The sequence below is a fragment of the Neorhizobium alkalisoli genome (genome assembly GCF_002968635.1).
In the GTDB taxonomy this organism is placed as follows: Bacteria; Pseudomonadota; Alphaproteobacteria; order Rhizobiales; family Rhizobiaceae; genus Neorhizobium; species Neorhizobium alkalisoli.
The window spans coordinates 791243-846369 of the sequence record NZ_PVBN01000001.1 but is presented as its reverse complement, the minus strand read 5'-3'; the positions used below and the strand labels follow the sequence as shown (position 1 = coordinate 846369).

Sequence of the window (55127 nt, the reverse complement as noted above, 5' to 3'; positions counted from 1 at the left end):
GATACTATACATCAAAAATGTGCATTCTTGCGCTGGCGAACCATACGAGCCATCTAGTCTCCAGGCAACAAACGCCACTCGCAAATGAAGGAGATCTTGAATGCGCGCCGTCGGCTTCAACGCACCCCAGCCCATTACCGCCGAAACCTCGCTGATCGACATCGAGCTGCCGATGCCGGAGGCGAAAGGCCGTGACCTTCTGGTCGAGATCAAGGCGGTTTCCGTCAATCCGGTCGATACCAAGGTCCGCAAATCGGCGGCGGTCGAAGCCGGGCAGCACCGGATTCTGGGCTACGACGCCGCAGGCATCGTCAAGACGGCCGGACCGGACGTGAAGCTCTTCAAGCCGGGCGACGAGGTTTATTACGCCGGCGCGATCAACCGGGCCGGCACGAATGCGGAATTCCATCTGGTCGACGAGCGGATCGTCGGCTTCAAGCCGAAGACGCTGAGCTTCGAGGAAGCCGCCGCGCTGCCGCTCACCGCGATTACCGCCTATGAGACGCTCTTTCATCGCATGAAGGTGCAGGACAAGGTGCCGGGCGCCTGGAATGCCGTGCTGGTCATCGGCGGCGCCGGTGGCGTCGGTTCGATCGCCATCCAGCTCCTGCGAGAGCTTTCCGACGTGACAGTGATCGGCACCGGCTCGCGACCGGAAACGCAGGCCTGGATCAAGGAACTCGGCGCCCACCACGTGCTCGACCATTCCAAGCCGCTGGCAAAACAGTTCGAGGAACTGGCGATCGGTTCGCCCGCCTTCGTCTTCTCGACCACCCATACGGACCAGCATATCAAGGACGTACTCGAGCTCGTCGCCCCGCAGGGCCGGTTCGCGCTGATCGACGATCCGAAGGAGGCCATGGACATCAGGCCCTTCAAGAGCAAGGCGCTCTCCATCCACTGGGAAATGATGTTCGCTCGGCCGGTCTGGCAGACGGCCGACATGATCGAGCAGCACAAGCTCCTCAATCACGTGGCGGAGCTGGTGGATGCCGGGAAGATCCGCACCACCCTTTCCGAGACGCTTGGCCCGATCAATGCCGCCAACCTGAAGAAGGCGCATGCGATGATCGAGAGCAACCGGACCAAGGGCAAGCTCGTGCTGTCAGGCTTCTAGAGCCTTTGTTCTGCGCATTTCCGGACTGAAAACCGTGTTACACTTTTCCTGGAAATGCTTTAACGACGAAAAGCCCGCCGTGGCTGAAACGGCGGGCTTTCTTTGTCAGGCCTGATCGTGGGTCAGGCCTGGATGACGACGACCTTCGCGCCGACCTTGACGCGCTCGTAGAGGTCGATGACATCGTGGTTCATCATGCGGATGCAGCCGCTCGACATGGCAAGGCCGATCGATTCCGGCTGGTTGGTGCCGTGGATGCGGAAATGGGTGTCGCTGCCGCCGCGATAGAGATACATGGCACGGGCGCCCAGCGGATTGTTCGGGCCGCCCGGCATGCCGCCGGCGAGCTTCCGATAGCGGGCCTCCCGGCGCTGCATGTTGGCCGTTGGCGTCCAGGTCGGCCATTCGGCCTTGCGGCCGACATAGGCACTGCCGGCTAGGGCAAGACCCGCCCGGCCGACGCCCACGCCATAACGGATCGCACGGCCATTGCCGAGAACATAATAGGCGCGGCGGGCCGGCGTATCGACCACGACCGTGCCTGCCGGATGCGCGCTCTCATAGGCGACTTCCTGACGACGCAATTCTGGCTTGATCTTCTCGGCCGGCACCGCCTTCAGCGGAAACTGCTCGTTCGGCAGCGCCGCATAGTTCGTGTACTGCGGAACCGTGGAGGCGCAGCCCGCAAGCATCAGCGGCAGACCGACCAGAAAACCGCGACGGGAGATCGACATGAATGTGTCCTTGGTGCGTCGAGAAGATGACGCAAACTTAAGGAGATTATGGTTAATGAAGTGATAAGCCGGCAGTGTGGACAGCGGTCACGAATGCGTCAGGACATATATCTGCAGGCCACGAAGATTGATGGCCGCATCATTTGATGCTAATTTTGATGCGCAGGAGATGGAGACATGAGAACGACCATAACTGTAGATGACGAATTGCTCGCGGATGCCAAAGAATTCAGTGGCATCAACGAGACATCCGCCGTGATCAAGAGAGCGCTTACCTTGCTTGTTCAGCACGAAGCAGCGCAACGCCTCATCTTGCTGGGTGGCAGCGAGCCGAATTTCAAAGCTGCTCCAAGATCAAGGCCCGACGATCTGTGATCTTGATTGATACGGTGATTTGGGCGGATCATCTCGGAAAGCCCGACCCTCGTTTAATCGAATTGCTCGATAAACATCAGGTTTACATGCACCCGCATATCATCGGGGAACTGGCGCTTGGAAACCTCCGCCAATACGATCTTGTGATCCGTTACCTGCAGCGTTTGCCGCAGCTTAAACTCGCCTTGGATAGCGAGGTATTGGCAATGATCAGCCAACATAAACTATCGGGCTGCGGCATCGGCTATTCCGATGCGCACCTTTTGGCATCTCTTTTGCTGACACCGGGGACCTTGCTATGGACGCGGGATAAGCGCTTCAACACCGTCGCCCATCGATTTGGACTTGGCTGGACGGCTGCTTAGCACCGATCCACGCATACTTGCCCTTCGTCAGGTATTTCGACCCCACCAGATCCACACCGGCCAATGTTATCACATATTCGGATAGACAGGCCCTTCGCCGCCCTGGGGCGGGACCCAGTTGATGTTCTGGTTGGGGTCCTTGATGTCGCAGGTCTTGCAGTGGACGCAGTTCTGGGCGTTGATGACGTAGACCCGTTCGCCGTCTTTCTCGACCCATTCGTAGACGCCTGCCGGACAGTAGCGGGTCGACGGACCGGCATAGACCTCGAGTTCGGAGCGCCTCTGCAGATCCATGTCCTTGACCTTCAGATGCACCGGCTGGTCTTCCTCATGGTTGGTGTTCGATAAAAACACCGAGGACAGCCGGTCGAAGGTGAGGACGCCGTCGGGCTTCGGATAGGCGATCGGCTTGTGCTTTGATGCGGGCTCCAGGCTTTCGGCATCCGTCTTGCCGTGCTTCAGGGTGCCGAACAGGGACAGGCCGAACAGCTGGTTGGTCCACATGTCGAGGCCGCCGAGCGCGACGCCGAGACCGGTGCCGAGCTTCGACCACAGCGGCTTGACGTTCCTGACCCGCTTCAGATCGGTGCCGATCGCGGTCGACCGCCATTCGGTCTCGATCTCGATCGGCTCGTCATTGGCCCGGCCGCTTAAAATCGCCGCGGCGATCTTGTCGGCCGCCAGCATGCCGGACAGCACCGCATTGTGGCTGCCCTTGATGCGCGGCACGTTGACGAGGCCGGCCGAACAGCCGATCAGCGCGCCGCCCGGGAAGGACAGTTTCGGCACCGACTGGTAGCCGCCTTCGGTGATCGCCCGGGCGCCATAGGAAAGACGCTTGCCGCCCTCGAAGGTGGTGCGGATCGCCGGATGCGTCTTGAAGCGCTGGAACTCCTCGAACGGATAGAGATAGGGGTTCTTGTAGTTCAGGTGCACCACGAAGCCGACGGCGACCAGATTGTCTTCGAGATGATAGAGGAACGAACCGCCGCCGGTCTTCATACCGAGCGGCCAGCCGAACGAATGCTGCACCAGGCCCGCTTTGTGGTGTTCCGGCTTGACCTGCCAGAGTTCTTTCAGGCCGATGCCGTATTTCTGCGGCTCGCGGCCGTCCTGCAGGCCGAATTTGGCGATCAGCTCTTTGGCGAGCGAACCGCGCACGCCCTCGCCGATCAGCACGTATTTGCCGGTGAGTTCCATGCCGCGGGTGAAGGCCGGGCCGGGCTCGCCGTTCTTCTCGACGCCCATGTCGCCGGTGGCCACCCCGATCACCGCACCTTGGTCGTTGTAGAGCACTTCGGTCGCGGCAAACCCCGGATAGATCTCGACGCCGAGGCTTTCCGCCTTTTCGGCGAGCCACCGACAGACGTTTCCGAGCGAGACGATATAGTTGCCATGGTTGTTCATCAAAGGCGGCATGGCGAAGTTCGGCAGGCGGACCGAACCGGCCGGGCCCAACAACAGGAACTGGTCGTCGGTAACAGGCGTCTTGAAGGGATGCCCTTCCTCCTGCCGCCATTCCGGCAGAAGCCTGTCGATGCCGACAGGATCCACCACCGCGCCCGAGAGGATATGCGCACCGACTTCCGAGCCTTTTTCCAGCACCACGACGGTCAGCTCCGGATCGACCTGCTTCAGCCGGATCGCCGCCGAAAGACCCGCCGGCCCGGCACCGACGATCACCACATCGAATTCCATCGATTCGCGTTCGGGAAGTTCCTGCTCGCTCATTTCCAACTCCGCTCGCCGGCCCCTCCCGGCTTCAATTCAGGCACCTGTCTTGACAAAAGCAACCCCGTTTGTCGAGGCGGGAAAGCGTCTTCAGCCTTGCCATTCGCGCAAACTGCGTTTCGCTTTACTCATATTACTTTTACGTGCACGTAAGATACCTCGACCAAAATGAAAATCAAGCTGCCTTCGTGCGCGGTTGCGGCCGGTTTCACCTTGAAAAGCGCGCAGAACAATTGCATGCCGCGCAGAGACCCAGAGACGGCAGCCTGAGATGACGAAAAACAGTTCGCATTCGACTACCTCTGCGACGGACCTGATTACCAGGCTTTCGGCGCTTCACCCGGATTTGGCCATTCTGGGACCGGACGACCTTGCGGGCCGCCATCCCGGCGAACACCCGGGCAATTTCGATGCAGGCGTCATGGCTCAGCCAGGGTCGGCGGAAGCCGCTGCCGCACTGGTTTCGTGGTGCGCGGCTCACGGTGTCGGGGTCGTGCCACAAGGCGGTCTCACCGGTCTGGTCGGCGGGAATGTCAGCCATGCAGGCGAAGTCATCCTGTCCTCGCAGCGGCTGAACCGCATCCTGTCCATCGAACCGGAAGAGATGACGGCAACCGTCGAGGCCGGCGTGACGCTTGAAGCCTTGCAGCAGGCGCTGAAGCCGCTGGGGCTCGCGACCGGAATTGATCTCGGTTCGCGCGGCTCGGCAACGATCGGGGGAATGATCTCCACCAATGCGGGCGGCATCCTCGCCTTCCGCAACGGCGTCATGCGGCACCAGATCCTCGGACTGGAGGCCGTGCTTCCATCGGGAGAACTCTTTTCGGACCTGACGCGAGTGGTGAAAGTCAGCGCAGGCCCCGATCTCAAGCACCTCTTTATCGGGGGAGAAGGTGCCTTTGGTTTCGTCACCCGGGCCGTGCTGAAGATCGAGCCGGAAAGGCCGCACCGGGCAACGGCGATGATCGGCGTGCCGGATGCGATGACCGCACTCAGGGTCGTCAGGCATTTCCGCGGCCTTCCTGCCGTGACGCTCGAGGCCGCCGAGATGATGTGGCCTCGTTATATCCGCGATCATGCGCGCCAGAAGAACGTCGAACTGGATTGGCTGGAGGAAACGGCATCCGCCCTGCTGATCGAGATTTCCGCCGAAGATATCGACACGGCGAAGCTGGCGATCGAGACCGGACTGGAAGCGCTTTGGGAGCCGCTCGGACTTCAGGGCGGAATTGTCGCGCAATCCCTCGCCCAGGCCACTCGCCTTTGGGATCTGAGGGAGGATTCAGGGTTCTACTATGCCGAAATTCCGGACGCCGCATCTTTCGACATTTCGGTGCCGCCGACGTTTCTGGATGACTATGTCGGCGGTCTGCAGGCCCGCCTCAGGAAAGTCGACCCGGCTTATGAAGCCTATGTCTACGGCCACATTGCCGACGGCAATCTGCATCTGACGCTGATCAAGCGCGGCCCGCTTGTCGGGACGGAACTGCGCCTGGTCGAGGAAGCCGTCTATACGGGCGTTGCAGATGCGGGCGGCAGCTTTTCGGCCGAACACGGGGTCGGGCTGGAGAAGAAGTTCGGCTATGAGCGTTTCATGTCGCGCGAGAAACAGGCGCTCGCCCGCACCCTCAAGCAGGCGCTCGATCCGAAGGGAATTTTCAACCGGGGCAAGGTGCCGTTCTGACCCGCATAGCAATCGGACGCTTCCCAACCGCGCCACGGCCACTATAACCAACTCCCAAAACCATCGCAGAGATATCGTCACAAGGAGGACATCATGGATCTCGGCATTTCGGGCAAACGCGCCCTCGTGCTCGCCTCGTCGCGCGGGCTCGGCCTCGGCATCGCCAAGGCACTCGCCGCCGAAGGTGCGAACGTGCTGCTGGTCGGCCGTTCCGGGGACCGACTCGCGGAAAACTGCAAGGCGATCAATGCCGAAGGCAAGGGAAAGGCCGACTGGGTCTGGGGTGATCTTTCGGACCTCAACTTCGTCGAGGCGATGACCGCAGCCGTGAAGGAAAAGCTCGGCGGCATCGACATCCTCGTCAACAATACCGGCGGCCCGACGCCCGGTACCTCAGAGGAAATGACGGCCGACAAGCTCGATACCTTCTTCCAGTCCATGGTGCTGCGGGTCATCACGCTCACCAATGGGCTCCTGCCGCAGATGAAGGAACAAGGCTGGGGGCGTATCCTGACGGTCGCCTCTTCGGGCGTCTTTGAACCGATCCCCAATCTGGCGCTGTCCAACACGTTGCGTGCGGCACTGGTCGGCTGGAACAAGACGCTCGCAGTAGAAGTCGCGGGCTACGGAATCACGGCCAACATGCTGCTTCCCGGTCGCATCCACACCGATCGCATCGACGAACTGGACGGCGCGAACGCCAAGCGGACCGGAAAATCGCTCGAGGAAATCCGCTCGGCTTCGGTCAAATCGATTCCCGCTGGCCGTCTCGGCAAGGTCGAGGAATTTGCGGCAGCCGGCGCGTTCCTCTGCTCGGCACCGGCAAGCTATGTCACGGGCACCATGCTTCGTGTCGACGGCGGCGCGTCCCGTTCGATCTGACGAGCAGCGACCAGCCGCTAAACATTGAATCGAATTGCGGTTCCGGTATTTCCGGGATCGCAATAGGACGGCGATAGGAATTGGGCAGGCCCCAACTCACAGGATCGCCGGCATGATCGAAAGCATTTCCGGGGCCACCGAAGCTCCCTCCCCGAGTAGTCCCGCAACGGCGGCGCGGACGCCGACCTCGACGGCTGCGGCGATCGCCCAGACGCTCGCGGTCGCGCAGGTGGAGACGGCGTTTCTCGGAACCCGGCAAGCGGCCACGCGGCATGCCTCGGAGACTGCGGCGCTTTCGAGCAAATCAACCCTGCTGCACGCACGCAGTCTGGAAGCGGTGGACGACGCGGTTGTCCGCAACCTCCTGGACAGCCTCTCGCCGGCGAGCCGCGTCATCGGCAGCTTCTTCCTGACCGATGGCGAAGACCCGGCGCCGAAATCGCTGATTGCCACCTATTACGAAGACGTCTGAGCCCACCTATCACGCAATCGCGTTTAGCCGGGGTGGCGGTCGACGCGTATAATCTCCGGACTAATACGGGAGATGTTCCAATGCGTGTCTTCAGGCTTGCTTTCTCGGCATTCGGTGTCCTGCTGATCGCCGTCGGCGCCTTATGGATTGGCCAAGGCACCGGCGCCTTTCCCTATCCCGCCACGAGCTTCATGATCAACCAGACGCCGTGGATCATCAACGGCCTGATTGCCGCCATCGGCGGGCTTGTCATCATTCTGGGCTCGCGCCGCATACTTCACTAAGGCGCAGCGCGATCTTTCAGATCCGCTCCATGCGCTTCAGGTCTTTGTTTTTACGCAAAGCAGCGGCACGCTCTTGCGCGACATGCATTAGTGGTCCAGGGGCAATTGCCGCAGCCTGAAGATGAACAAGATTAACTCCGGTTCATCTAACCCCTTCATTACTAACATTTAATCCGCTTTCACCGGTTCGTGAGCCGGGGGCGGGCAATCTGTCTTTTTTGCGCCGCAATATAGGCAGCTCGATGGGAACCGCATCATCGACAACCAGAGGCAAGCGGTGACCTCATGAAGAAGATCTGGATTTTTGCAGGCGTTCTTGTTGTTGCGGGGGCTTCGGCCTGGGAGTTCCGGGACCGGCTTCCCTTCCTTTCACCTCTCGTTCAAGAGGCTTCCGCCGATACGGGCAGCGGCCAACCGCAGAATCAGCAGCGCCGACGTAACGGCGGTCCTCCGCCAACGGTGAAGACGGTCGCGGCTGAACGTGCCGCTCTTCCGATGGACATAACGGCGGCGGGCTCGGCGGCCGCCGACGAAGACACCACGATCGCCGCGCAGGAAGCCGGCCTCGTCGTCAGCATCGCCGCGACGGACGGCGCATCCGTCAAGGCGGGAGATCTGATTGCCAAGCTGGACGAGCGCACGGCAAAAGCTGCGCTTGCCAAGGATCAGGCCCTGCTCGTCCGGGATCAGGCCACGCTTGCGCAGGCGCAAACCGCGCTTACCCGCGCCGATGACCTCGTGCAGCGCAATGCCGGTACCCAGCAAGCCGCCGACGAGGCTCGCGCAGCGCGCGATACCGCTGCCGCGACCGTCGATGCGGACAAGGCATCCATAACCGCCGATCAGGTGGCGGTGGAAAACACCGCGATCCGGGCACCCTTCGACGGCAGGCTCGGCGAGATCGCGGTGAGCAACGGCGCCTATGTCAGCGCCGGCACGGCGATCGTCACCATTGCCAAATACGACCCGATCTATGTGCAGTTCCATCTTCCGCAGGCCTATCTCGGCGAGCTGAAGCAGGATTTCGGGAGCGACGGGCTCAAGGTGGAAGCGGTGCCACAGAGCGGCGGCAAGCCGGTAAAAGGCGCACTCAGCTTCTTCGACAATACCGTCGACCCTGCCTCAGGCACGATCCTCGCCAAAGCGAGATTCGACAACCCCTCCGGAAGGCTCTGGCCGGGACAATCGCTGAACGTCACCGTGCATTTCGAGAGCGACGAAAAAGACATCGTCGTGCCGACAGTGGCGGTCAGCCCCGGCGCCGATACCCCCTTCGTCTATGCGGTCGGGGACGACCGTAAAGTGCACAGGACGCCGGTCAAGGTCCTGCGCTCGAACGGCTCCGACACGGCGATCGCCAGCGGTCTCGACGCGGGAATGCATGTCGTCGTCGAAGGCCAAGTGCAGCTCGTGGACGGCGCCACCGTGGCAGAAGAATTCGAGGGCGGAACGATCGACAAGGCCGCCGGCGCTGATCAGCAGATCCAATTGGGAGAGGCACAATGATCCCGCAATTCTGCATCCGCCGTCCCGTCGCCACGACGCTGCTCGCGATCGGCGCCGTGCTGGCGGGCCTTGCCGGTTATCAGCTGCTGCCGGTCGCCGCCCTGCCTCAAGTCGATTTTCCGACGATCAACGTTTCGGCCCAGCTCACCGGCGCCTCCCCCCAGACCATGGCGACTTCCGTCTCGACGCCGCTCATCAAGAAGTTCGAGACCATTCCGGGCATCAGCGAGATCAGTGCCACGAACTCGCTCGGCAACACGTCGATCGTGCTGCAATTCGACCTCAACCGGAATATCGATGCCGCGGCCGCCGACGTGCAGGCCGCCATATCGCAGTCGACACGGCAACTGCCGGACAACATGACCACGCCGCCAAGCTATCGGAAAACCAATCCTGCAGACGCGCCGGTGCTGCTGCTTGCCGTGCGGAGCGACAGCCTGCCGCCCAGCAAGGTCGACGAGATCGCCGAGGACGTGCTTTCCCCCGCGCTTTCGACATTGCCCGGGGTGGCGGAAGTTTCGATCTACGGCTCGAAGACCTATGCGGTACGCGTCGAACTGGATCCGGCCAAACTGCAGGCGCGCAATCTCGGTGTCGATACGGTCACCGATGCGATCGCCAACGCCAACAGCCAGGCGCCGGTCGGCTCATTGGAAAACGACAGCCAGCGGCTGACGATCAATGCCGATACGCAACGGACGAATGCCAGCCAGTTCCGCTCGCTGGTGGTCGCGAACCCCAATGGCGCACCGGTGCATCTCGGCGATGTCGCCGACGTTCAGGACAGCGTCGAAAACCTCGACGCGGGAAGCTGGTACGACGGAAACTCCGCCATCATCCTCGCCATCCAGCGCCAGCCGGACGCCAATACGGTCGACGTAGTGGACGCAGTGCGGGCCAAGCTACCGGCGCTTTCCTCGGAACTGCCGAAATCGGTCTCGATCAGCGTCATGAACGACGCTTCGACGGCAATCCGCGCCTCGATCGCCGACGTGCAGTTCTCGCTGATGCTGACGATCGCGCTGGTCGTGCTCGTCATCTACCTCTTCCTCGGCAGGCTGTCGGCCACGATCGTCCCGGCGCTCGCCGTGCCGTTGTCGCTGATCACCACCTTCGGCGCCATGTATGTGCTCGGTTACAGCATCGACAACATATCGCTGCTCGGGCTGACGCTCTCGGTCGGGCTGGTGGTGGACGATGCGATCGTCATGCTGGAAAACATCATGCGGCATATCGAGGACGGGATGCCGGTGATGCAGGCCGCCCTTCAGGGCGCCTCGGAGGTGAGCTACACGATCATCTCCATGTCGGTGTCGCTGATCGCGGTCTTCATCCCCATCCTGCTGATGGGCGGCGTCGTCGGCCGGCTGTTCAACGAATTCGGCATGGTGGTGGCACTTGCGATCGTCGCCTCGGCGGTGGTGTCGCTGACGGTGACGCCGATGCTGGGCTCTCGTCTTTCCGGCGGGGAGCATCATCCGGGCCTCGTTGCGCGGGTCTTCGACACCGGTTTCAGCCGCACGCTGAAGGGCTATGACCGGTCGGTCGGCTGGTGCCTGAGAAACCGCGGCATCATCATGCTCGTCTTCCTCGCCTCGGTCGGCGGCTCCGTCTATCTCTTCAGGACACTGCCGACCAGTTTCTTTCCCAGCGAGGATATCGGCAGCCTGAGCATCTCCACGCAGGCCCGCGAGGATATTTCCTATCCGGCGATGCGCGATCTGCAGGCTCAGGTGGCGGCTGCGGTCCAGAAAAATCCGGCCGTCGCCCATGTCACCTCGATCGTCGGCAGCAACGGCCGGAGCCCGCTCAACAAAGGCACGATCTTCGTGCAGCTGAAGGACAGCGATCAGCGACCGCCGCTTGAGCAGACACTCCGGGAACTGAGGCAGGGAACGGCAAAGATCGCCGGCATCAAGAGCTTCATCACACCGCAGCAGAGCCTGCGCTTTGGCGGCCGGCAGACCGCCAGCCAATATCAGCTCGTCGTGCAGGCGCTGAACGCCCCTCAAACCAACGAATGGGCCGACAAGATCCAGGCGGCGATGCGGGCCGATCGGGCACATTTCACCGACGTGACTTCGGACGCCCAGAACGACGCGATCGAAGCCAATATCAAGGTCGATACGGAAAAGGCGGCCGCCTTCGGCATTACCGACCAGCAGCTCCGGCAGACGCTGCAGATGGCGTTCGGCGGTTATACGGCAGCCGAGATCCAGTCGACCGGCGACAGCTACGACGTCATCACCGAATTCGACAATACCAGACAGTGGAACGACCAGATGCTACAGGACGTGCGCGTCCTGTCTTCCAACGGCTCGCTGGTGCCGCTGTCGAACTTCGCCCAGGTCGTACGGCAGACGGCGCCGGTGACGATCAACCAGACGGGTCAGCTCGTCTCGACCACGGTGTCGTTCAACCTGCCGGCCGGCGTTTCTCTGAGCGATGCGACGGCGGCGATCGACCACATCAAGACGCAGTTGCAGATGCCGAACGACGTGTTCACGACCTATGGCGGCACGGCACAGATCTTCCAGCAGAGCCAGGGCAATACGCCGCTTCTGATCCTCGCCGCGGTGCTGACCATCTACGTGGTGCTCGGCGTTCTCTATGAAAGCTTCATCCACCCACTGACGATCCTCTCCGGCCTTCCGGCGGCGGCTTTCGGGGCGCTCCTGGCGTTGAAGCTTTTCGGCTTCGATCTCTCGATCATCGCCCTGATCGGGCTGTTGATGCTGATCGGCATCGTCAAGAAGAATGCGATCATGATGATCGATGTGGCGGTAGAGACGATGCGTTCGAAGGGGGAAACGGCGAGTGAAGCGATCCATGAAGCCTGCGTTCGGCGCTTCCGGCCGATCATGATGACGACCTTCTGCGCGCTGCTGGGGGCGCTGCCGATTGCGCTCGGCACCGGTGCTTCCTCCGAACTGCGCCAGCCGCTCGGCATCGCGGTGGTCGGCGGCCTCATCGTTTCCCAGGCGCTGACGCTGTTCATCACACCCGTCATCTTCGTGGAGATGGACCGGTTCGGACGCTTCCTGGGAAGACTCTGGACGAGGAAGGACAAGGAGCGCCACGAGGCCAACGACGATGTGCCGACGGCGATTGCGGCGGAGTGATTCCTTTGGCCGCCACGATCAAGGACTCGGGGTAACCTTAACGAATAACCTGAACACCAGACTCCGTTTGCGTTAGACCCTTCAAATACGGTTTATAGAAAGCGCAATGCATTGCTAAAGTCAGCGCTCAGCGCTGCGGGCGGCCGGGTCAGGGGGTGACCCGGCCGTTTTCAGTCTCGGAGGAAAGCGGCGCGGGGAACGTTGGGCACAGAGCTCAAAACTTTTCAGCCAATTTCGGAAGATCTTCAATCAGCGAATCCCGCACCACAAAGCTGATCGGGGCGCCTTTGTATCGCTTGGTATCGACCAGCAGCCTTGCGAAGATGACGCGGCGCTCGTCCTTCACCGCCCAGCCGACGAACCAGCCGAGCGGGCGGTCGTAATCCACCTTTCCAGCCTTGTCGCGCAGCCAGCCGGAACCGGTCTTGCCCTGGATATCCCAGCCGTCACCCGCCTCGAAATGCGGAACGATGGCGAGCGTCATGTCGACGGCGTGTTCGGAGATCGGCAGGCCGCCATTGAGGAACCGACGCAGGAACTGCACCTGCTCATCCGGCGAGATTTTCAGCGACGACATCAGCCAGGATTCGGTCAGGCCATCGGTATTGCCAGGGCCGCCCGAGACATCGCGATTGCCGTAACCGAAGCGCTGGATGTAATCCGCAAACTTGCGCTTGCCGACCTTGCGGGCGATTTCCTGCGAATACCAGACAATCGATTCCTTTTCCCAGATCAGCGGATCGACATCCTTCTTGACCCGCTCCGGTCCGCCGAACTTCGCCTGATATTTCCAGCGGGGGTTTTGGGCGTCGGTAAGGATGCCCGCGTCATAGCCCATCATGGCCAAAGGCAGTTTGAAGGTTGATTGCGGATAAAAACCCTGGTCGCAAGCGCCCTGGCGATAGAGCGTCTCGCCGCTCTGCTCGTCGACTATGACGGTGCAGCGGATCGGTTCGGCGGCCCGAACAGAGACGCAGTCCAGAAAAGCCGCGGTAATTCCGAGAGAAAGTGCCAGGAGAAATGAATTTCTGAAAGCCATTATGGTGCTCCAAGTGGTTCGGCACGGCTTTTCTAGGCTGGCTTGCAAGCCCCAATCAAACGATGATAACTGCTGGCAGACATGAATTAAATTAGGCCATTGCCATGGTTCGACCCCATTTGCCGCTGAACGCGCTGCGGGCCTTCGAAGCCGCGGCGAGGCACCTTTCCTTTACCCGGGCGGCGATCGAACTGTGCGTGACGCAGGCAGCCGTCAGTCATCAAGTGAAGCTCCTGGAACTGCGGCTCGGCGTGACGCTCTTCCGCCGTCTGCCGCGCGGGCTGATGATCACCGAGGAAGGATTGGCGCTCCTGCCGGCGCTGCAGGATTCGTTCGACCGGATGGCCGCGATGCTGGAGCGCTTCGAAGACGGGCATGTGCGCGAGGTGCTGAAACTCGGCGCGGTCGGCACGCTCGCGGTCGGCTGGCTGCTGCCCCGGCTTTCCGATTTCCGGGAGAAGTACCCGTTCATCGATCTGAGGCTCTCAACCAACAACAACCGGGTCGACATCGCCGCGGAAGGACTCGACTACACGATCAAGTTCGGCAACGGTGCCTGGCACGATATCGAGGCGGAAGCGCTGTTCGAGGCGCCGCTTTCGGTCGTCTGCATTCCGCCGATCGCAAGGCAGCTCAAGGCCCCGGAAGACGTCGCCCACCAGCCGCTGCTGCGGTCCTACCGCGCCGATGAATGGCCGGGCTGGTTCGAGGCGGCGGGCGTCGCTCTCCCGCAGATCCGCGGCATGGTATTCGACAGTTCCGTGCTGATGGTCGAAGCGGCGATCCAGGGTGCCGGCGTGGCGCTCGCCCCGCCGCTGATGTTTTCCCGACAGCTCGCCGCGGGCATCATCGAACAGCCCTTCGACATCTACATATCCAAAGGCAGCTACTGGCTGACGCGGCTGAAATCCCGCTCGGTCACGCCGGCCATGGAAATGTTCCGCAACTGGCTTGCCGAACAGGCGGCGGAGACGCGCGGGCAGTTGGAAATCTAAGCTCCCCGGGGTTGCCATACCGCCCGCCTTGTGCGATCACGCGCCCTCTCAAATTTCCAGGGCGCGAGCAGCGCCCTTTTTGCGTTCGGAGCCGCATCGGCTTCGGTTCAATGATCTTCGATGGATAAAAGGAGCACGGCCATGGCACGGGCGCTCGGGCTTGATTTCGGCACGACGAATACGGTTCTGGCGCTTTCGGACGGCGGCAGCACCACGCATTCGATGCACTTCACCAGCAGCGCCGGCGAGAGCGATTCGATGCGGACCGCGCTTTCGTTCATGAAGGACCCGGTGATGGGCGCGCAGGCGCTGAAGGTCGAGGCCGGCCAGGCGGCGATCCGCCAGTTCATCGACAACCCCGGCGACTGCCGCTTCCTGCAGTCGATCAAGACCTTTGCGGCAAGCGCGCTCTTCCAGGGCACGCTGATCTTCGCGCGCCGGCATGTCTTCGAAGACCTGATGGAGATCTTCCTCAAGCGCCTCAAAGCCTATGCGGACGACAACTGGCCGTCGGACGTGTCTCGCGTCATCGCCGGCCGCCCGGTGCATTTTGCCGGCGCCAATCCGGACCCGAAGCTTGCGACGGAACGCTATAACGAGGCTTTGACGCGGCTGGGCTTTCCGGAAATCCACTACGTCTATGAGCCGGTGGCGGCGGCCTATTATTTCGCCCAGACGCTGAAAAGCGATGCCACAGTGCTGGTCGCCGACTTCGGCGGCGGCACCACCGACTATTCGCTGGTCCGTTTCGAGCGCAGAGCCGGCAAACTGACGGCAAAGCCGATCGGCCATTCCGGCGTCGGCATTGCCGGCGACCATTTCGACGCGAAGATGATCGACAATCTGGTAGCGCCCGAAATCGGCAAGGGCACGTTCTTCAAAAGCTTCGACAAGGTGCTGGAAGTGCCGGCGGGCTACTACGCCAACTTCTCGCGCTGGAATCAGCTGTCGATCTTCAAGACCACACGCGAATTCACCGATCTCAAATCGCTGGTGCGTTCGGCGCTCGACCCGGACAAGCTGGAGCTTTTCATCGAGCTGGTGGAGCATGACGAGGGTTACCCGCTCTACCAGGCGATATCGGCGACCAAGATGGCTTTGTCCGGCGCGGAAGAGGCGGAATTCAACTTCGCGCCCCTCGGCAAGGCCGGCCGCAAGCTGGTGAAGCGGGCCGATTTCGAGACGTGGATCGCCCACGACCTCGGCCGCATCGAGGGCGCGCTGGACGAGGTGCTGGAAAAGACGAATACGCCGCCCGCCGAAATCGACAAGGTGTTCCTGACCGGCGGCACCTCCTTCGTGCCGGCCGTGCGCGGCATCTTTACCCGGCGCTTCGACGCTTCCAAGATCGAAAGCGGCGGAGAGCTGCTCTCCATCGCCCATGGCCTGGCGCTGATCGGCGAGAGCGACAACGTCCAGCAATGGGCGGCGTGACTTCCCTCTGGGCTTGCGGTTCGCTAGTGTGAGACCGATGAACGCCGCCAAGGATCTCGATACGCCGGAGCTTCGTGCCCTTCTGCATTTCTATGCGGATTCGGGAGTCGAATGGCTTGTCGAGGACGGCCCGGTCGATCGGTTGGCGCAATTTGCGGCACAGAAGGCGGCCCAGGCCGAGGCAAAAATGCCGCCCACGGCGCGTCAGCAGCCGCCGGCGCAGGGCGAACCCGCCGCCCCGCCGCGAGCAGCGGAGGCTCCCGCGCGCGCCAAGGGCCGCACCGCTCCGACCGCGCGCCCAGCGGCGGCTACGGCCCCGCCCTCGGTCGCGGTGCCGGATGGCGAGGCGGTTGCGTCCGCCCGCTTTGCGGCGGAAAGCGCCCGGTCGCTGGCGGAACTCAAGACAGCGCTCGAAGCCTTCAACGGCTGCAACCTCAAGAACGGGGCGCGTTCCACCGTATTCGCGAGCGGCGATCCCACCTCCGGCATCATGGTGATCGGCCCGATGCCGAATGCCGACGACGACCGCGACGGCATTCCCTTTTCAGGGCGGCAGGGCCATCTCCTGGACAGGATGCTCGGCGCGATCGGGCTTTCGCGCCAGACGGTCATGCTCACCAATGTCATTCCCTGGCGGCCGCCCGGCAGCCGCATGCCTTCCGATGCCGAACTCGACATCTGCCGGCCCTTCCTCGAACGGCAGGTGGCGCTGGCCGAACCGAAACTGCTCCTGCTGCTCGGCAATTTCCCCGCCCGCTTTTTCTTCGGCGGAAATGGCACGATCCATTCGCTGCGCGGAGAATGGCGCGATATCTCGTTCAGCGGCAGCGATCTTCCGGCGATCGCGACGCTGCACCCGCAAGAGCTTCTGGCGGCACCCGCCAACAAGGCGCTCGCCTGGCAGGACCTGCTGACGTTCAAAATGCGGCTTCCCACCCACTGAATGCCCGCATTTCAGGCAAGCCTGCGTCGAATTGGCACAAAGTTACCAAATTATGAAAAGCGTCATGCATTTGGCGCATGGCAGCATGGCGTTTTGCTGCATTGCAGAATCAATGTTGCGGCGCAATATATGCACTGTGTCTTGGGAGGAATACTAGGTTTAAGGAACCAAGGCCATGACTACCCGCTTCCGTCCGATCCATTCGGGCTTCGAAACCCTTCGCATCGCCGGCCTGCCGCCGCGCTCGACGCAGGGCTATCATCATTTCGGCTCAGCCACCAACGAGCAGATCACGTCGCGCGCCATGGCGCGTCCGATGGGCGTCACCCGTCCTGCTGCCGTCTTCGCGGATTTCCGCGAGCGCTGATCGAACCGAGAAGGAAGCCGTCATGACAACCGCCCTCTTCCATCCGATCCGCACGCTCCGCGAGAACCTGTCTCAGATCGGCGCTGCCGTGAACGCTTCGCGCGAATACAGTCGCGCTGGCGCCATTCGTGCCTGCGCCGAGAAGGTCAATCCCGCCACGGCGGCAATTCCGCTCTGATCTGAACCTTCGTCAGGTACCGGCGCCCGGCGGTGACGCCTTGCGCGCCGCCTTCCGCTCGAGCCCCAGCTGGTGCTCGCGGTATATGATGAATATCCCCGCCGAGACCGTGATTGCCGTTCCGACGAGCATGCTGACGGTCGGCACGTCCCCGAACAGAACATAGGCGATGCCGATCCCGAGCAGGATCGAGGTATATTCGAACGGCGCGACGGTCGAGACGTCGGCGTTGCGGTAGCTTTCAGTCAACAGGAGCTGTCCGATGCCGCCGCAGAAGCCGGCTCCGACCAGAAAGAGCTTTTGCTCGACCGTCAGGGGCGCCCAGCCGAACGGCAGGCTGATCAGGGAAAAGACCGCGGCCGTCAGCGAGAAATAGAGGACGATGGTCGAGGTCTTCTCGGTACGGACGAGCTGACGCGTCTGAACCAGTGCGAAGCCTCCCAGCACTGCCGACAGAATCACGGCAGAGGCTCCGACCGCCTGCGCCGATCCCATGCCGCTCTCGTTGAACATGGTCAGTTTGGGCCAGGAAATGATCACCACCCCGACCATGCCGATCGCCACCGCCGTCCATCGGTAGATGCGCACCGTTTCCTTCAGGACGATGGCCGCAAAGACCACCGCCAGCAGCGGGGTCGAATAACCGAGCGCAATGGCGTCCGGCATCGGAAGGTGCACCAGGCCGTAAAACCCGCACGCCATGGAGAGGATGCCGAAGAAACCGCGCTTCAGATGGCCCGGAAGACTTTCGGTGTGGAAACCGCGCTGGAGCTCTCGCCGGTAGGCGAGATAGACCATGATCGGCACGAGTGCGAAAGCGGACCGATAGAAGGTGATCTGGCCGGCCGGAACACCTGCGCCCGCCGACTTGATGCAGGTCTGCATCATCACGAAAACGACGACGGAGGAAACTTTGAACATGATCCCCCGAAGGGGATTCAGGGCGTCGGCGGCCATCAAAAGAACTCTTGGAAGATTTTCGGCCGCGTCGATACGGAGCCTGGCGGGACGTTCGGAGATTCACTTTGTCGTCAAAGTAACTCAAAAGTGCGGCGCACGCGATCAAAACTGATGATAGGTCGATCAATATCCGTGACCGGATACCCAGTGCCGACGATATGCGGAAAACACATGAGGTATAATTTAGCGAAAATTTCAACAATCGTTTAGCATTGCGTGCAACTATGCCCGCGGCAATGGACATGCATCAGTTCAGGGGAGTGCCGAAAGGCTCCCGACGCCATATTGAAGAGCCGGTTCAGGAAGAAACATGCGAACAGATACGGGTCAGATCGTTCATCTGGCAGATTACCGCCCCACCGATTTCGTCCTGGAACGCGTCGATCTGACGTTCGAGCTCGATCCGACCAATACCAAGGTCGAGGCCAGGTTGATCTTCCACCGCCGCGAGGGCGTCGATCCTTCTGCTCCGCTGGTGCTCGATGGTGACGAACTCACGCTTTCCGGCCTCCTGTTCGACCAGAACGAGGTCCCGGCCAGCCAATACGACGTCACACCGGAAAGCCTGACCATCCGCGATCTGCCCGCGGAATCTCCCTTCGAGATCACCGTCACCACGTTCATCAACCCGGAAGCCAATACGCAGTTGATGGGTCTCTACCGCACCAACGGCATCTACTGCACCCAATGCGAGGCCGAAGGTTTCCGCCGGATCACCTATTTCCCCGACCGGCCGGATGTTCTCGCGCCGTACACGATCACCATCGTCGGCGACAAGACGGCCAACCCGGTCATGCTCTCGAACGGCAACTTCCTGGGCGGCGCCGGTTATGACGAAGGCCGCGCCTTTGCCGCCTGGTTCGATCCGCATCCGAAACCGAGCTATCTTTTTGCGCTCGTCGCCGGCGATCTGGGCGTGGTCGAAGACACGTTCGAAACGATGTCCGGCCGCGAGGTCACGCTGAAGATCTATGTGGAGCACGGCAAGGAGCCGCGCGCCGCCTATGCCATGGATGCGCTGAAGCGCTCGATGAAATGGGACGAGGAACGGTTCGGCCGCGAATACGATCTCGACATCTTCATGATCGTCGCCGTCTCGGACTTCAACATGGGGGCCATGGAAAACAAGGGCCTCAACGTCTTCAACGACAAATACGTGCTGGCCGATCCGGAAACCGCGACCGACCAGGACTACGCGAATATCGAGGCGATCATCGCCCACGAATATTTCCACAACTGGACCGGAAACCGCATCACCTGCCGCGACTGGTTCCAGCTCTGCCTCAAGGAAGGCCTGACGGTCTATCGCGACCACGAATTTTCGGCAGACCAGCGTTCGCGCCCGGTGAAGCGCATCGCCGAAGTGCGGCACCTGAAGTCGGAGCAGTTTCCGGAGGATGCCGGGCCGCTGGCCCATCCCGTCCGCCCGACGAAATACCGCGAGATCAACAATTTCTACACAACGACCGTGTACGAGAAGGGCTCGGAAGTCACCCGCATGATCGCCACGCTTCTCGGCAGGGCGGATTTCAAGGCGGGCATGGACCTCTATTTCGAGCGCCATGACGGACAGGCCGCGACGGTCGAGGACTTCGTCAAGTGCTTCGAGGATGCGAGCGGCCGCGACCTGACGCAGTTCTCGCTCTGGTACCATCAGGCAGGCACCCCGCTGGTGACCGCTTCCGGCGATTACGACCAGTCGAGCGGCACCTTCACCCTGTCTCTGGAGCAGATGATCCCGGCGACTCCCGGCCAGTCGGCCAAGGAGCCTATGCATATCCCGCTGTCCTTCGCGCTGATCCTCGACAACGGGTCTCTGGCGGCACCCTCCGCCGTCAAGGGCGGCGAAGTCACCGGCGACGTGCTGCACCTGACCGACCGCAGGCAGACCTTCATCTTCTCGGGTATCTCCTCGCGTCCGGTGCTTTCGCTCAACCGTTCCTTCTCCGCGCCGATCAACCTGCATTTCGATCAGGCATCTGCCGATCTCGCTCATATCGCCCGCCATGACACGGACCTCTTCGCCCGCTGGCAGGCGCTGACCGATCTTGCCATGCCGAACCTGATGAAGGCTGCACGCGACGCCCGCGACGGCAAGGAGATCAAATGCGATCCGGCCCTGATCTCGGCTCTTCTCGAGGCGGCGGCAGACGACAAACTCGAGCCGGCCTTCCGCGCCCAGGCGCTGACGCTTCCAAGCGAGTCCGACATCGCTCGCGAACTCGGCAGCAACAACGATCCGGATGCTATTCATGCCGGCCGCCATGCCGTCCTGAACGCGATCGCGAAGGCCGGAGAGAAAACCTTCCTGCGGCTTTTCGAAGAGATGGCTATCCCCGGACCCTACACACCGGATGCGGCGAGTGCCGGCAAACGGTCGCTGCGGAACAGCGCGCTTTCCTATCTCACCTATGCCGAAGGAACGCCTGCACGCGCAGCTGAGGCTTTCGGTTCGGCCGACAACATGACCGACCTTGCGCAGGCGCTGACCCTGCTTGCGCATCGCTTCCCGGATGCTACCGAAACGACGGCGGCGCTCGCAAGCTTCCTGACCCGCTTCGACGGCAATCCGCTCGTCATCGACAAGTGGTTTTCGATCCAGGCGACCATTCCCGGGGCCGGCGCGTTGACCCGTGTGAAGGGGCTGATGGAGAATTCGCGTTTCGTCGCGACCAATCCGAACCGCGTCCGCGCGCTGATCGGCACCTTCGCATTCTCCAACCCGACGGGCTTCAACCGTGCCGACGGAGAAGCCTATCGGTTCCTCGCCGAGCAGATCCTTTCGATCGACCCGAAGAACCCCCAGCTCGCCGCCCGTATCCTCACGTCGCTGCGCTCCTGGCGTTCGCTGGAGCCTGCTCGTGCCGATCATGCACGATTGGCACTCGGGACGATCGAGCGTGCTTCGACCCTGTCGACGGATGTTCGCGACATCGTGGAACGCATGCTCAAGGGTTGATGGATAGCGCCGCCACGGGCATCCCCGCGGCGGCCCCTCCCACGCCGGTGATGCATTGCTCGCAGACTCTTGCGAATCGCGTTGAAATCAAACTGTTAAAAAAATCTTATCAACCCTCTGGACACGAAGAATCACTAATGATTCATTAAGTCAGATTCGGGCGAGCGGCGCGTCGAATCACCACGAGGGACTACATGAGAACGATGGCGGACGTGCAGCGGGCAACCGCGGCCGAAGGACGGCTGCGTTTCAAATTTCCGAGCTTTTCGGGCTTGAAGCACGTCGTTCCAGACGAGGCGCGGCTTTCTGTTCAACCCATTTCGCGGCAGCTGCCGCGGGTGGAGCTGGTCTTGAAGCGTTCGATTCCCCTCCTCATCATCGCCTTCCTCACCGTCGTTGCGGCGTCTCGCATTCTGGGCATCATTGCCGAGCACGGGCGAATGGAAGATGCGGCGCAGCAATCGACCGCACTGATGGCTATAGCCGCGAAGGCGGCTTTGTCATCCGAGCCCTTCGAGTTTTCCGTTAGCAACCGCACGGTGGCGGAAACGCGCGTGACCGCCGTCCTGCCGCCGCCTCAGCTTCAGGCCGATGCCTTCATCCTTCTGGTCGACAATGCCGGATATATCTTTGGCGGATCCGGACAGGTGGCGGCCTATATCGGGCGGCGCCTCACATCCGTCCTGCCGGAAACCGCAGCCCTCCGTCGCCTCGGCGACGACGATGGGGTCATCGAGACCTATTTCGGCGCTATCCCCCACTATGCGGCGATCCAGCCGGTCGGCGGTGAAGGCGCCTTGATCGTGGCAGCCCATTCGCTTGAAAGCATCAACCGCTTCTGGCGCCACGAAGTCTCGCTCAACGTCACGCTCTTCACCGGCATTTCCGCGATCCTGCTCGTCATCCTCTACGCCTACTACATGCAGGTGAAGCGGGCGCGCGAGGCGGACGATACCTTCGTGGAATCCAACCTGCGCATCGAGACGGCATTGTCGCGCGGACGCTGCGGACTGTGGGACTTCGACGTCACCAACCGGCGCCTGTTCTGGTCGGGCTCGATGTACGAGATGCTGGGTCTGCCGCCTGCCGGCAACGTCATCTCCTTCGCCGACGCGGCGAGGATGATGCATCCGAGCGACGGCAATATCTACGCCCTGGCCCGTGCGATCAGCCGCAGCAACGCCAAGCAGGTGGATCAGGTATTCCGCATGCGCCATGCCGCCGGCCACTATGTCTGGATGCGTGCCCGCGCCCAGGTGGTGAAGACTGCCGCCGGTCGCACCCATGTCATCGGCATCGCCATGGACGTCACCGAGCAGCACCGCCTTGCCCAGCGCTATGCGGAAGCGGACCAGCGTCTGGCCGATGCGATCGAATGCACTTCGGAAGCCTTCGTGCTGTGGGACAAGAACGACCGGCTGGTGATGTGCAACACCCATTTCCAACAGGCTTACGGGCTGCCGGACAGCGTGTTGGTCCCCGGCACCGAACGCACCGCCGTCAACGCGGCGGCGGCGCGCCCTGTCATCGAGCGGCGCGTCGCCGATCCGGACGGCAGCGGTCTCTCCCGCACCACCGAGGTGCAGCTTGCCGACGAACGCTGGCTGCAGATCAACGAACGGCGCACCCGCGACGGCGGCCTTGTCTCTGTTGGCACCGATATTTCGCTGCTGAAACGCCACCAGGAGCGGCTGCGCGACAGTGAGCGCCGGCTGATGGCGACGATCGGCGATCTTTCCTCGTCGCAGAAGAAGCTGGAGCGCCAGAAGGCCGAACTTTCCACCGCCAATGCCAACTATCAGGCGGAAAAGGAACGCGCGGAGGCCGCCAACAAAGCGAAATCCGAGTTCCTGGCCAACATGTCGCACGAGCTGCGGACACCTTTGAATGCCATCCTCGGCTTCTCGGAAATCCTGATGAACGGTATGTTCGGCCCGCTCGGTTCGCCCAAATATCTGGAATATTCCAAGGACATTCACGACAGCGGCAAACATCTCCTGAACGTCATCAGCGACATCCTCGACATGTCGAAGATCGAGGCCGGCCACATGCGCATTCAGTGCGAGGCCGTGGACCTCAAGCCGCTCATCGAGGAAAGCCTGCGCCTGACATCGGTCGCGGCACAGGACAAAGCGATCACCATCCAGCGGCGCCTGTGCGACAACCTGAACATGGGTGGCGATCGCCGCGCGCTGAAACAGGTGATGCTGAACATCCTGTCCAATGCGGTGAAGTTCACCAATGAAGGCGGCAAGATCGAGTTGCGGGCGCGCAGGCTGGAGAAAGGCGTGTTGCTCACCATCGCCGACACCGGCATCGGCATACCGAAGGAATCGCTTAACAAGATCGGCCAGCCGTTCGAGCAGGTTCAGAGCCAGTACGCAAAGAGCAAGGGCGGTTCCGGCCTCGGCCTCGCAATCTCCCGCTCGCTGATCACGCTGCATGGCGGCACCATGCGGATCCGTTCCAGGGTCGGCGAAGGTACAGTCGTATCGCTGCACATTCCCGACCTGCAGTTTCCGGTGGTCATGAGACGGTCGGCCTGAGGCAGATCCTATAGCCCGAGCGGCCAGGTCGGTAGGATCAAGCCTGGCGCTTTCGCGTCTGCCCTACGGCAGGTCAAAGATCGCGAGTGATATCGGAATTGGTCAGCCAGCCCAGAACGGGTTCGTCGGATTTTCCGGCCTTGGTCACGAAGACATCCTCGCACCCCTTCACGGACAGCATCGCGGCGCGTGCATCGGCAAGTGTGGCATCTTCCTTGACGAAGACGAAGCGCTTGGCGATCTCGCCGATGGTCTGATCGCCCGCCTGATGGCTGAGCAATTCCGCGAGGGTTGCTGCAGACAGGTTGCCGGCAGGCGCCTGCCCCGCTTCCACCAATTTGGACCGGTCGGCGATGAACCGATTGAGGGTGCTTTCGTGGATCACGTATTTGATCGTGTCACGTGGCGTGAAGATCAGCACACGTGAATAACCTTCGCCGACGAGCGCTGTCAGATCGCCGATCGGGATCGCGTTTTCGTCCTCGCCCTCTTTCAGTTGGCGGGCCTTGATGGAGCCTCGAGGTTTCATTACCTGGCGCACCGGCGTCTCAGCCAGGCGTTGCTCCGGCGTCAATCTCTCGACGATCCGATTGACCGCTGCATTGGCTTCCTTGAAATTCTCCCGGGTAAAATAGAATGTCAGAATGGTCCCCACCCAGGTGCCGAAAAGCGGCGCAAGCACGTTGAAGACCTCTCGCCCAGGCCCGGTTTCCGAGCCAAACGACCAAGAGGCGGTCAGCAACAAACCGAAAAAGGATAATATAAAGACCAGCGCCGCGAGGTGATTCTTGAAGTTTCTTTCCCACCATCCTTCAGCGGCTGCGATTCCACCCTCACCTGCATTCCCCATCGCCCCCTCCACGGGATAACAACCATGGGGAGAATTAAACATATTTCTATAAAACTTAAAAGATATAACAATTTATGAGGGAATTATTATTTCTGTCCCACAACCACTTCGAATATCGCACGCACAGCTGTCGATAGTCGCTTGATCTCACCCTCGAGCGTCCTGATATCTGGACAGTCGCCGGCGCGGCAGATTCGCTCCACAAGGCCGGTCGGGGCATCGCTGGGATCAAAGGGGCCGTCGACACAAAGCCGGATGATCTGGGAGAGTTCCGTGAACAGCCTGAGGGTCTCCACACAGGCTTCAAGGCCGCCGGGTTTCATCAGCGTCTCGCCGGCCGCCTTCAAGGTCTCGCCGGTATCAAGGCCATAGGTATCGGTTGCGAGGCCTTTTGCCGGCGCGATCAGCCTGAGATATTGCGCGATGAATTCGATATCGATCAGCCCGCCGGGGATGAGCTTGAAATCCCAGATGTCACGCGGCGGCTTTTCCTTTTCGATGAGCGCGCGCATCTCTGCTACGTCCGCGGCAACCTTTGCGACATCCCGTTCCGCGGCCAGCACATCGCGGATAACCTGCCTCGCCTCGTCGACGAGACTGGCCTCGCCGCAGACGAGCCGTGCCCGCGTCAGCGCCATATGTTCCCAGGTCCAGGCCTCCTCTCGCTGATATTTGCCGAAGGCGTTGATGCGGGTGGCCACCGGTCCCTTGTTGCCGGAAGGCCTCAGCCGCAGGTCGACCTCGAATATCACGCCTTCAGACATGGGCGCGGACAGTGCGGCGATCAGGCGCTGGGTCAGGCGGGTGAAATAGCGGGTGGAATCGAGCGGCTTCGGGCCCTCGCTTTCCATCGCCTCGCTGTCGTAGTCGTAGAGCAGGATGAGGTCGACGTCGGATCCGGCCGTCAGCTCGAAGCTGCCGAGCTTGCCCATGCCCATGACGGCCACCCGGCCGCCCGGAAAGGTGCCGTGCGAGGCTTCGATCTCCTCCACCACCGCATTCAGAGCCGCTTCGATCAGGAGATCGGCGAGATGGGTAAAGCCGCGTGCCGCCTGGACGCCCGAAATCGCGCCGGTCAGGAGCCGGATGCCGATCAGAAAGCGCTGTTCGGCCGCAAAGATGCGCAGGCGATCGAGCCGCTCCTCGTAGTGCCGGGCACCGCTGATAAAGGTCGTCAATCGCTGGGAAAGATAGTGGCGCGTCGGCAATTCCGTCATCATGCCGGGGTCAAGCATGCCGTCGAAGACATGCGGCTTGGAGGCGATGATATCGGCAAGCCGTGGCGCCGACGACATGATCGTGACGATGAGCGCAAGCAGCGGCGGATTGTTGCCGATCAGCGAGAAGAGCTGGATGCCGGCCGGCAGCCCCTTCAGGAAATGGTCGAAGCGCAGCAGCGCTTCGTCTGCCCGCTTGCTTTCGCCAAAGGCCTTGAGCAGCGCCGGCATGAGTTCCGTCAGCCGTTCGCGCGCTTCGACCGATTGCGTCGCGCGATAGCGGCCATAGTGCCAGGTGCGGATGACGTGGGAAATGTCCGCCGGGCGCTCGAAGCCCAGCGCGGCAAGCGTCTCCAACGTGCCGGGATCGTCCCGCTGACCGGTGAAAACGAGGTTGCCGTCACCGCCGGAAAGCTTCGCCTCCTGTTCGAAAAGCCGCGCGTAACGCTTCTCGACTGTCCGCAGAACCTCTTCCAGCCTCGCCGAAAAACTCGCGGCATCGGCAAAACCCAGCATGAAGGCTATCCGCTTCAGCTCCGCATCCGTCCCGGGAAGATCATGGGTCTGCTCGTCGTGCACCATCTGGATGCGGTGCTCGACATCCCGCAGGAACCAGTAGCAGTCGGTCAGCTCATCCGCGATTTCCGGAGCAATCCACTTGGCATCGGCCAGTGCCTTGAGCGCCGCCTCGGTTTCCCGCGCGCGGAGCGGTGGCATCCGCCCGCCGGCGATCAATTGCTGGGTCTGGGCAAAGAATTCGATCTCGCGGATACCGCCCCGGCCGAGCTTAACGTCATGGCCTTTGACGGTGATCGCGCCGTGCCCCTTGTGGACGTGGATCTGCCGTTTGATCGAGTGAATGTCGGCAATTGCCGCGTAATCGAGATATTTGCGGAACACGAAAGGCGTCAGCAGCCGCATGAAGTTTTCGCCTGCGGCAAGGTCTCCGGCAATCGCCCGAGCCTTGATAAAGGCCGCCCGTTCCCAGTTCTGTCCCCTGCCCTCGTAGTAGATAAGGGCTGCGTCGAGAGAGACGGCAAGCGGCGTCGATCCGGGATCGGGACGCAGGCGCAGGTCGGTTCGAAACACATAACCATCTGCCGTCCGTTCCTGCAGGATACGGATCAGACGTCGCATCATCCGGCCGTAGGTTTCCGAAGCTTCGAGGGGGTCCGTAAGGATGCCCGCTTCCGGATCAAAAAAGACGACGATGTCGATATCGGAGGAATAGTTGAGCTCGCGGCCGCCGAGCTTGCCCATGCCAAGCACGATCAGACCGGAATCCTTGCTGGGATTTTCCGGGTCCAGAACCTTGAGCTTGCCGTTCTCATGACCGGCGAGCAACAAGTGGTCGATCGCGGCCGCCACACAGGCGTCGGCCATTGCACTCAGCCAGCGGGTCGTGTCGCCGGCGGAAAAGATGCGTGCGAGATCGGCAAGGGCGACCAAAAAGCTCAGGCCTTGCTTCGCGTCTCGCAGGGCGGTCATCACCTCGTTTTCGGCGGGCGTCTTGCCATCCCTGGGCCGCCAGGCATACCGCGCTGTCTCGACCAGCCGTTGCAATGCCGGCTCAAGCGGCTCGGTGACAGCCGTGACAAGAAACGATGGGGAAACGGCGGCCGTGTCGCGCAGATAGGGCGACAGCGTAAAAGCCGCGATGATGAACTCCTTTAGAGCGCTATCTGCCTTCAGCCATTCCGCAAGAACCGGCTCGGCCTTGCCGATGTCCTTCAGGCCGGTGGCGACCGATTTTGCTTCCGCCTGGTTCAGCGGTCGAATGACCTCCGCCTTGACCGAATCGAGCCGGTTCTGCTTTTCCGCCACGATACTCTCCTCGAATCTCGCCTTGCCGTTCCCAATTAGGGCTTCGGCGCGGGAAAGACCATGGTCGCGGTGAGGCCGGGCGCCTCCTTGTTGTTTTCGTCGGTCGCCGAAAGCTCGAGCGAGCCGCCATGCAGTTCCATCACCGCTTCGACCAGAGACAGGCCAAGACCAGTACCCGGCTTCGAGCGGCTTTCGTCGAGACGCACGAAGCGTTTCGTCACCTCCTGGCGCTTGTCTTGCGGAATGCCCGGTCCGTGGTCGCAGACGGAGAGGCGGAACGAACCATCTCTCCTCGAAAGCCTGACGCAGATTTTCTTATCGCCCCTGCTTTCGGCGGCATATTTGACTGCATTGTCGAGCAGGTTGAAGATCGCCTGGCCTATCAGTTCGCGGTTGCCCTGAACCACCAGGTCCGGCTGCAGTTCGGTCGTCAGCGAAAGCCCGGTTTCTTCCGCCACCGGCTCATAGAGTTCGGCGCTGTCGCCGGAAATCGCCGAAAGATCGACCTCCGACATCTCCGCGGCGATCGAACCCGCTTCGACCCTAGAAATCATCAGCAGCGCGTTGAATGTCCGGATGAGCTGGTCGGATTCGGCGATGATGCCTTCCAGAGCCGTCCGCCGTACATCGTCGCGTCCTTCCGCCAACGCATCTGCCGCCTTGTTGCGCAATCTGGTCAGAGGAGTCTTCAGGTCGTGGGCGATATTGTCCGAAACCTGGCGCAGTCCCTCGTTCAGCTTTTCGATGCGCCCGAGCATGGCATTCAGTGAATCCGACAGGCGGTCGAACTCGTCGCCGGACTTGCCGACGGGCAACCGCTGTGAAAGGTCGCCGGCCATGATCTTCTGGCTTGCCGCCGACATCCGGTCGATGCGTTTCAGCGCATTGCGGCCGATGCCGAACCAGATGACCAGCGCGCCGATCCCCATGATGGTCAGAGCCACCATCAAGGCCCGTCGCACGATGCCGCGGAACCGGCCGGGGTCACCGAGGTCGCGCCCAACCATTACTCTCAGGCCGTTGTCGAGACGCAGGACGTTGCCGACCGCCATATGCCGCCCTGGCCGACTCACTTCCGCATAGGGTTCGTAGCTGAAGGGAATTACGGTCCAGCCCTGCTCCTCGAGGACGCCCGGCTGCACGGAGGCGACATTGCCGGCCAGCATCTCGCCGTTCGGGCCCGCGATGACGTAAAGATTGGCGCCGGGCTGGCGGGTACGGCGCTCGATCAGGCGCAAAAGAAGGCTGATGCCGCCGCGTTCATAGGTGCGCTGGACGTCCTGCACTTCCTCCTGCAGTGTCTGGCGCGTCTGCTGCGCCAGCAGGCGCTCGGACATCGCCGTCACGTAAAAGACAAGAAAGGCGGCACACAGTGCGAAGAGCAGGATATAGAGCGCAGACAGCCGCACGGCCGTCGAGCGGAACATCAGACGGGCGCGAGCGAACAAAAGAAGCTACCCCTCGTCCTTGATCATGTAGCCGGCGCCGCGGATGGTCTTCAGAAGCGGCTTGTCGAAATCCTTTTCGATCTTCGATCGCAGCCGAGAGACATGCACGTCGATCACATTCGTTTGCGGATCGAAGTGATAGTCCCAGACGTTTTCGAGCAGCATGGTACGCGTCACCACCTGGCCGGCATTCTTCATCAAATATTCGAGGAGGCGGAATTCACGCGGCTGCAGCAGGATTTCCTTGCCCGCCCGTCTTACTTCGTGGGACAGCCGGTCGAGTTCGAGGTCGCCGACGCGGTAGACCATGTCCTGTTCCGGCGTCCCCTTGCGACGGCCGAGCACTTCGACCCGGGCGAGCAGCTCGGAGAAGGCGTAGGGCTTCGGCAGGTAATCATCGCCGCCGGCGCGGAGACCGGTCACGCGATCGTCCACCTGACCCAGCGCTGAGAGAATCAGCACCGGGGTATTGATGCCGCGCTTGCGGAGTTCGCTGATCACCGACAGCCCGTCCCGGCGCGGCAGCATCCGGTCGATGACCATCACGTCGTAGGAGTTTTCGGTGCCCATGAAGAGGCCGCTTTCGCCATCGCTGGCGTGATCGACCACGATCCCGGCTTCGCGAAAAGCCTTGGTCATGTATGCGGCTGCCTCAAGATCGTCTTCGATCACCAGAATCTTCATGTGCGGCACAATAGCGTCCACGTCCGTTTTTGCACCATGGGATTCGGCACCTTCGCCGGAATAACGATTGCCCGTTTCCATCTCTGATCCCTTTTAACGGAAAGGGCGCCGGCCGTTGCCGGCGGCGCCCCTTGCTTAGGTACGGCGAACTGATCAGCCTTCGTTGATTGGCAGGGCGACGAAGCGGCTGTTGCCGCCGGATTCGACCTGGAACAGCGCGCGGGTACGACCGTCCTTGCGGGCCTGCTCGATCACCTTGCCGATATCGGCTGCGTTTTCGACCTTGCGGTTGTTGACCGATACGATCTTCTCACCGGTCTTGAGGCCGCGGGCTGCAGCTTCCGAGTCCGGATCGACATCGGTCACGGAGAGGCCGGAGCCATCTTCGGCGGGAGCGACGGTGATGCCGAGGTCGGCCAGCGCCTTATCGCTGGACGGCGCCGGGGCGTCCGGCTCCTTCGGTGTTGCGGCAGCAGCTTCGTCGCTCTGGAGGTTGCCGAGGGTGACCGGAAGGGTCTGCTTCTTGCCGTCACGCCACAGGTCGACATCGACCTTGGAATTCGGACCGAAAGCGGCGACGCGCTTGGCGAGGTCGCGGGCATCCTTGATCGGCTGGCCGTTCACGGCGGTGATGACGTCACCTTCCTTGATGCCGGCCTTCTGGCCAGGCGAACCTTCCTGCGGAGCAACGACGAGCGCACCCGAGGCTTCCTTGAGGCCGAGGGAATCGGCGATGTCCTGGTTGACCGGCTGGATCTGCACGCCGAGCCAGCCGCGCTCCACCTTGCCGTCCTTGATCAGGTCGTTGACCACTTCCTTGGCAACCGAGGCCGGGATGGCGAAGGCGATGCCGACGTTGCCGCCCGACGGCGAGAAGATCGCGGTATTGATGCCGACGACTTCTCCGGAGAGGTTGAAGGTCGGGCCGCCGGAATTGCCGCGGTTCACGGCCGCATCGACCTGGATGTAATCGTCATAGGGGCCGGAGCCGATATCGCGGCCGCGAGCCGAAACGATGCCGGAGGTCACGGTGCCGCCGAGGCCGAACGGATTACCGACGGCAACGACCCAGTCCCCCACGCGGACCTTCGAATCATCGGCGAAGCTGACATAGGTGAACTTGCGGCTCGAAGCATCGACCTTCAGCACGGCGAGATCGGTGCGGCTGTCCTTGCCGACGAGCTTGGCTTCCAGCTCGGTACCGTCGTTCATCACGACAGTGTAGGCGGAGCCGTCGGAAACGACGTGGTTGTTGGTCACCAGATAGCCGTCTTCGGAGATAAAGAAGCCGGATCCCTGTGCGGTCGGACGCAGGCGGTGCGGGCGATTGTCACCGCGGTCGCGCTCACGCGGACCGCCGCGCTCGGCGCGATCCTGGTTGCGGTCACCGGGGCCGCCCGGCATCTGACCGCCGAATTCGCGGAAAAAGCGCTTCAGCGGATGATCGTCCGGAAGCTGATCGAAACCAGGTCCGCCGAAATTGAAGCTGAAGTTGCTGTCGTCGCTGGATGCGACCTTGGCATCGGACTGGACACGGACGGAAACGACGGCGGGGGAAACGGCCGAAACGACGTCGGCGAAGCTCGGAGCCTGAGGGGCGGTAACGGTCACCGGAGCAGCATAGGATTGGATGATCTGAGCCGGGATGCCGCTCGCAAGCATGACCGCCGCAAGACCTGCAACCGTCGTGGTCTGCAGGACGGTCTTCAAAGAGGGACGTTCAATATTGCGCATCTGTTGCTACCTTCTTCTCATCAGTCATGTTGTTGGCCGGAGGTCCGGCGTGCGGTGGATGACGAGAGATATAGGCGCCTGGAAGTTAACTGCACGTGGCGGGGGAATGAAATATTGGTAATGTTCGGCTGACGGGTCGCGCTATTTCTTGAGAAGCTCTTCGATGCGAGCCTGTTCTTCCGGCGTCAGCGCCGCCACCGTCCGCTGGTTCGGGCGCGTGCGCACGAAAACAAAGATCGCAATGGCGCCGACAACCAGCAGCAGGATGGGTGCTGCCCAGAGAACCACCGTCTTTGCGCTCAATCGCGGCTTCAAAAGCACGAATTCGCCATACCGGGAAACCACGTAGTCGATCACCTGGCTGTCGCTGTCGCCGTTTGCCAGCCGCTCGCGCACCAGCACGCGCAGGTCGCGCGCCAGCTCCGCGCTGGAATCGTCGATCGACTGGTTCTGGCAGACCATGCAACGCAGCTGCCCCGAAAGGTTTCTCGCCCGCTGCTCGAGCGCCGGATCGGAGAGAACTTCATCCGGGTTTACCGCAAGAGCGGGCAACACGCTGAGAACCAGAAAGAGCGCAATCAGCAGCCTGCGCATCACTCCGCCGCCTCCAGCGTCGCCTTCACCGGCTTGGCCTTGCGGCTCGGCGCGCCAACCCGCAGGCGCCGGTCGGAGAGCGATACGAAGCCTCCCGCCATCATGATCAGCGCGCCGCCCCAGATGCAGAGGATGAACGGCTTCCACCAGATGCGCACGACGATGCCGCCGCCTTCCATCGGATCACCGAGAGAAACATAAAGCTGGCTCAGGCCGAAGGTGAGGATGCCCGCTTCCGTTGTCGGCATCCGCCGGGCGGTATAAAGCCGCTTCGACGACCAGACGTCGGCGATCGCCACGCCGCCGCGGCTGACGGTGAAGTGCCCGCGTTCTTCCGTGAAATTCGGCCCGACTGCCTCACGCATGCCGTCGAACGTCAGCGAATAGCCGCCCGCATCGACCGTGGCGCGCGGCTTCATCTCGACCACCGTCTCCGTACCGAACAGGGTGGCGGAGAATATGCCGAGCACCGTCACGCCGAGGCCGAAATGGGCGATCGCCGTCCCGAATACCGATCGCGGCAGGCCCGCCAGCCGGCGAAACCCGACTGCAAGACCGACCTTGGAAAAATTGCCGCGGTACCAGAGGTCGGCGATGGCGCCGAACATGCCCCAGAATCCGAGCGCAAGGCCGAAGATCGCCATCACCGGTCCGCCGTTCTGGACGTAGTAGAAAGCAAGACCCGCCAGGAGCGCGAGTGCTGCGAAAAGGTAAAGCCGCTGCAGGGCGCCCAGCAGATCGCCGCGTTTCCAGGCGAGCAACGGCCCGAAGGGTACCGCGATCAGAAGCGGCAGCATCAACAGGCCGAAGGTCATGTTGAAGAAAGGCGCGCCGACGGAAATCTTTTCGCCGGTCAAGGTTTCGAGGATCAGCGGATAGAGCGTCCCGATCAGAACCGTTGCGGTCGCGACCGTCAGGATCAGGTTGTTCAGAACCAGCGCTCCCTCGCGCGAGATCGGCGCGAAAAGCCCGCCCGCCTTCAGCATCGGCGCCCGCCAGGCGAAGAGAATGAAGGCCCCGCCGATGAAGATCGCGAGGATGCAGAGGATGAAGATGCCGCGCGTCGGATCTGTCGCGAACGCATGCACCGAGGTCAACACGCCGGAGCGGACCAGGAAGGTGCCGAGCATCGACAGCGAGAAGGTCATGATCGCGAGCAGCACGGTCCAGATCTTCAGGGCTTCGCGCTTTTCCATCACCAGCGCGGAATGGAGAAGCGCGGTGCCTGCGAGCCAGGGCATGAAGGAGGCGTTTTCGACCGGATCCCAGAACCACCAGCCGCCCCAGCCGAGTTCGTAGTAGGCCCAATAGGAACCCATGGCGATGCCGGCGGTGAGGAAGGTCCAGGCCCCGAGCGTCCAGGGCCGCACCCAGCGCGCCCAGGCGGCATCGATACGCCCTTCGATCAGGGCGGCGACGGCAAAGGAGAAACAGACGGAGAAGCCGACATAACCGAGGTAAAGCAGCGGCGGATGAACCGCGAGCCCGAAATCCTGCAGCACCGGATTGAGATCCTGTCCCTCTGCCGGCGCCGGATCGAGCCGGAGGAAGGGGTTGGAGGTAAGCAGGATGAAGAGCAGGAATGCGACGGTAATCCAGGCCTGCACGGCCAGCACGTTCGCCTTCAGGCTATCCGGCAGGTTCCGGCCGAAGACTGCGACAAGAGCGCTGAAGAAGACCAGGATCAGCAGCCACAACATCATGGAGCCTTCGTGATTGCCCCAGACGCCGGAATATTTGTAGATCAGCGGCATCAGCGAATGGGAATTTTCCCAGACGTTCCTGACGGAGAAATCCGAGACGGCATAGGCCCAGGTCAGGGCACCGAAGGAAAAGGCGACGAGCAAAAAGATCGTCAGCGTGCCGGTCGTCGCCAGCGCCATCATCGCCATGTCGCCACGCCGCGCGCCGATCACCGGCAGGATCGAGAGGATCAGCGCGGTGGCAAGCGCCAGAACCAATGCGTAGTGACCGATTTCGACGATCATTGGCTCGCAGCCCCCTTGCCCTCGTTCCAAACTCCATCCGCCTTCAGACGGTCGGCAACCTCTTTCGGCATGTAGTTTTCGTCGTGCTTGGCGAGCACGCTGTCGGCGACGAAATTACGGGTCGCCGCATCGAATGTCCCTTCGGTCACAACGCCCTGCCCCTCGCGGAAGAGGTCGGGCAGAATTCCGGTATAGCTAACCGGCACGTTACCGGTGCCGTCGGTGACGGTGAAGCTTACAGTAGAACCCTGGCCGCGCTTTACGGATCCTTCCGCCACCAGACCGCCCAACCTGATCCGCGTGCCGGGCTTGACCTCCGTCTTTGCCAAGTCGGCCGGCATGAAGAAATAGGCGACCGACTGGCTGAAGGCGAACATGACGAGCAGCACGGCGACGATGATGAAGCTCATCCCGCCCGCGATCACTGCCAGCCGTTTCTGTTTGCGCGTCATTGCGTCACTCCCTTGGGCGCCGATCCTTCGACGGCAAGCCCCATCTCGTTTGCCAGCGCCACCAGTTCGCCCGACGACGGGAATTGCTTGAGCCCGCTCTTCAGGGCTTCCTCGGCCTTTTCCTTTTCGCCCAGCACCGAATAGGAGCGTACCAGCCTCACCCATCCTTCGAGATTGTTCGGATCCTCTTTCAGGCGGGCGGCAAGGCTGTCGACCATGCCGCGGATCATCGCCTGCCGGTCACCCGGCGCCATCGTTTCGGCTGCCGCCATGTCTTCCTGCGTCGGGTTGCCGAGCGCCGGCGCCCCGCCGCCGGTTGCTTCCGGGCTTGGCGCGGCAGTGCCGCCGTTCTTTGCGATGTGCTGATTGACGAGCTGCATCCACGGCGCTTCGGCGGGAGACTCCTTGGCGATCGCCTCGAAGACCGCCCGTGCCTCGGCCGCGCGGCCGGCCTGTTCGAAACCGAGCCCGACATAAAACCGGGAGCGCGGATTTCTGGGGTCGAGCTTCACCGCATCCTCGAAGACGGAACGCGCATCCTCGGTCACGATACCGTCATTGGCGGCAACAAGCGTTTCGCCAAGGCCCGCCAACCGCTCCGGGCTGGCGCCGAGGAGACGGATTGCGTTGCGATAGGCCATTTCCGCGTCGCCAAGCCGCATCGTGCGGAAATAGATCGGCGCAAGCAGATCCCAGCCGGCACCGTCGTTCGGGTTCTGCGCCAGGTGCCGCTCCGCCTTGGCGACCAGCAGGGCGATATTGTTTCCCGGATTGGCAAGCCGCGCTTCGAGAGGCTGGTCCGGCAGACCCGGATTGCCCAGGGCCAAGTAAAGACAGAGCCCGACAATCGGGGGAACAACCGTCACGATAGCGGTGACCAGCGTATAGGACCTCTGCTTCGGCGCGTCAGAACCGTCCGAGCCGTCCTGGCCCGCTGCCGCAAGCAGCCGGCGCCCAATCTCGGCGCGGGCATATTCGGCCTGCTGCGCATCGATCAGCCCCTGGGCGCGATCGCGCTCCAGTTCCTTGAGCTGGTCGCGATAGACTTCGACCTCACCGGCGTGATTGACAGGTGCCGCCGTGCCTCGGCGGGCGAAGGGCATGATCAGCACGGCTGCGACCGCCGCTGTCAGAAGCGCTAGGATGATCCACAAGAACATAATGGCCCATTACTGCAACCACGGGCGCATTCCAACTGCGGAGCCGGTGTTGACGCAAATTTGAGGCGTTTCGCCGCAAGTTATAACGCCGATATGGCACCGGAAGTCGCCCGCGGCCATGACATAAGTCAAAGATGGCGATCAGGTCAGCGGCGTCCAGGTTCCGTCCGAGTTGCGGCAGGCCGCACCTCGTGCCGTCGTCTCGCGCCCGCCGACTGTCAGCGTATGGCGATATTGCCGGCAATTCTGCCTTCCCACCTGATAGGGGGCATTGGCGATCACCTGGCCGCTTGCATCGTCGCCCTTCCAGGGAATCGTCTGCCCCCCTGCAGCAGCTTCAAGCGCGCGATATTCCGCCTCCAGGGCGCGGGAGCGGTCGCTTGAGGAAAGATTGGCGCCGGCGCGGCCGACGATCCCGCCCTGCAACGCCGAGATATAGGAAACCGAGGCGGAAGGACGCGGCGATAGAAGCCCGCGTGCCTCTCCCTTGTCGGCGCCGGACGACGTAGTGCAGCCGGCCAGCAGGCCGGTCACGACAGCCAGGATCAGGATGTTTCGGAGGCCTTGGGATCGCATCGTTCAGAACCGGCTTTTAGGTCATCGTCATTAAGGAATCGATCCGGGAGTGCTCCCGTCCCGGCATGGCATCATTATGGCATTGCTGGGAAAACTCGCAGATCCGACGATCGTTCAATTCCCCCATTTTAGCAGAGGAGATAGTCACGTCCCCCTCCATGAAGATATAGCAGGCGATCTATCCGTCCATATTGCGGCGCACTGATTGCCCGGATGTTGCGCATCCGTCACACTCGCGACCCTCATCAAGGGTCATTGTCTTTTTAGCCCGCGTCCTTTGTCACGCCTGGCAGAAGCAGCTGGGCTCTGAGGCCGCCACGCGGGCCTCGCGTCAACTCGAATCGTCCCTGATATTCGCCGGCGATCTCCTGCACGATGGAAAGGCCAAGCCCGGCTCCCGGCTTGCTTTCGTCGAGCCGTCTGCCGCGCTTTACGGCTTCGCGGATCTGCTCGGGTTCGAGCCCCGGTCCATCATCCTCGACGGCCATTTCCAGCCAATAGCGTCGCGGTACCTCCGCTTCCTTGCCCGGCGGAGCGGCAGCGGTCGTCGCGGTGATCCAGACGCCCGCCTTGCAGAAACGCGCTGCGTTTTCGAGCAGGTTGCCGATCGTCTCCTCGACATCCTGCTGCTCCATCGCAAGCGCCATGCCGGGGGGGGAGACGGACAGGTGGAATTCTTTTTCCGGATTCAACCGGCGCATCACCCGCACCAGCCGCTCCAGCACCGGCTCGACATCCGCACGGGCAAGCAGCGATTCACGCTGCGCAGCGATGCGCGCCCGGTTCAGATAGGACTGTACCTGCGCCTGCATCGCCTCGGCCTGTGAACGAACCAGGTCCGACTGCACCTTCTCGAGCATCCGGGATTCATTCAGCAGGACGGCGATCGGCGTCTTCAGCGAGTGCGCGAGATTGCCCACCTGCATGCGCGCCCGCTCGACAATGCGGCGATTGCTTTCGATCAGCGCGTTGATTTCGTTGGCGAGCGGCATGACCTCGCGCGGAAATTCGCCATCCAGCCGCTCCGCCTCCCCTCGCCGCACCTTTTCGAGCGCGCGGCGCGCACCGACCAGCGGCTGGAGCCCGTAGAGAATGGCAAGGCCGTTGACCACAAGGCTTCCGACACCGAAGACGGCAAGCGCGATATAGAGGCTGCGGGAAAAGGCGCGGATATCGTCTTCCACCACGCCGAGATTGCCTGCCACCCGGAAGCGGGCGGCGCGGCCTTCGCCGTCGAGCACCACCTCGGTCTCGGAGACCAGCACATGGTTTCCGAAAGCATCGGTTGCCGGATAGAAGCGCTCGTAACGATTGTTGAACGGTACCGCCAGGATCGAAGGCACGCTGATGTTGGAGGTGCCCAGAGACGAGGAGGACAGAGGTCTCGCGGCAAAGGTGCCGAGCGGTTCGATGATCCAGTACCAGCCCGTCTCCGGCTGCGAGAAGCGCAGGTCGCCGAGTTGCGGGCTGCCGGAAAGCTGGTTGTCGTCGCCGATCGTGATCGAATTGATGACGTTATAGAGTTGCGCCCTCAGAAGGTCCGTGAAGGCGCGCTCCGCCGATTGGCGATAGAGCTGCGAGATGACGATCGAGATGACCACCAGCGCCAGAGCCGACCACAGGGTCGCCAGCAGCAGCACGCGTGCTGTCAGCGATCTCGGGCCGGTAGGAAGGATCCTAATGCGCATCTGTCGGCGCTTGCATCCTGTAGCCGAGGCCCCGGACCGTTTCGATGAGATCGACGCCGAGCTTTTTGCGAAGCCGGCCCACGAAAACTTCGATGGTATTTGAATCGCGGTCGAAATCCTGGTCATACATGTGTTCCACAAGCTCGGTGCGGGAAACGACCTGGCCCATATGGTGCATCAGGTAGGAGAGCAGCCGGAATTCGTGTGACGTCAATTTCAGCGCCACCCCATCGACGCTCGCCTTTGAAGCCTTGGTATCGAGCCTGACCGGGCCACAGACGATTTCGGAAGAGGAATGCCCGGCCGCACGCCGGATCAAGGCCCTCACGCGCGCCAGCACTTCCTCCGTATGGAAGGGCTTTGCAACATAGTCGTCGGCGCCGGCGTCGATACCCGCCACCTTGTCGCTCCATCGGTCGCGGGCGGTCAGCATCAGCACCGGCATGCCCTTGCCTTCGGCTCGCCATTTCTCGACGACGGTGATCCCGTCCATGACGGGCAATCCGATATCCAGGATCACCGCGTCGTAGGGTTCGGTTTCACCCAGGTAATGGCCTTCTTCGCCATCGAAAGCCTGATCGACGACATAACCGGCCTCCTTCAATGCGTCGGACAGCTGCCGGTTGAGATTAACGTCGTCTTCGACCACCAGAATGCGCATGCACCGCCCCTCGAATAATGTGCCGGCAGATATAGCAGAGAATAAGCCTGCCGGATCTGCCTTACATCGGAACCCTTACCGTCACCTTGCGCGGCCTTTCGCTGCCGTTGCCCTGGACGAGCACGGTCACGATACAGGTCTGGCCGTCCGAAGAGGGCTGGGCGGAGAGAAGCTGGCCGCCGGTTTCCCGCACAACGCGGGATGCAGCCGATCCGCAATCGCTCGCAACGAGCAGAAGATAATCACGCGCAGCGGCTTTTTCCGGCTGAAGACCGGAAAAACCGGCGATGCCGGCGGCCAGTATTGCGATGATCGGCAGTCGCGCCATGATTACAGTTTCCACTCACAGACAAACAGGATTCATGTCCAAAGCATGTGATGAATTATGTAGCCAAAGGCTGCTGAATGGCAAATGAATGGTCCGTAATGCTAGCCTTCAGGCGGCTATTTTCCCCTGATTCCGGCTGCAGCCGTGAGCCGCCCATAGATTGCAAGAAGCCCGCCGGCTGCACCCGCCAGCGTCACGGCAATATCCGCAAGATCGGCCTGCATATCCGCACCGAGCTCGATCCCCTTGATCTGCAGAAGTGATGAACTCACGGCGATCAGCGCACCCCAGACCGTCTTCGACTCATACCAGGCCTTCATCTGATCCATATTCTCGTCTCCTTTCTCGATCTAAAAAGTAATCGTGATGTCCGCTGGAATACCGAGCGGTACCGCCCGGCCCATCTGCCGGATGCGCACGTCAAGGCTCGCCCGGGGCGCGCCAAAATCGGCGACCTCGTCCGCAACCGCATAGATGAAAACCGGCCCCGTCACCTCCACCGTTCGTCTGACGGCCGTTCCGTCCAGAATCTCGACGCGATAACGTCAGTCATGACCCAAACCTCCATCGAACTTCCGAAGTGTCTCGTTGCAGGGCAGGTATCGCCCTGCCCCGCGGATGTCTCGATCAACGGACTCGTCTCTAAGGTCAACAAAGCCCATCAATGCCTGATGGTATGCTCATGGAAGGAATCAGGTGATCCGGATCGTGCCTATTTTGTACCGCACGCCTTCGTCAGCCGTGATGACGACAGCGCTGTTGCCCAGGATTGTCTGGTAGTTCTGATCCTGAGAATTTGGATCGAATACCCCTATGAAATGATTGCTGTGATACTCATTCATCGCGCCACCGCCGGCCAGGCTGACCATGCGGCGCCCGTTCACCTCGAATTGCGGATTAGCCAAGGTATTCGACACGCAGTAGCAGAGACCATTCGCCTGCAGGCCGGTATAACCGAACAGAACCCATTTCTGCGTGGGAACGTGATATCGGATGGTCTGCGCCATGCGCCCGTTCCGGTCAGACGTGGTGTAGGAATTCCAGCCCGTCGCCTTGAAGAAGAGTTTCGGCTGCTGAGGCGCAAGGTTTCCCTGGTAGTATTGGTGGTTGACCGTCTCCCACTGGTTCGAGGTGTTATAGAATTGCCAGCCGACCGAAGCGTCGAGATTCGACGTACGGATCATTGCAAAGCCGCTGTCGAGCAGCGTGGTATTGCCTGGCAGGTTGCGAACCTCAATGAAGGCGTAATAGTAATTGCCTTCCTTCACGATGTTCGAAGGATGCATGAACCCATAGGCCGTGTCGATCGACTGATTGGACCACGGCTCCGGGATCAAGACGCAGCGAACATTATGGTGATTTTGGCCGTAATCCCCGGGCTGTGGAATTGTCCAGGCCTGGCCATCATTGGTCGAACGCACATAGCCGATTGCGTTGACCCAGCGTGTATTGAACCCATGGGCGTGTGAATTGAAGCCCGCGACCCCGCCGATCGTCGCAGAAGACTGATAGAATTCGTGATGCGTCAGACCAACTACCAGGGAGCCGCGGGCGAAGGGGGACATGATCCAGTGACGGTTGGCATAGTGCCCTTCATAGGTGTCTCGGGGGGAATTCCAGTGAACGCCTGCATTCCAATTGGTCCAAGTCGACCCGTTATGCCAGTCATAGACAACATTATAACGGTACCCTTCGGAATGAGCGGTGATGAACGTCGGTGTCCCGTTTGCATCGCGCCACGGATGCAGGGGACCATCCACCCACAAGCCATAAGGCGTGCTTCCGCCAACATAGCCGTGCCATTGATTCGTACTGAAATCCATGCATGTCGTATTCCCAGATGTCGTAACTATACTGGTGACCATTGATTTCTCCTTTCATTACATGCTGAAGTGCTTGGCTCCGTCCATTTCAGGAGCCAGTTGTTTAATTGCCGGCGATATCGGTGAACTGCAGACAGGATGGTAAAACGGGACTCGTTTGGCCGCTCTCGCCTTTCCCATCGGATCGACGGCGGGCTCGCCGCTGGTCGACAGGCCTATGGCGTTTCCGGACAAAGCTGTTCCGGACACGCCTAAATCCTTGCTTCAAGGTATTTGAAAAAGGGCGTCCACTATTCCTGGCCGCGCCCTGCCGCTATTCGGCCCGAGGCAGTACGCAAAAAATTACTGCTTGCCGCAAATTGTTTTACCAGCGCGCAAATGCCTCAGCGTCTTGCGTAGACCTCAAAGACCGCGCCTGCCGCGTGCGACGCTGCGCGCCAGCATGGCCGATATCTGCCCTTCGCTTTTCCGGAAGCTCGCCGCATCGGTCGCCGTCACGTTGAAGACGATCTGGGGCATCGCGCCTCCTCCTGCCGCCGCCACGCCCAATGCGCCGTCCGGTCCCCGCTTCAGGGGCAGGATCGCTTCCGCACCCGCTTCACCCATCAGGCCCATATTGCCGCCCATCGGGAAGAAGCTCGGGCTGCGCACAACACCGCCGTCGGCAAACGGCGTCACTGAGCCCATCAACCCGCCCACGGCTTTTCCGATCATGTTCTCCAGCGGCTTCAGTCCGGCGGCGAGCGTGATATCGGCAAGCCGGTTGCCCAGTCCGCGCAGCACATCCTCGAGCCCCTTGCCGCCGGCGGTCGCGGATCGAAGCGCACCGGCGAGCGCGGAACCGAACCGCTGCGACCGGCTTTCCAGATCGGCCATCACACCGGCCAAGGCCTCCGCTTCGGAAAGCGTGGCGGAAAAATTTATCTCATCGTCTTCCATCAGTAGCCCCATCATCGGGAAACGCCGTCATCAGCGCCTTCAGCCCTGCTCGCTCCATCGACGCATCCGACGGTTTCAACCCGCCGGCGACAGCGAAAAACTCCCTTGGCGTCAACGCCCAGAAATCCTTCGGCGGAAGCCGCAGCAGGCAAAGGCCGGCATGCATCACCGCATCCCAGGGAAACGGCGTGCCCGCAGCGCCTTTGCCTGCTGCGGCCATCAAGGGTTTTCGGCGGGTTCGGGCTCCGCTCCCCCGAAGGTTGCCGTCAGCAGGTCGCCCACGATCCGTGCGTAGCCGGCAACGCCGTGGTCCACGCTCATCGCGGCCACCTCGTCGTCCGAAAACAGGTTGCCGCCGCCGCGAAGGCCGGCGCCGATCAGCCGGATCATGTCGGCGGCTTTCATCCGGCCGGAGGAAAACCGTTCCGCCAGTCCGTTGAGATCGCCCGCCGCAAACGCGGTTTCGAGTTCGGCGAGCGCTCCGAGCGTCAGGCAGAGGATACGGCGCTCCCCGTCGATGACGGCCTCCACCTCGCCGCGTCGGCGGTTTGCCCTTGCGCCACCCATCAGAGCGCCTCGAAGGTCAGCGCACCGGCAGATTCCAGTGCCAGCTCGAACCGGATCTCGCCGTTGTATTCGCCGGAATATTCAAGTGCCGTCACCTGGAAGGGCCCGGCGACGATCCCGAAAGCCGGAATCAGTATCTGCCAGGCAAGAATGCTTCCGGCGAAAAAGGCGCCGCGCACCAGCCCGTCGCTCGCCTGATCCTTGAATATGCCAGCGCCCGTCAGCGATGCACGCTGCACGCCGGCACCGCCGAGAAGCTCGCGCCAGCGTCCGGCACTTTCCGCATCGGTGATATCGACCGCCTCCGCATTGAAGGCCAGCCGTTTCGAACGCAATCCCGCGACCGTGACAAACGTGCCGCCGCTGTCCATCTTGAGCAACAGATCCTTGCCCTTCTGCGCCACCATATCTCATTCCTTCCGTTGGGTTCTCGGCAGGCGCCTCTTCCCTCTGCCGTCGTCGATTTGTCACTTCCGCCCGGGCCGCGAAGCTGCTACCCGAAGGGTACCTTCCACATTTCGGTCTCCAGTCCGGCCATCATGAAATTCCCCGTCTCTCCCCGTTCGGCGCAGACCATCGCCGTCTTGGCCGTGACGCAGCTCACCGGCTGGGGCACAACGTTCGAGGTGCTCGGGGTCATGGGCCGCGTCGTCGCGCCGGATCTCGGCCTTGCCAACGAAGTCATCTTCGCGGGCCTCACCATCATGATGGTCGTCAGCGCTCTGGCCGGCCCGGCAACCGGTCGGCTTCTCGCCCGGCATGGCGCGGCAAAGGTTCTGGCAGCGGGCGCCGCCACTTTCGCGCTGGGGCTTGCCCTGCTTTCGGTGGCACATGGCCTGCTCATCTATCTTGCCGCCTGGGTGATCATCGGCATCGGCGGCGCACTCGGCCTTTCAGCGCCCGCCTATACCGCGGTCGTCGAGCGCGAAGGGCAGGACGCCAAGCGCGTCATCGCCATCCTGATGCTCTTCACGGGCCTGTCGATCACCATCTTCTGGCCGCTCTTGAGCGTCCTCAACGATCTCGTCGGCTGGCGTCTCACCTTCGCCGTCTGCGCCGCGCTGCAGCTCTTCGTCTGCGTCCCGCTCTATCTCTTTGCGCTGCCACGGCCGATCGAGACAAAGGCGGCCTCGGACACCGGCCATATTCCTCCGGTCGCGTTGACCGCCTCAGAACGCAACACGGCTTTCCTGCTGGTGGCGGCAGCCACCACGATCAGTTCCTTCGTTACCTTCGGCCTTTCGCCTTCGCTGCTCGAACTCCTGCGACAGTCCGGCGCCAGCCCGGAATTCGCCCTGCAGCTTGCCGCCGCGCGCGGCGTCACCGGCATCTCGGCCCGTTTCGTGGACATGCTGCTCGGCCGGCGCGGCAATCCGCTCATCACCGCGGCTGCCGGCGCCGGCCTGATGGTGGCGAGCTTCACGCTTCTCGTCGCGGCTGCGGGCTCCACGTCGATGCTCGTTGCATTCATCCTGCTTTACGGCTTCGGATCGGGCGTCCTTGCGGTGGCGCGTGCGCTTCTGCCTCTCGCGCTTTTCTCGCCGAGCGAATACGGCCTGCAGGCGGCGCGCCTGTCGCTGCCGCAGAACCTTGCCAATGCTGTCGCACCGGTCATCTTCACCGCCATCCTCGACCGCCTCGGCGCCGACATCCTGCTTGTCCTTTGCGCGCTCCTCGCGTCTCTCTCGCTGGTCATCGTCTTGCGGCTGATGGCGCTGGTGCGACGGGCGAACCGGCGGACATCCTAGACCTGTTCCGTCACCGCTCGGAACCGCAGTTCCGCCAGCTGGAATCTCGTCTTCGGCTCACGCCTCGTTCTGGTCCGCAGATGAAGGAGGCTCACCAGAGCCGCGCCATCCAGGCTCAGGGCCGTGTCATGCAGCAGGCCATGGACGAGGCCTGCAATTTGCTGCGCCTCTCGCCTGCCTTCCCCCTCGGACCAGATTTCGATCGTGAGGAAATGCTCCTCGCCCGCTTCGCTGGATGTGGAATAATCCCGCGTCTCCATCTCGCCAAAGACGATGCAGGGCAGTTCCGGCCTCGCCAGCAGCCGGTCGCGGATGCCATCGGCTCCGACGAGCGCGCTCAGCGCCGCATCCGATCCCAGACGTCTATGGATCGCTCTCAAAAGCGCGCTGGCAGCCGTCATTGCGCTTCCTCCTCGCATTGGCAGACGAGATAGCGCCGCGTCTCGTCGGGATCGCGCACCAGCTTCACCAGAAAGACGCGACCACCCTTCCGGAACCTCTGACCCGCCATGACGCCTTCCCGAAATCGCACCCAGATCCGGTGGCTGATCGTACCGATCTCGGCGGCGGTTTCTTCCGCCACCCGGAAAGATATGGGCTCGATCCTCGCCCAGAGCGAAGCCGTCACTTCCCAGGTCAGGGTCGCGCCGCCCTGCCCGTCCGGCATCGCCTGCGGCACCTCGAGGTCGAGCCTTGCCGTCATCTGGCCGGGGTCGAAAAAGACGACCATCAGAGCCTCCGCATGCGAAATGGCGTGATCAGCCGCTCGTAGCCGTCCGGAATGCCCGCCGGCTGCTGGTCCGGCGAGACCACGCCGCGAAAGGCGAACATGTGGCCCACATGGAGGGACATAGCCCGCTTCAGCGTATCGGGCACATCGGTACCCGCCTCACCGTAGCCGGCCGAAAAATCGATCTCGATGCCGTTGACCGCCCGCCCCGGCTGCGGTGGTTTTCTCACCCACAGACGTGCGGGACGGCCTTCGCCATCGAGCAGATGATCTTGAAGCGATACTTGAACGGCGGCGCCTTCCGCGCCGTAAACCACAATGGATTGAATCGCTTGCACCGGGGACTTCGCAATTCTGACGATCCCCTCCAATGGCCATCGATCGAGATAGAGCCGCCATGCCTGGATGATCAGGCAAAGGCCGGTCTCGCGCTCCAGGTGTTCGCGGGCGGTGCGGATCAACGAGGCAAGCAGCGCGTCCTCGTCGCTCCCGTCGAGACGCAGATGCGCCTTCACCTCGGCAAGCGTCAGCGGCTCCGCGTCAGGCGGAGTGATCAGGGCATAGGTCATGGGGCCTCGGTGCGTGGTGGTTACTTGGTGGTAAGTTGTGAGGAATGTGGAGACGCAAAAAGGCGGCCACCGGCCGCCTCTTACCCACCCGTCACGGCTCCTCGCGTCGCGGCCGCCTATGCCGCCGCAAACTTCACGAGCTTGATCGCCTCGAAATTCTGTACCCCGCCGCCGACCCGTTTCGTGGTGTAGAAAAGCACATAGGGTTTGGCGCTATAGGGGTCGCGCAGGATTCGCACGCCCGCCCGGTCGACGACCAGGTAGCCGGAGCGGAAATCGCCGAAAGCAACGGAGAACGAATCCGCGGCCACGTTCGGCATTTCCTCGGCCTCCGCAATCGGAAAACCCATCAGCGAAGCCGGCTGGCCGGCGCTTGCCGGCGGACGCCAGAGATAGTTGCCGTCCGCGTCCTTGAATTTGCGGATATCGCCTTGAGTCTTGCGGTTCAGCATGAAGGTGCCGTTCTGGCGATGCCCGGCCTTCAGCGCATAGATCAGCTCGATCAGCGTGTCGGAGGGGCCTGTCGCTTTCCAGTTGCCCGCCGTTCCCGTCGCGACATAGCCGATATTGCCCCAGGTCCAGGCGCTATCGGCGACGGTGGTATAGGAAAGAAACCCCTTCGGCTTGTTTACCCCATCGCCACGGATGAAGGCGTCTCCCTCCTGTTCGGCAAAGACGATGTCCACCTCGCCGGCGATCCAGGCCTCGATATCGACCGCTGCATCGTCGAGCAGCGCCTGCGTCGCCGCCGGCATGGCATAGAGTTCCATAGTCGGGAAGGAGAGTTCGGCGAGCTGCGGCGTATTGGTCTGCGGTCGTGCCGCCGTCTCCGCCACCCAGCCGGTGGAAAGGCCGGCCGTTGCAAAGGGTTTCTTCAACACGGCCGCCGAGACGGTGCGCACCGTGGAAAGTGCGCGCATCGGCGAAACGACGGAAATCCTTCGGCCGATTTCCGTGTCTGTCTCCGGCGGCACCAGATAACCGCCGTCGGCACCGGTTCCGCCGGAAAACGCCTTCGCCTCCAGCTCACGCAGCCCCGCTTCCTCGCCGCGACGGACATAGGCATCGAAGGCCGCCTTGTGCTCCACCGCTTCGGCAGAAAGTTCGCCGCCCCAGCGAGAAGCAAAGCCGGAGCCGGAACCAAGCTGCGGCCTTGCCTTCTTCAGCACCAGCTGGTCGAGCACCTTCTTCTGATCGTCCATGGCGCGGTTGATGCGGTCCATCTTGTCGCGCGTCACCACGTCGGCCGTCAGCTTCTGCTCGATCTCGCCGAGACGCCGGTCGTTCACGTCCTTGAAGGCTTCGAACGCCTCCATGAACTCGTCGAAGGCGGCCGTCACCGTTTCCGGCACCGCCTTCACCTCGGGCGCAATGCTTGTCTGTTCCGTCATATCGTTTTTCCCTTGAAGTTTGACTGCATCATCATCTTCGCCGCCCGCCGCATCTGGCGGACGAGCTCGGTCTCCCGGTCCCGGAAGAACCGCGCATGCTTGACGTTGGAAACCCGTGCCGAAGGCAGCATCGGAAAGGTCACCACGGAGATTTCCCAGAGGTCGGCTTCCAGGATGCGCCGCACCCCGGTCTTGGAGTCGGTGCGCGCCTTGACGGTGCGAAAACCGATCGAAAGCCCGTCGAGCGCGCCGGACTTCATCAATGCCAGCACCTCGCGGGCCCGGCCGACGCCGGGCGACAGGACGCCTTCGACATAGAGCCCGCGGGCATCCTCGCGAATCGTCTTCCAGGCGCCGATCGGCTCGTTCGGATCGTGCTGATAGAGCATCCGCACACCCTTCGAGCCGCGTTCCACGAGCGAATTCATGAAGGCGCCGCGTTCGATCCTGTCCTTGCCCAGATCGACCTCGCCGAAGACGCTGGCATAACCGGAGAAGCTTCCGTCGCCGGCGACGCCGGCAAGTTCCAGATTGGCAAATTTGCGCGCATTCGGGCGCGGCCCGCGGTAAGCGTGCATTGGCATTCTCCTGAATTGAATGATGTGCCCCGCCCGATCCACCGTCTGCCCGAAGGGGCCGGATTGAGTGAGAGCCTGAGGCGGGTTATCCTTGGGCCGACCGATATTCGTCGGAGGATGGCATGCAGACGTTGCTTCTGATCACCCTCGGCTTGCTGCTCGGGTCCGCCCTGATTGCCGGCGCTGTTCGGCTAGCCCTTCGTCCGCCCGGGTTCTGGCGAAAGCCGCTGATGGCGGATCCGCTCGACCGGCCGGACCTGTCGGATGGAGCCATAGTCTATGCAAGTCCAGGCGATTGCGGCGGCAGCGACGGTCAGTGCTGAGACGGGTCACCCCGCTTCCCATATCTCTCCGCCACCCGGGCCAGTACGCCCAGTACCCACCAGGCGCAAAGGCTTGCCGCGGCCGAGCCGGCCAGCATGATTTCGGGGCCTGACAGTTCCCCACCGATTCCCAGCCTTGTGGTCAACCAGAGGCCCATCGGACTGCCGAAGATCAACCCGAAACTCACTCCGGTCAGAAACCGGCTCGCGGCCTCGCGGCGGGTCTTCGGCAGCAGGTAGATCAGTGAGATGCCGGCCCCCGCCGTGGCACCCAGGACCTTGGCGATGCCGACGCCGGGATCGCTTCCGAGGTCAGTCATTTTTAATCTTTCTGTTTTAGGATGAACACATAAGAGCCACCAGGGCTCGATCGGCCGCAATCGGCTCTCTCGGCCTCCCTTCGGGGTGGCCGTTTCTATTTTCATGAATCACCAGAATCGCTTGGCACCGTCAGCTCGAAAGTTGAGTCCGCGACCTCACAGATTGAGTGAGGTTCTCCCGGAATCCTCCAACCAGAAATCACTGGCTTTTGAACAGAACTCGGCTGGCTAGTTGTTGTAGACGTCTTCGTCTTCGTCGTGCCGGTCGTCCTGCCGGCCATGTTTGATAATCAGGATCAGAATCCCATCCGAGTCGGCTTCGTATTCGATGACATAGGGAGCGACGACCAATATCCGGACACCGTTGGAAGCCGGCTTGACCTTGCCCATTTCGGGACGCCGCGCCAGCAACGATTGAGCATTCCTTAGTTTCCTGCTCAGCTCACGCGCCGCTGGCGCGCTGAATTTGGAAAGATAAATGCGCTCCTGCCGGATGTAATCCGCGGCCATGATGGAGACGCGAACCTTTTTCATGCGGCATCATTCCGGGATTTCTCATCATCTGCATTCAGCGCATCAAGCTCGTCGAGCAAGTCATCCATATCCATGACCTTGCCGTCGCGCACCTCCTGGCGAGCTGCGGCGATTTCAAGAAGCTCGCTTCCTTCTGACGTCAGATAATATTTCAGCGCCCGGACGATCACCCAACTGCGGCTTCTATCCGCCGTTTCGGCGATCTTCTCTATGTCCTGCAGGATATCGAGTGGAAGACGCAGAGTAATCGGATCGGAAAGAACGGGCTTAGCCATAGGAGCCTCCGGTTTGTAATACGGCGTATTACAAACTACACCGTATCCTTCGCGATTAATACCCCACCGCCTCGCGCTTCTCCTCGTCGGTCAGGAACGCCGCCGCCCCTACCCTCGCCCAGAGTGCCTCGCGTTCGGCCGAAAGCCCGGCGATCCTGTCGAGGTCCGGCTCCAGCCGAAGCGGCTCGCCATAGGCGTCGGAAAGCCAGGCTGAGAAACTTGCGGCGGTACGGGCGATCATCGGCAGGACGGTCAGCCGGTAGAAGGCGCGGTTCGCCTCCTGATAATTGGCATAGGTATTGTCGCCGGGAATGCCGATCAGCATCGGCGGCACACCGAGTGCAAGCGCGATATCGCGTGCAGCGCCATTCTTCGCCTCGATGAAATCCATGTCCTTCGGCGATAGCCCCATGGACTTCCAGTCGAGCCCGCCTTCGAGCAGCAGCGGGCGCCCGGCATTGACGGCACCCGCATAACCCGCCTCCAGTTCCTCCTTCAGCCGCTCGTACTGGTCGGCGGAAAGGTTGCCGCCATCCTTCGGCTGATAAACCAGGGCGCCGGAGGGCCTTGCGGAATTGTCGAGCAGCGCCTTGTTCCAGTTCGCCGCCGCATTGTGCAGGTCGAGTGCGGCGCCAGCCGCCCCGAGCGGCGAAAAACCGCAGTGATCGTCGAGCGGATGGAACAGTTTCAGATGCAGCAGCGCCAGGCTCCTGTCATCGGCCGCCTCCGCCGGCAGCCGCCGCGTCACGCCGCCGGCCCTGTATTCGTAACCGGCAACCCAGCCGTCGCGGCCCTCCAGCACGCTCACCCGGTCGGGGCGCAGCAGATGCAGTTCCCTCGGCTCACCGCTGATGACAAGCGGCTCCACATAGGCATTGCCGGAAAGAAGCAGATGCCCGTAGAGCGTCTCGAAGAAATCCGGCCCGCTCTGCCGCCCATTCGGCCGGGCGAGCACTCCGAGCGCCGCATGGTCCGGCACCTCGCTCGTCCCCTCATAGGCAAGCCACGGCACGGCGGCGGCCGCTTCGGCAATCATCCGCATCGCCCGGTAGGCGACGGGGTTCTTCATGAACCCGGTGCGGGAAAGCGCCGCGTAGGAACGGCCGGACCAGTGTGCCGCCCCCTCGCCGGAGACGATCGCGAAACTCGAGGCAAGCCCCGAGACCGGCCCTGATGCGGCTTTGGTCTCGGGCTTCGGATCTGAAGCTTTCGGCCGGCCGAACCACGTGAACCAGCCCCGGCCTGCGGAAGATGAGGTTGCGCTTCTCGAGTGGACTTCCCGTGGACTTGCCATTGCGTCTTTCCCTGACATGGAAACAATTTTTGCGTGTAGCGACACCGGCAGGTTGACCCATCCTCATGGGCTCCTATATCCCGCTGCCTGGACGGATCGGATTGAAGAGGCGGATGTGCAGCACAGGACGCTCAGACTGCCATGCCGGCAAAACCCTTTGATTTTGGGAACCGCGCTTGCCTTCCTTGCCGCGATGCCGGCCTCGGCCCCCGCCGGACAATCCGCCTGGAGCTTGAGCTTCGGCGATGCCGGCAGCGCTGATCTGCTCAGGGAAATCACTGCGAAGGCTTCGATCGACACGTCCTCGGCAGAACCTTTATCCGTCGAGGGTCCCGACGGTCCGATGCCCGAAATCGCCAGCCAGCAGATCCCTATGGCCGCCGGCTCCCCGGACGCCATTCCGGCGTTGAAACGCGCCTGCACCGATCTCGGCCTGGAACCCCCGCAGGCCGACCAGCTCGCGGTCGAACCCGACACGATCTGCACCGGCATGTGGCGGAAAACCCGGGTTTCGGTGAACGCCTCCTTCCAGTGCAGCGGCTCCTGCTCGCTCTTTTTAGAAACCAGTGCTTTCGATTTTTAACGGAGATTCGCATGAGCTCGCGTGAAGACATCGTTCCGAGGCCGCCCCGTAATTTTCGACGCCTCAGCTATACGCGCCGTTGCGGCTGGGTCGATTGGGGTCATGCTTCTCCGCGCGGCGCGCTGCAGCTCAAGGGGCAGATCGATCAGGAAAAATCAGGCTTCCACCTGCTGGACCGGCTGAGCGTGACGTTGGAAGGCGCTCCCGCCTATATCGTCAGCTACGGTCAGTCCATGGGCGGCATGGGGATGAGAGTGTCCGCCGAGGCCCATTGGATCGTCCGGAAAGGTCTTTCCCCGGCACAGCGGGAAAGCGCCGCGCTCGGCATCTTCATGGCGGCCTCTCATCGGTTCGAAGGCCTGCAGGCGAGCCTTCCCTATTCGATGTTCACCAATTCCGGCTACAGCGCGGAAGATCTCCTCTCCAATCTGATCGGTTTCTACAGTGCGTTCCGGTCGATCCCCATCGAGCGGATGCGTCTTGTCTGCGGCGAAACCAGCGTGGCCGAAAGCCTGCGCATCTGGGACGAACATCTTCCAAACGGCATCGGCGCGATCAAGAACCGCACCACCCGGCCCGTCCTCTTCAGCGTCCGCGAAGGCGTTTCCTCGCCCGCCGATACCAGCTTCCCGCTGGTGCTGACAACGATCCGCGCGTCCGCATCAGGCACCGACTGGGTTGCCGTCAGGACGCGCTTCATCGATGGCATGCTCGTCAACCGGGGGCTTCCCATCGACGTGTCCCGGTCGGGCATCGTCATGCCTGTAGCGCAAGCGGCCCGCGTCCCGGCCTATGCCCGATAGCGGTTCCGGAGCCGCTCACCCGGCGATGCGGTGATCGTAAGCCGCAGCAAAACCTTTCACTGATGAAGCAGCGACAGCGGCGTCCTTGCCGCCGTCTCGCTGTCGTAGTCTGCCGCCATGCGGATTTCCCGGATCGGCCGCACGATGTCGATCGATTGCTGGTAGATCGGGTGCGCCTTGTAGGCGGCGAGCGCCGCCTCGTTCTCGAATTCGCCGTAGACCACGAAATCCACCTGATTACCCAGCTGGTCGACCTTGTTGTTGATACCGATCTCCAGGAGGCTTGCATGCGGTATCTCGGTCAGCAGCGACAGCCCCGAAAGAACCGTGCCGCGGTCGTCTTCGCTGCGCGCGGTAAAAAAGACGATATGGCGGATCATGCTTCACTCCGGTTTTCAAAGGCGAGGCGTCGGCTATCACATCTGCGCCCGCTCCCCAAGTGCGCCAAGCGCCGCACGGAAGGTCCTGCCGTATCCGGCCACCAGTTCCGCCCGGTCCCTGCCGTTGATGATCCGCCGGGCGCCGATCCAATCGGTCTTTCCCGCCGCGAAGTAATCATCGAGCTTACGGCCGGTAAAACTTCCGAGCCGCATGCCCTCGATCAGGATCGTCGCGGCGACGTCCATTTCCATCGTGCGGGACGGATCGGCAACGAGATCGATCCCGGTCACCTTCGACATCGCCTCGTAGTTCCGCTTGTGGGTGAGCTGCACCAGCCCGCGTCCGAACCAGCTCCTGCCGTCGGCGTCCGGCCGCCAGTAGGGCGCCTTCACCGAGCCCAGCCGGCCGGCGGAAAACGCCCTGTCGAGCCGTCCGATCGCCGCCGCGTCGCTTGCCGCCAGCGTCTCCCGCACGGGCTGCATGGTGGCTGCCGTCTCGTGAAAGGCGGTCGCCAGCACATAGGCCAGCCCATCCGGCCTTCCCCCGGGGATGCGCGCCCGCCAAAGGTCGAGAATCGCCTCCAGCCCCTCTACCTGTCCCGCACCCAGTTTTCCCTTGAATAATCGCATACGAATGAAATCGAAGAAGGCAGCGCGGTTGCGCGGCATTTTAAACTTACCTCTTTACCGTGTCCCGAAGTTTCAATCGGTTTAGAAAAACTAAATCGTTTTAAGCCTTTAGGCGCTACTTTACTTTTCGCTAACGCTGTGGAACCAACAGGGGAGTACGACGTTCTTGTCGGCTTTCTGATGAACAAGGAGATCATGATGATGCAGCAGCCGGTACAGGCCGTCCCTTCGAAACAGATCCCCCAGCATGTCGTCGAGCGCATGGAATCGGAGTGGAAGCAGATCCGCGAAAGCGCTCCAAAGCCGGTCGATACCCGCCGCTAATCCCCTTTTCTCCACGCGACCCGCGCGTCAGATGCCTCGCACGCGCGGTTCGCCATGGCCCTCCAGCAGGAGCGCCGTCAGCGCCCAGACCAGCGCGTCGAGCCGGTCTGGCGACCGCCCCGAAGACAGCCCGTCCGGGCCGAAATCACACATCTGGTCCTCGAGCTCCGCAAATCGTCCCGCATGGGCGACCCGCCCCTGTTCGTAGAGTGCCGCAACGGGTTCGGCGCGCAAATATTTTCCCCGCGTCGCTCTGACCATGGTCACCGGCAAGCCGGCGTCGACGCTTTTCAACATCGCCGTCACCATATCGCCGCCCTGGTTGACTTCCGCAACCACCCGGTCGGCCTGGAATCGCGAATAGGCCTTGGCAACCGCATAGGCCCAGCCGGCCGGGCTCTTTCCCTCGACCGAACAATCGGCGAGAACCACCGCCCGGCCGCTCGCCTCGAGCCCCGCGATGACGATGCCGCAGCACGACCCCTCGCCCGAACCCGACGGCGGATCGACCGCCACGACGATACGCCGGAGCGCGGTGGTAAACCTGCTGGTGCAGGCCTCGATATCGGCCCGTTTCCACAGCGCATCCTCGCGGTCCTCGATCAGTTCGCCGGCGAGTTCCTGCCGCCCGAGCCTCGTCCCGCCGTATCGCGCCTCGATCGTGCGGATGAAGCCGGGCGACAGGTTCGTCGCATTCTCCAGCGTCGACATGCGGACGAGCCTCGTCCCGGGATCGGCAATCAGCCGTTTCAGCACCGGCACCGGCCGCGGCGTGGTGGTCACCACCTGCCGCGGGTCGGCTCCGAGCCGCAGCCCGAACTGCAGCATGTCGAAGGTCTCCTCCGCATGCTTCCACTTGGCGAGCTCGTCGCACCAGGCAAAGTGGAATTGCGGCCCGCGCAACGCCTCCGGATCTTCAGAAGAAAAGATTTGCGCCACCGCGCCGTTCGACCAGACGAGCCGGCGGCGCGATATCTCGAAGGTCGGCCGGTTCGTCCGGGCGATCCGGCAGATGCCCGAAACGCCGTCGATCATCACCTCGCGGGCATCGCCCAGAGTTTCCGCCACCAGCGCGATCCGCAGATCCGACCGCTTGTCGGCAGAAGCCAGCGCATGCACCCATTCGGCCCCTGCCCGCGTCTTGCCCGAACCGCGCCCGCCCATGATCAGCCAGTTCCGCCAGTCTCCTTCGGGCGGCTTTTGTTCGTCGCGGGCATTGCATCCCCAATCACGGCTGAGCGCACGGGAGTGTCTTGCCAAAGGATGGTGACGCCATTCCGATAGCGAAACCCGACACACCGGCAGGCCCGGCATCCTCCCCTTCTCCCCCACGGGGAGAAGGTGGCCCGCAGGGCCGGATGAGGGGGACAGCCGCAAATCCTTCCCGTGCCCCTCATCTTCGGGCACGGCCTGTTGCGATCGATCGGTCGAAACGACGACTTCGGCTTCGCCCCCCTCATCCCCTCGCTCCGCTCGGGACTTCTCCCCGCTGGGGAGAAGATGGCGTTCGCGGGAACACCCAGCGTCCGCTTCACCCATCATTGCTTCGATTGGCGGTTCCAGCCGTGCCGGCTCCGCAAAGACTTCCGCGCCCTTGGCGATTGCTCCGGTCAACTCTGACCGCATCCTGCCGATCCGGTCCATCGTTTCCCCGTATTCAGCCAGCGTCTCGATCGTCCTGACCTCAACAGCCTCTTCAACCGCTGTCAGCCGGCTCCGGTTGATCCCGTCCCGCACCGCAGGGCTCACCCGGATCAATGCCTGCCGCGACACACTGCTTCTTAAAAAGCACCCAGGCCCGTTCTTTGATAAGCCTTTCGACCTCACGTACGGCCTCCTCGTATCCACCCTCGTCCGCCGCCCGTTCGGCCTCCAGCTCCCGATCCTGGGCAAGCTGGCGCTGCAGACTGTCGACCTTTTCGAGCGTGCGGACGATCAGCGACATGGCATCGGTCGCCGCCTTCACATCGGCGCGGGCGAGCTTCTGGGCCGCCTCGTCGCCGTCTTCCAGCGCCTTTTCCGCCGCCGCCCGCATCCTGCGGAAGGTCGAAAACTGATCGCGCATCTCGAGCGTCATCTCGTTCAGGAGCCGCCGCAATTCCTCGGCGGGCGAAATCGCAGCTTCGGCGGATTTCGTCTCCAGCAGCACGCCGCGCACTTCGTCGGCCAGCGCCGCGTCCTCCATCAGAACCTCCTCTCCATAGGCGGGCGCTTGCGCCCACACCCCGAAGAGCGCCGGATCGAAAGTCTCGAAATCATCCATGGCCGATAAATCCGATGCAGCTGTTTTCAGGCACGCAGAGGCATCCACCGCGATCATCTCGATCGCGCCGGTTCCCGATGCCGATTTTCCGAATAAAAAAGCCCGGCGTCAGACCGGGCCGATGACTGGAAGCCCTGCACCGGCAACCTCTGAAGG

General features: G+C 62.2%; 58 protein-coding genes. 21 read left to right on the top strand and 37 right to left on the bottom strand.

What is annotated here, in order from left to right; translation table 11 throughout:
* The first annotated feature begins 100 nt into the window (after positions 1–100).
* Positions 101–1117, top strand: a complete 1017-nt coding sequence (locus C5L13_RS04235; RefSeq protein WP_105381957.1) for a zinc-binding alcohol dehydrogenase family protein — start codon at positions 101–103, stop codon at positions 1115–1117.
* Positions 1118–1239: 122 nt separating this feature from the next.
* Here the strand turns inward: C5L13_RS04235 and C5L13_RS04230 are convergent, their stop codons facing one another.
* Positions 1240–1851, bottom strand: a complete 612-nt coding sequence (locus C5L13_RS04230) for a L,D-transpeptidase (RefSeq protein ID WP_105381956.1) — start codon at positions 1849–1851, stop codon at positions 1240–1242.
* Positions 1852–2028: 177 nt separating this feature from the next.
* On the opposite strand from C5L13_RS04230, the gene C5L13_RS04225 reads away from it, so the two are divergent.
* Positions 2029–2226 (top strand): type II toxin-antitoxin system VapB family antitoxin, encoded by a 198-nt coding sequence (locus tag C5L13_RS04225; protein ID WP_105381955.1) that lies wholly within the window; start codon positions 2029–2031, stop codon positions 2224–2226.
* The gene (locus C5L13_RS04220; protein ID WP_105381954.1) at positions 2223–2591 is read left to right on the top strand and encodes a PIN domain-containing protein; all 369 of its coding nucleotides are present in this window, start codon (positions 2223–2225) and stop codon (positions 2589–2591) included. The genes C5L13_RS04225 and C5L13_RS04220 overlap by 4 nt, the downstream gene beginning before the upstream one ends.
* A 69-nt stretch (positions 2592–2660) precedes the next feature.
* Here C5L13_RS04220 and C5L13_RS04215 read toward each other — a convergent pair whose 3' ends face one another.
* Positions 2661–4322, bottom strand: a complete 1662-nt coding sequence (locus C5L13_RS04215; protein ID WP_105381953.1) for an electron transfer flavoprotein-ubiquinone oxidoreductase — start codon at positions 4320–4322, stop codon at positions 2661–2663.
* 271 nt (positions 4323–4593) lie between these two features.
* Between C5L13_RS04215 and C5L13_RS04210 the strand changes: the two genes are divergently transcribed.
* From C5L13_RS04210 to C5L13_RS04185, 6 genes are all read left to right on the top strand, one after another.
* The gene (locus C5L13_RS04210) at positions 4594–6006 is read left to right on the top strand and encodes an FAD-binding oxidoreductase (RefSeq protein ID WP_105381952.1); all 1413 of its coding nucleotides are present in this window, start codon (positions 4594–4596) and stop codon (positions 6004–6006) included.
* 93 nt (positions 6007–6099) lie between these two features.
* The gene (locus tag C5L13_RS04205) at positions 6100–6888 is read left to right on the top strand and encodes an SDR family oxidoreductase (RefSeq protein ID WP_105381951.1); all 789 of its coding nucleotides are present in this window, start codon (positions 6100–6102) and stop codon (positions 6886–6888) included.
* Between the two features lie 112 nt (positions 6889–7000).
* The gene (locus tag C5L13_RS04200; protein ID WP_105381950.1) at positions 7001–7360 is read left to right on the top strand and encodes a hypothetical protein; all 360 of its coding nucleotides are present in this window, start codon (positions 7001–7003) and stop codon (positions 7358–7360) included.
* 80 nt (positions 7361–7440) lie between these two features.
* Positions 7441–7644 (top strand): hypothetical protein, encoded by a 204-nt coding sequence (locus tag C5L13_RS04195; protein ID WP_105381949.1) that lies wholly within the window; start codon positions 7441–7443, stop codon positions 7642–7644.
* 285 nt (positions 7645–7929) lie between these two features.
* Positions 7930–9150: an efflux RND transporter periplasmic adaptor subunit gene (locus tag C5L13_RS04190; protein WP_105381948.1), complete on the top strand. Its 1221-nt coding sequence runs from the start codon at positions 7930–7932 to the stop codon at positions 9148–9150.
* On the top strand, positions 9147–12272 hold the full coding sequence (locus C5L13_RS04185) for an efflux RND transporter permease subunit (RefSeq protein WP_105381947.1): 3126 nt from the start codon (positions 9147–9149) through the stop codon (positions 12270–12272). Before C5L13_RS04190 ends, C5L13_RS04185 begins: the two co-directional genes overlap by 4 nt.
* Before the next feature lie 214 nt (positions 12273–12486).
* Here C5L13_RS04185 and blaOXA read toward each other — a convergent pair whose 3' ends face one another.
* Positions 12487–13311 (bottom strand): class D beta-lactamase, encoded by an 825-nt coding sequence (gene blaOXA, locus C5L13_RS04180; protein WP_105381946.1) that lies wholly within the window; start codon positions 13309–13311, stop codon positions 12487–12489.
* A gap of 104 nt (positions 13312–13415) precedes the next feature.
* Here blaOXA and C5L13_RS04175 point away from each other — a divergent pair, with 104 nt between their 5' ends.
* From C5L13_RS04175 to C5L13_RS28635, 5 genes are all read left to right on the top strand, one after another.
* Entirely contained in the window at positions 13416–14306 is an 891-nt protein-coding gene (locus C5L13_RS04175; protein ID WP_105381945.1) for a LysR family transcriptional regulator, read from the top strand.
* A gap of 141 nt (positions 14307–14447) precedes the next feature.
* Positions 14448–15740: an Hsp70 family protein gene (locus C5L13_RS04170; protein WP_105381944.1), complete on the top strand. Its 1293-nt coding sequence runs from the start codon at positions 14448–14450 to the stop codon at positions 15738–15740.
* A gap of 37 nt (positions 15741–15777) precedes the next feature.
* A complete protein-coding gene (locus tag C5L13_RS04165; RefSeq protein WP_105381943.1) occupies positions 15778–16683 on the top strand; it encodes a uracil-DNA glycosylase in 906 nt (301 codons plus the stop codon).
* 175 nt (positions 16684–16858) lie between these two features.
* Positions 16859–17050, top strand: coding sequence for a hypothetical protein (locus C5L13_RS04160; protein ID WP_105381942.1), 192 nt, complete (start codon positions 16859–16861; stop codon positions 17048–17050).
* A gap of 22 nt (positions 17051–17072) precedes the next feature.
* Positions 17073–17228, top strand: a complete 156-nt coding sequence (locus C5L13_RS28635; RefSeq protein WP_158693382.1) for a hypothetical protein — start codon at positions 17073–17075, stop codon at positions 17226–17228.
* 12 nt (positions 17229–17240) lie between these two features.
* On the opposite strand, the gene C5L13_RS04155 is transcribed toward C5L13_RS28635, so the two are convergent.
* Positions 17241–18185: a DMT family transporter gene (locus tag C5L13_RS04155; protein WP_105381941.1), complete on the bottom strand. Its 945-nt coding sequence runs from the start codon at positions 18183–18185 to the stop codon at positions 17241–17243.
* A gap of 313 nt (positions 18186–18498) precedes the next feature.
* Between C5L13_RS04155 and pepN the strand changes: the two genes are divergently transcribed.
* Together pepN and C5L13_RS04145 are read left to right on the top strand one after the other, a co-directional pair.
* A complete protein-coding gene (pepN, locus tag C5L13_RS04150) occupies positions 18499–21147 on the top strand; it encodes an aminopeptidase N (RefSeq protein ID WP_105381940.1) in 2649 nt (882 codons plus the stop codon).
* Between the two features lie 203 nt (positions 21148–21350).
* Positions 21351–23693, top strand: coding sequence for a PAS domain-containing sensor histidine kinase (locus C5L13_RS04145; protein ID WP_105381939.1), 2343 nt, complete (start codon positions 21351–21353; stop codon positions 23691–23693).
* 73 nt (positions 23694–23766) lie between these two features.
* On the opposite strand, the gene C5L13_RS04140 is transcribed toward C5L13_RS04145, so the two are convergent.
* The 20 genes from C5L13_RS04140 to C5L13_RS04050 form a co-directional block, all read right to left on the bottom strand.
* Entirely contained in the window at positions 23767–24543 is a 777-nt protein-coding gene (locus C5L13_RS04140; RefSeq protein WP_105381938.1) for a CBS domain-containing protein, read from the bottom strand.
* An 86-nt stretch (positions 24544–24629) separates the two neighbouring features.
* The gene (locus C5L13_RS04135) at positions 24630–27587 is read right to left on the bottom strand and encodes a bifunctional [glutamine synthetase] adenylyltransferase/[glutamine synthetase]-adenylyl-L-tyrosine phosphorylase (protein ID WP_407070402.1); all 2958 of its coding nucleotides are present in this window, start codon (positions 27585–27587) and stop codon (positions 24630–24632) included.
* Positions 27588–27619: 32 nt separating this feature from the next.
* Complete coding sequence (locus C5L13_RS04130) at positions 27620–29011, bottom strand: sensor histidine kinase (RefSeq protein ID WP_105381936.1); 1392 nt, start codon at positions 29009–29011, stop codon at positions 27620–27622.
* Between the two features lie 27 nt (positions 29012–29038).
* Entirely contained in the window at positions 29039–29797 is a 759-nt protein-coding gene (locus C5L13_RS04125; RefSeq protein WP_280952594.1) for a response regulator transcription factor, read from the bottom strand.
* Positions 29798–29869: 72 nt separating this feature from the next.
* Positions 29870–31450 carry a Do family serine endopeptidase gene (locus tag C5L13_RS04120; RefSeq protein WP_105381935.1) on the bottom strand — a complete coding sequence of 527 codons (1581 nt, stop codon included), beginning with the start codon at positions 31448–31450 and terminating at the stop codon, positions 29870–29872.
* A gap of 141 nt (positions 31451–31591) precedes the next feature.
* Entirely contained in the window at positions 31592–32047 is a 456-nt protein-coding gene (locus C5L13_RS04115) for a cytochrome c-type biogenesis protein (protein WP_105381934.1), read from the bottom strand.
* Complete coding sequence (locus tag C5L13_RS04110) at positions 32044–34032, bottom strand: heme lyase CcmF/NrfE family subunit (protein ID WP_105381933.1); 1989 nt, start codon at positions 34030–34032, stop codon at positions 32044–32046. The genes C5L13_RS04115 and C5L13_RS04110 overlap by 4 nt, the downstream gene beginning before the upstream one ends.
* The gene (gene ccmE / locus C5L13_RS04105; protein WP_105381932.1) at positions 34029–34484 is read right to left on the bottom strand and encodes a cytochrome c maturation protein CcmE; all 456 of its coding nucleotides are present in this window, start codon (positions 34482–34484) and stop codon (positions 34029–34031) included. The genes C5L13_RS04110 and ccmE overlap by 4 nt, the downstream gene beginning before the upstream one ends.
* Positions 34481–35644, bottom strand: coding sequence for a c-type cytochrome biogenesis protein CcmI (gene ccmI / locus C5L13_RS04100; protein WP_105381931.1), 1164 nt, complete (start codon positions 35642–35644; stop codon positions 34481–34483). Before ccmI ends, ccmE begins: the two co-directional genes overlap by 4 nt.
* 141 nt (positions 35645–35785) lie before the next feature.
* Positions 35786–36220, bottom strand: a complete 435-nt coding sequence (locus C5L13_RS04095) for a hypothetical protein (RefSeq protein WP_105381930.1) — start codon at positions 36218–36220, stop codon at positions 35786–35788.
* 263 nt (positions 36221–36483) lie between these two features.
* Complete coding sequence (locus C5L13_RS04090) at positions 36484–37908, bottom strand: ATP-binding protein (RefSeq protein WP_105381929.1); 1425 nt, start codon at positions 37906–37908, stop codon at positions 36484–36486.
* Entirely contained in the window at positions 37898–38569 is a 672-nt protein-coding gene (locus C5L13_RS04085) for a response regulator transcription factor (protein WP_105371841.1), read from the bottom strand. Before C5L13_RS04085 ends, C5L13_RS04090 begins: the two co-directional genes overlap by 11 nt.
* Before the next feature lie 61 nt (positions 38570–38630).
* Positions 38631–38897, bottom strand: coding sequence for a hypothetical protein (locus C5L13_RS04080; protein WP_105381928.1), 267 nt, complete (start codon positions 38895–38897; stop codon positions 38631–38633).
* Positions 38898–39013: 116 nt separating this feature from the next.
* Entirely contained in the window at positions 39014–39226 is a 213-nt protein-coding gene (locus C5L13_RS04075) for a hypothetical protein (protein ID WP_105381927.1), read from the bottom strand.
* Positions 39227–39247: 21 nt separating this feature from the next.
* Entirely contained in the window at positions 39248–39391 is a 144-nt protein-coding gene (locus tag C5L13_RS28630) for a hypothetical protein (RefSeq protein ID WP_158693381.1), read from the bottom strand.
* Between the two features lie 198 nt (positions 39392–39589).
* Positions 39590–40720 carry a hypothetical protein gene (locus C5L13_RS04070; RefSeq protein WP_105381926.1) on the bottom strand — a complete coding sequence of 377 codons (1131 nt, stop codon included), beginning with the start codon at positions 40718–40720 and terminating at the stop codon, positions 39590–39592.
* A 402-nt stretch (positions 40721–41122) separates the two neighbouring features.
* Entirely contained in the window at positions 41123–41659 is a 537-nt protein-coding gene (locus tag C5L13_RS04065) for a phage tail tape measure protein (protein WP_105381925.1), read from the bottom strand.
* The gene (locus C5L13_RS04060) at positions 41646–41879 is read right to left on the bottom strand and encodes a rcc01693 family protein (protein ID WP_105381924.1); all 234 of its coding nucleotides are present in this window, start codon (positions 41877–41879) and stop codon (positions 41646–41648) included. Before C5L13_RS04060 ends, C5L13_RS04065 begins: the two co-directional genes overlap by 14 nt.
* The gene (locus tag C5L13_RS04055) at positions 41879–42226 is read right to left on the bottom strand and encodes a gene transfer agent family protein (RefSeq protein ID WP_105381923.1); all 348 of its coding nucleotides are present in this window, start codon (positions 42224–42226) and stop codon (positions 41879–41881) included. The genes C5L13_RS04060 and C5L13_RS04055 overlap by 1 nt, the downstream gene beginning before the upstream one ends.
* Complete coding sequence (locus C5L13_RS04050; protein WP_105381922.1) at positions 42226–42633, bottom strand: phage major tail protein, TP901-1 family; 408 nt, start codon at positions 42631–42633, stop codon at positions 42226–42228. The genes C5L13_RS04055 and C5L13_RS04050 overlap by 1 nt, the downstream gene beginning before the upstream one ends.
* Positions 42634–42765: 132 nt before the next feature.
* Between C5L13_RS04050 and C5L13_RS04045 the strand changes: the two genes are divergently transcribed.
* The gene (locus C5L13_RS04045; RefSeq protein ID WP_105381921.1) at positions 42766–43974 is read left to right on the top strand and encodes an MFS transporter; all 1209 of its coding nucleotides are present in this window, start codon (positions 42766–42768) and stop codon (positions 43972–43974) included.
* Here the strand turns inward: C5L13_RS04045 and C5L13_RS04040 are convergent.
* The 5 genes from C5L13_RS04040 to C5L13_RS04020 form a co-directional block, all read right to left on the bottom strand.
* Positions 43971–44375, bottom strand: coding sequence for a DUF3168 domain-containing protein (locus C5L13_RS04040; RefSeq protein ID WP_105381920.1), 405 nt, complete (start codon positions 44373–44375; stop codon positions 43971–43973). The genes C5L13_RS04045 and C5L13_RS04040 overlap by 4 nt on opposite strands.
* Positions 44372–44704, bottom strand: a complete 333-nt coding sequence (locus C5L13_RS04035; RefSeq protein WP_407070399.1) for a phage head closure protein — start codon at positions 44702–44704, stop codon at positions 44372–44374. The genes C5L13_RS04040 and C5L13_RS04035 overlap by 4 nt, the downstream gene beginning before the upstream one ends.
* On the bottom strand, positions 44704–45273 hold the full coding sequence (locus C5L13_RS04030) for a head-tail connector protein (protein WP_105381918.1): 570 nt from the start codon (positions 45271–45273) through the stop codon (positions 44704–44706). The genes C5L13_RS04035 and C5L13_RS04030 overlap by 1 nt, the downstream gene beginning before the upstream one ends.
* 116 nt (positions 45274–45389) lie before the next feature.
* Complete coding sequence (locus C5L13_RS04025; protein ID WP_105381917.1) at positions 45390–46664, bottom strand: phage major capsid protein; 1275 nt, start codon at positions 46662–46664, stop codon at positions 45390–45392.
* Entirely contained in the window at positions 46661–47242 is a 582-nt protein-coding gene (locus C5L13_RS04020) for an HK97 family phage prohead protease (RefSeq protein WP_105381916.1), read from the bottom strand. Before C5L13_RS04020 ends, C5L13_RS04025 begins: the two co-directional genes overlap by 4 nt.
* A gap of 122 nt (positions 47243–47364) precedes the next feature.
* On the opposite strand from C5L13_RS04020, the gene C5L13_RS04015 reads away from it, so the two are divergent.
* Complete coding sequence (locus C5L13_RS04015) at positions 47365–47565, top strand: hypothetical protein (RefSeq protein ID WP_105381915.1); 201 nt, start codon at positions 47365–47367, stop codon at positions 47563–47565.
* On the opposite strand, the gene C5L13_RS04010 is transcribed toward C5L13_RS04015, so the two are convergent.
* From C5L13_RS04010 to C5L13_RS03995, 4 genes are all read right to left on the bottom strand, one after another.
* Positions 47556–47885 carry a DUF6107 family protein gene (locus tag C5L13_RS04010; protein WP_105381914.1) on the bottom strand — a complete coding sequence of 110 codons (330 nt, stop codon included), beginning with the start codon at positions 47883–47885 and terminating at the stop codon, positions 47556–47558. The genes C5L13_RS04015 and C5L13_RS04010 overlap by 10 nt on opposite strands.
* Positions 47886–48113: 228 nt before the next feature.
* The gene (locus C5L13_RS04005; protein WP_105381913.1) at positions 48114–48419 is read right to left on the bottom strand and encodes a type II toxin-antitoxin system RelE/ParE family toxin; all 306 of its coding nucleotides are present in this window, start codon (positions 48417–48419) and stop codon (positions 48114–48116) included.
* A complete protein-coding gene (locus C5L13_RS04000) occupies positions 48416–48694 on the bottom strand; it encodes a CopG family ribbon-helix-helix protein (RefSeq protein ID WP_105381912.1) in 279 nt (92 codons plus the stop codon). The genes C5L13_RS04005 and C5L13_RS04000 overlap by 4 nt, the downstream gene beginning before the upstream one ends.
* Before the next feature lie 55 nt (positions 48695–48749).
* Entirely contained in the window at positions 48750–49988 is a 1239-nt protein-coding gene (locus C5L13_RS03995; RefSeq protein ID WP_105381911.1) for a phage portal protein, read from the bottom strand.
* Positions 49989–50145: 157 nt separating this feature from the next.
* Between C5L13_RS03995 and C5L13_RS03990 the strand changes: the two genes are divergently transcribed.
* Together C5L13_RS03990 and C5L13_RS03985 are read left to right on the top strand one after the other, a co-directional pair.
* Positions 50146–50571, top strand: coding sequence for a hypothetical protein (locus tag C5L13_RS03990; RefSeq protein ID WP_105381910.1), 426 nt, complete (start codon positions 50146–50148; stop codon positions 50569–50571).
* A gap of 11 nt (positions 50572–50582) precedes the next feature.
* On the top strand, positions 50583–51374 hold the full coding sequence (locus C5L13_RS03985) for a hypothetical protein (RefSeq protein WP_105381909.1): 792 nt from the start codon (positions 50583–50585) through the stop codon (positions 51372–51374).
* A 56-nt stretch (positions 51375–51430) separates the two neighbouring features.
* On the opposite strand, the gene C5L13_RS03980 is transcribed toward C5L13_RS03985, so the two are convergent.
* Both C5L13_RS03980 and C5L13_RS03975 read right to left on the bottom strand, forming a co-directional pair.
* Positions 51431–51754 carry a Dabb family protein gene (locus C5L13_RS03980; RefSeq protein WP_105381908.1) on the bottom strand — a complete coding sequence of 108 codons (324 nt, stop codon included), beginning with the start codon at positions 51752–51754 and terminating at the stop codon, positions 51431–51433.
* Positions 51755–51790: 36 nt separating this feature from the next.
* Positions 51791–52423, bottom strand: coding sequence for a glycoside hydrolase family 19 protein (locus C5L13_RS03975; RefSeq protein WP_105381907.1), 633 nt, complete (start codon positions 52421–52423; stop codon positions 51791–51793).
* A 141-nt stretch (positions 52424–52564) separates the two neighbouring features.
* Between C5L13_RS03975 and C5L13_RS28625 the strand changes: the two genes are divergently transcribed.
* Complete coding sequence (locus C5L13_RS28625) at positions 52565–52708, top strand: hypothetical protein (protein ID WP_158693380.1); 144 nt, start codon at positions 52565–52567, stop codon at positions 52706–52708.
* A gap of 27 nt (positions 52709–52735) precedes the next feature.
* Here the strand turns inward: C5L13_RS28625 and C5L13_RS03970 are convergent, their stop codons facing one another.
* The gene (locus tag C5L13_RS03970) at positions 52736–54022 is read right to left on the bottom strand and encodes a DNA-packaging protein (protein WP_105382080.1); all 1287 of its coding nucleotides are present in this window, start codon (positions 54020–54022) and stop codon (positions 52736–52738) included.
* Positions 54023–54404: 382 nt separating this feature from the next.
* Entirely contained in the window at positions 54405–54971 is a 567-nt protein-coding gene (locus tag C5L13_RS29120) for a hypothetical protein (RefSeq protein ID WP_205836808.1), read from the bottom strand.
* Positions 54972–55127 lie beyond the last annotated feature (156 nt).

Excerpts from the sequence above, each read along its gene's own strand:
- C5L13_RS04235 (WP_105381957.1), top strand. The coding sequence starts at position 101 with ATGCGCGCCGTCGGCTTCAACGCACCCCAGCCCATTACCGCCGAAACC.
- C5L13_RS04230 (WP_105381956.1), bottom strand. The coding sequence starts at position 1,851 with ATGTCGATCTCCCGTCGCGGTTTTCTGGTCGGTCTGCCGCTGATGCTT.
- C5L13_RS04225 (WP_105381955.1), top strand. The coding sequence starts at position 2,029 with ATGAGAACGACCATAACTGTAGATGACGAATTGCTCGCGGATGCCAAA.
- C5L13_RS04215 (WP_105381953.1), bottom strand. The coding sequence starts at position 4,322 with ATGAGCGAGCAGGAACTTCCCGAACGCGAATCGATGGAATTCGATGTG.
- C5L13_RS04210 (WP_105381952.1), top strand. The coding sequence starts at position 4,594 with ATGACGAAAAACAGTTCGCATTCGACTACCTCTGCGACGGACCTGATT.
- C5L13_RS04205 (WP_105381951.1), top strand. The coding sequence starts at position 6,100 with ATGGATCTCGGCATTTCGGGCAAACGCGCCCTCGTGCTCGCCTCGTCG.
- C5L13_RS04200 (WP_105381950.1), top strand. The coding sequence starts at position 7,001 with ATGATCGAAAGCATTTCCGGGGCCACCGAAGCTCCCTCCCCGAGTAGT.
- C5L13_RS04195 (WP_105381949.1), top strand. The coding sequence starts at position 7,441 with ATGCGTGTCTTCAGGCTTGCTTTCTCGGCATTCGGTGTCCTGCTGATC.
- C5L13_RS04190 (WP_105381948.1), top strand. The coding sequence starts at position 7,930 with ATGAAGAAGATCTGGATTTTTGCAGGCGTTCTTGTTGTTGCGGGGGCT.
- C5L13_RS04185 (WP_105381947.1), top strand. The coding sequence starts at position 9,147 with ATGATCCCGCAATTCTGCATCCGCCGTCCCGTCGCCACGACGCTGCTC.
- blaOXA (WP_105381946.1), bottom strand. The coding sequence starts at position 13,311 with ATGGCTTTCAGAAATTCATTTCTCCTGGCACTTTCTCTCGGAATTACC.
- C5L13_RS04175 (WP_105381945.1), top strand. The coding sequence starts at position 13,416 with ATGGTTCGACCCCATTTGCCGCTGAACGCGCTGCGGGCCTTCGAAGCC.
- C5L13_RS04170 (WP_105381944.1), top strand. The coding sequence starts at position 14,448 with ATGGCACGGGCGCTCGGGCTTGATTTCGGCACGACGAATACGGTTCTG.
- C5L13_RS04165 (WP_105381943.1), top strand. The coding sequence starts at position 15,778 with ATGAACGCCGCCAAGGATCTCGATACGCCGGAGCTTCGTGCCCTTCTG.
- C5L13_RS04160 (WP_105381942.1), top strand. The coding sequence starts at position 16,859 with ATGACTACCCGCTTCCGTCCGATCCATTCGGGCTTCGAAACCCTTCGC.
- C5L13_RS28635 (WP_158693382.1), top strand. The coding sequence starts at position 17,073 with ATGACAACCGCCCTCTTCCATCCGATCCGCACGCTCCGCGAGAACCTG.
- C5L13_RS04155 (WP_105381941.1), bottom strand. The coding sequence starts at position 18,185 with ATGGCCGCCGACGCCCTGAATCCCCTTCGGGGGATCATGTTCAAAGTT.
- pepN (WP_105381940.1), top strand. The coding sequence starts at position 18,499 with ATGCGAACAGATACGGGTCAGATCGTTCATCTGGCAGATTACCGCCCC.
- C5L13_RS04145 (WP_105381939.1), top strand. The coding sequence starts at position 21,351 with ATGGCGGACGTGCAGCGGGCAACCGCGGCCGAAGGACGGCTGCGTTTC.
- C5L13_RS04140 (WP_105381938.1), bottom strand. The coding sequence starts at position 24,543 with ATGGGGAATGCAGGTGAGGGTGGAATCGCAGCCGCTGAAGGATGGTGG.
- C5L13_RS04130 (WP_105381936.1), bottom strand. The coding sequence starts at position 29,011 with ATGTTCCGCTCGACGGCCGTGCGGCTGTCTGCGCTCTATATCCTGCTC.
- C5L13_RS04125 (WP_280952594.1), bottom strand. The coding sequence starts at position 29,797 with ATGGAAACGGGCAATCGTTATTCCGGCGAAGGTGCCGAATCCCATGGT.
- C5L13_RS04120 (WP_105381935.1), bottom strand. The coding sequence starts at position 31,450 with ATGCGCAATATTGAACGTCCCTCTTTGAAGACCGTCCTGCAGACCACG.
- C5L13_RS04110 (WP_105381933.1), bottom strand. The coding sequence starts at position 34,032 with ATGATCGTCGAAATCGGTCACTACGCATTGGTTCTGGCGCTTGCCACC.
- ccmE (WP_105381932.1), bottom strand. The coding sequence starts at position 34,484 with ATGACGCGCAAACAGAAACGGCTGGCAGTGATCGCGGGCGGGATGAGC.
- ccmI (WP_105381931.1), bottom strand. The coding sequence starts at position 35,644 with ATGTTCTTGTGGATCATCCTAGCGCTTCTGACAGCGGCGGTCGCAGCC.
- C5L13_RS04095 (WP_105381930.1), bottom strand. The coding sequence starts at position 36,220 with ATGCGATCCCAAGGCCTCCGAAACATCCTGATCCTGGCTGTCGTGACC.
- C5L13_RS04090 (WP_105381929.1), bottom strand. The coding sequence starts at position 37,908 with ATGCGCATTAGGATCCTTCCTACCGGCCCGAGATCGCTGACAGCACGC.
- C5L13_RS04085 (WP_105371841.1), bottom strand. The coding sequence starts at position 38,569 with ATGCGCATTCTGGTGGTCGAAGACGACGTTAATCTCAACCGGCAGCTG.
- C5L13_RS04080 (WP_105381928.1), bottom strand. The coding sequence starts at position 38,897 with ATGGCGCGACTGCCGATCATCGCAATACTGGCCGCCGGCATCGCCGGT.
- C5L13_RS04075 (WP_105381927.1), bottom strand. The coding sequence starts at position 39,226 with ATGGATCAGATGAAGGCCTGGTATGAGTCGAAGACGGTCTGGGGTGCG.
- C5L13_RS04070 (WP_105381926.1), bottom strand. The coding sequence starts at position 40,720 with ATGGATTTCAGTACGAATCAATGGCACGGCTATGTTGGCGGAAGCACG.
- C5L13_RS04065 (WP_105381925.1), bottom strand. The coding sequence starts at position 41,659 with ATGGAAGACGATGAGATAAATTTTTCCGCCACGCTTTCCGAAGCGGAG.
- C5L13_RS04060 (WP_105381924.1), bottom strand. The coding sequence starts at position 41,879 with ATGGCCGCAGCAGGCAAAGGCGCTGCGGGCACGCCGTTTCCCTGGGAT.
- C5L13_RS04055 (WP_105381923.1), bottom strand. The coding sequence starts at position 42,226 with ATGGGTGGCGCAAGGGCAAACCGCCGACGCGGCGAGGTGGAGGCCGTC.
- C5L13_RS04050 (WP_105381922.1), bottom strand. The coding sequence starts at position 42,633 with ATGGTGGCGCAGAAGGGCAAGGATCTGTTGCTCAAGATGGACAGCGGC.
- C5L13_RS04045 (WP_105381921.1), top strand. The coding sequence starts at position 42,766 with ATGAAATTCCCCGTCTCTCCCCGTTCGGCGCAGACCATCGCCGTCTTG.
- C5L13_RS04040 (WP_105381920.1), bottom strand. The coding sequence starts at position 44,375 with ATGACGGCTGCCAGCGCGCTTTTGAGAGCGATCCATAGACGTCTGGGA.
- C5L13_RS04035 (WP_407070399.1), bottom strand. The coding sequence starts at position 44,704 with ATGGTCGTCTTTTTCGACCCCGGCCAGATGACGGCAAGGCTCGACCTC.
- C5L13_RS04030 (WP_105381918.1), bottom strand. The coding sequence starts at position 45,273 with ATGACCTATGCCCTGATCACTCCGCCTGACGCGGAGCCGCTGACGCTT.
- C5L13_RS04025 (WP_105381917.1), bottom strand. The coding sequence starts at position 46,664 with ATGACGGAACAGACAAGCATTGCGCCCGAGGTGAAGGCGGTGCCGGAA.
- C5L13_RS04020 (WP_105381916.1), bottom strand. The coding sequence starts at position 47,242 with ATGCACGCTTACCGCGGGCCGCGCCCGAATGCGCGCAAATTTGCCAAT.
- C5L13_RS04015 (WP_105381915.1), top strand. The coding sequence starts at position 47,365 with ATGCAGACGTTGCTTCTGATCACCCTCGGCTTGCTGCTCGGGTCCGCC.
- C5L13_RS04010 (WP_105381914.1), bottom strand. The coding sequence starts at position 47,885 with ATGACTGACCTCGGAAGCGATCCCGGCGTCGGCATCGCCAAGGTCCTG.
- C5L13_RS04005 (WP_105381913.1), bottom strand. The coding sequence starts at position 48,419 with ATGAAAAAGGTTCGCGTCTCCATCATGGCCGCGGATTACATCCGGCAG.
- C5L13_RS04000 (WP_105381912.1), bottom strand. The coding sequence starts at position 48,694 with ATGGCTAAGCCCGTTCTTTCCGATCCGATTACTCTGCGTCTTCCACTC.
- C5L13_RS03995 (WP_105381911.1), bottom strand. The coding sequence starts at position 49,988 with ATGGCAAGTCCACGGGAAGTCCACTCGAGAAGCGCAACCTCATCTTCC.
- C5L13_RS03985 (WP_105381909.1), top strand. The coding sequence starts at position 50,583 with ATGAGCTCGCGTGAAGACATCGTTCCGAGGCCGCCCCGTAATTTTCGA.
- C5L13_RS03980 (WP_105381908.1), bottom strand. The coding sequence starts at position 51,754 with ATGATCCGCCATATCGTCTTTTTTACCGCGCGCAGCGAAGACGACCGC.
- C5L13_RS03975 (WP_105381907.1), bottom strand. The coding sequence starts at position 52,423 with ATGCCGCGCAACCGCGCTGCCTTCTTCGATTTCATTCGTATGCGATTA.
- C5L13_RS28625 (WP_158693380.1), top strand. The coding sequence starts at position 52,565 with ATGAACAAGGAGATCATGATGATGCAGCAGCCGGTACAGGCCGTCCCT.
- C5L13_RS03970 (WP_105382080.1), bottom strand. The coding sequence starts at position 54,022 with ATGCCGGGCCTGCCGGTGTGTCGGGTTTCGCTATCGGAATGGCGTCAC.
- C5L13_RS29120 (WP_205836808.1), bottom strand. The coding sequence starts at position 54,971 with ATGGATGATTTCGAGACTTTCGATCCGGCGCTCTTCGGGGTGTGGGCG.